General features: G+C 66.1%; 55 protein-coding genes (2 of these 55 running past the window's edge). 27 read left to right on the top strand and 28 right to left on the bottom strand.

Features of this window, described 5'->3' with window-relative positions; translation table 11 throughout:
• A protein-coding gene (locus tag SLQ30_RS23265) for a sirohydrochlorin chelatase (protein WP_319449108.1) crosses the window boundary here: on the top strand, nucleotides 1-744 show its 3' portion. 30 nt of this gene lie to the left of the window's left edge; only the last 744 of its 774 coding nucleotides appear in the window; the start codon falls outside the window, past its left edge; the stop codon is at nucleotides 742-744.
• Nucleotides 745-1036: 292 nt separating this feature from the next.
• Here the strand turns inward: SLQ30_RS23265 and SLQ30_RS23260 are convergent, their stop codons facing one another.
• Complete coding sequence (locus tag SLQ30_RS23260) at nucleotides 1037-1189, bottom strand: hypothetical protein (protein WP_319449107.1); 153 nt, start codon at nucleotides 1187-1189, stop codon at nucleotides 1037-1039.
• A 512-nt stretch (nucleotides 1190-1701) separates the two neighbouring features.
• On the opposite strand from SLQ30_RS23260, the gene SLQ30_RS23255 reads away from it, so the two are divergent.
• The 5 genes from SLQ30_RS23255 (at nucleotide 1702) to SLQ30_RS23235 (ending at nucleotide 6223) form a co-directional block, all read left to right on the top strand.
• Nucleotides 1702-1950: a hypothetical protein gene (locus tag SLQ30_RS23255; protein ID WP_413468137.1), complete on the top strand. Its 249-nt coding sequence runs from the start codon at nucleotides 1702-1704 to the stop codon at nucleotides 1948-1950.
• A gap of 198 nt (nucleotides 1951-2148) precedes the next feature.
• A complete protein-coding gene (locus SLQ30_RS23250; protein ID WP_319449105.1) occupies nucleotides 2149-2409 on the top strand; it encodes a hypothetical protein in 261 nt (86 codons plus the stop codon).
• Between the two features lie 294 nt (nucleotides 2410-2703).
• Nucleotides 2704-4272 carry a S53 family peptidase gene (locus SLQ30_RS23245; RefSeq protein WP_319449164.1) on the top strand — a complete coding sequence of 523 codons (1569 nt, stop codon included), beginning with the start codon at nucleotides 2704-2706 and terminating at the stop codon, nucleotides 4270-4272.
• The gene (locus SLQ30_RS23240; RefSeq protein ID WP_319449104.1) at nucleotides 4269-5489 is read left to right on the top strand and encodes a PrsW family glutamic-type intramembrane protease; all 1221 of its coding nucleotides are present in this window, start codon (nucleotides 4269-4271) and stop codon (nucleotides 5487-5489) included. The genes SLQ30_RS23245 and SLQ30_RS23240 overlap by 4 nt, the downstream gene beginning before the upstream one ends.
• The gene (locus SLQ30_RS23235) at nucleotides 5486-6223 is read left to right on the top strand and encodes a hypothetical protein (RefSeq protein ID WP_319449103.1); all 738 of its coding nucleotides are present in this window, start codon (nucleotides 5486-5488) and stop codon (nucleotides 6221-6223) included. Before SLQ30_RS23240 ends, SLQ30_RS23235 begins: the two co-directional genes overlap by 4 nt.
• Before the next feature lie 9 nt (nucleotides 6224-6232).
• Here SLQ30_RS23235 and SLQ30_RS23230 read toward each other — a convergent pair whose 3' ends face one another.
• The 6 genes from SLQ30_RS23230 to SLQ30_RS23210 form a co-directional block, all read right to left on the bottom strand.
• A complete protein-coding gene (locus tag SLQ30_RS23230) occupies nucleotides 6233-7333 on the bottom strand; it encodes a sulfate/molybdate ABC transporter ATP-binding protein (protein ID WP_319449102.1) in 1101 nt (366 codons plus the stop codon).
• A gap of 30 nt (nucleotides 7334-7363) precedes the next feature.
• Nucleotides 7364-8176, bottom strand: coding sequence for a sulfate ABC transporter permease subunit CysW (gene cysW / locus SLQ30_RS23225; RefSeq protein ID WP_319449101.1), 813 nt, complete (start codon nucleotides 8174-8176; stop codon nucleotides 7364-7366).
• Nucleotides 8173-9054 carry a sulfate ABC transporter permease subunit CysT gene (gene cysT / locus SLQ30_RS23220; protein ID WP_319449100.1) on the bottom strand — a complete coding sequence of 294 codons (882 nt, stop codon included), beginning with the start codon at nucleotides 9052-9054 and terminating at the stop codon, nucleotides 8173-8175. Before cysT ends, cysW begins: the two co-directional genes overlap by 4 nt.
• Nucleotides 9051-10082 carry a sulfate ABC transporter substrate-binding protein gene (locus tag SLQ30_RS23215; protein ID WP_319449099.1) on the bottom strand — a complete coding sequence of 344 codons (1032 nt, stop codon included), beginning with the start codon at nucleotides 10080-10082 and terminating at the stop codon, nucleotides 9051-9053. The genes cysT and SLQ30_RS23215 overlap by 4 nt, the downstream gene beginning before the upstream one ends.
• 120 nt (nucleotides 10083-10202) lie before the next feature.
• Complete coding sequence (locus SLQ30_RS33165; protein WP_413468136.1) at nucleotides 10203-10295, bottom strand: Ms4533A family Cys-rich leader peptide; 93 nt, start codon at nucleotides 10293-10295, stop codon at nucleotides 10203-10205.
• A gap of 117 nt (nucleotides 10296-10412) precedes the next feature.
• A complete protein-coding gene (locus SLQ30_RS23210) occupies nucleotides 10413-10607 on the bottom strand; it encodes a hypothetical protein (RefSeq protein ID WP_319449098.1) in 195 nt (64 codons plus the stop codon).
• 149 nt (nucleotides 10608-10756) lie between these two features.
• Here SLQ30_RS23210 and SLQ30_RS23205 point away from each other — a divergent pair, with 149 nt between their 5' ends.
• A complete protein-coding gene (locus SLQ30_RS23205) occupies nucleotides 10757-12769 on the top strand; it encodes a glycoside hydrolase family 15 protein (protein WP_319449097.1) in 2013 nt (670 codons plus the stop codon).
• A gap of 37 nt (nucleotides 12770-12806) precedes the next feature.
• Here the strand turns inward: SLQ30_RS23205 and SLQ30_RS23200 are convergent, their stop codons facing one another.
• Nucleotides 12807-14114, bottom strand: coding sequence for a thioester domain-containing protein (locus SLQ30_RS23200; RefSeq protein ID WP_319449096.1), 1308 nt, complete (start codon nucleotides 14112-14114; stop codon nucleotides 12807-12809).
• A 514-nt stretch (nucleotides 14115-14628) separates the two neighbouring features.
• Here SLQ30_RS23200 and SLQ30_RS23195 point away from each other — a divergent pair.
• The 4 genes from SLQ30_RS23195 to epsC all read left to right on the top strand — a co-directional run bounded on the left by SLQ30_RS23195 (nucleotide 14629) and on the right by epsC (nucleotide 19032).
• Nucleotides 14629-15552, top strand: a complete 924-nt coding sequence (locus SLQ30_RS23195; protein ID WP_319449095.1) for a family 2A encapsulin nanocompartment shell protein — start codon at nucleotides 14629-14631, stop codon at nucleotides 15550-15552.
• Nucleotides 15539-17383, top strand: a complete 1845-nt coding sequence (locus tag SLQ30_RS23190; RefSeq protein ID WP_319449094.1) for a family 2A encapsulin nanocompartment cargo protein cysteine desulfurase — start codon at nucleotides 15539-15541, stop codon at nucleotides 17381-17383. Before SLQ30_RS23195 ends, SLQ30_RS23190 begins: the two co-directional genes overlap by 14 nt.
• 124 nt (nucleotides 17384-17507) lie before the next feature.
• A complete protein-coding gene (gene cysK / locus SLQ30_RS23185; protein ID WP_319449093.1) occupies nucleotides 17508-18443 on the top strand; it encodes a cysteine synthase A in 936 nt (311 codons plus the stop codon).
• Between the two features lie 4 nt (nucleotides 18444-18447).
• Nucleotides 18448-19032 carry a serine O-acetyltransferase EpsC gene (gene epsC / locus SLQ30_RS23180; RefSeq protein ID WP_319449092.1) on the top strand — a complete coding sequence of 195 codons (585 nt, stop codon included), beginning with the start codon at nucleotides 18448-18450 and terminating at the stop codon, nucleotides 19030-19032.
• Between the two features lie 89 nt (nucleotides 19033-19121).
• Here epsC and SLQ30_RS23175 read toward each other — a convergent pair whose 3' ends face one another.
• Both SLQ30_RS23175 and SLQ30_RS23170 read right to left on the bottom strand, forming a co-directional pair.
• Nucleotides 19122-19424: a WhiB family transcriptional regulator gene (locus SLQ30_RS23175; RefSeq protein WP_319449091.1), complete on the bottom strand. Its 303-nt coding sequence runs from the start codon at nucleotides 19422-19424 to the stop codon at nucleotides 19122-19124.
• 141 nt (nucleotides 19425-19565) lie between these two features.
• Nucleotides 19566-20696 carry an LLM class flavin-dependent oxidoreductase gene (locus tag SLQ30_RS23170; protein ID WP_319449090.1) on the bottom strand — a complete coding sequence of 377 codons (1131 nt, stop codon included), beginning with the start codon at nucleotides 20694-20696 and terminating at the stop codon, nucleotides 19566-19568.
• Nucleotides 20697-21071: 375 nt separating this feature from the next.
• Here SLQ30_RS23170 and SLQ30_RS23165 point away from each other — a divergent pair, with 375 nt between their 5' ends.
• The 4 genes from SLQ30_RS23165 to SLQ30_RS23150 are packed head-to-tail and all read left to right on the top strand — an operon-like array spanning nucleotide 21072 to nucleotide 25380.
• Nucleotides 21072-22142 carry an LLM class flavin-dependent oxidoreductase gene (locus SLQ30_RS23165; protein WP_319449089.1) on the top strand — a complete coding sequence of 357 codons (1071 nt, stop codon included), beginning with the start codon at nucleotides 21072-21074 and terminating at the stop codon, nucleotides 22140-22142.
• Entirely contained in the window at nucleotides 22139-23191 is a 1053-nt protein-coding gene (locus tag SLQ30_RS23160; RefSeq protein WP_319449088.1) for an LLM class flavin-dependent oxidoreductase, read from the top strand. The genes SLQ30_RS23165 and SLQ30_RS23160 overlap by 4 nt, the downstream gene beginning before the upstream one ends.
• Nucleotides 23191-24600 carry an NtaA/DmoA family FMN-dependent monooxygenase gene (locus SLQ30_RS23155; protein ID WP_319449087.1) on the top strand — a complete coding sequence of 470 codons (1410 nt, stop codon included), beginning with the start codon at nucleotides 23191-23193 and terminating at the stop codon, nucleotides 24598-24600. Before SLQ30_RS23160 ends, SLQ30_RS23155 begins: the two co-directional genes overlap by 1 nt.
• An 18-nt stretch (nucleotides 24601-24618) precedes the next feature.
• Nucleotides 24619-25380: a DUF1684 domain-containing protein gene (locus SLQ30_RS23150; RefSeq protein ID WP_319449163.1), complete on the top strand. Its 762-nt coding sequence runs from the start codon at nucleotides 24619-24621 to the stop codon at nucleotides 25378-25380.
• Nucleotides 25381-25393: 13 nt separating this feature from the next.
• Here SLQ30_RS23150 and SLQ30_RS23145 read toward each other — a convergent pair whose 3' ends face one another.
• The 11 genes from SLQ30_RS23145 to SLQ30_RS23095 form a co-directional block, all read right to left on the bottom strand.
• Complete coding sequence (locus SLQ30_RS23145) at nucleotides 25394-25726, bottom strand: ferredoxin family protein (protein ID WP_319449086.1); 333 nt, start codon at nucleotides 25724-25726, stop codon at nucleotides 25394-25396.
• Nucleotides 25723-27318 (bottom strand): FAD-binding protein, encoded by a 1596-nt coding sequence (locus SLQ30_RS23140; protein ID WP_319449085.1) that lies wholly within the window; start codon nucleotides 27316-27318, stop codon nucleotides 25723-25725. The genes SLQ30_RS23145 and SLQ30_RS23140 overlap by 4 nt, the downstream gene beginning before the upstream one ends.
• Before the next feature lie 14 nt (nucleotides 27319-27332).
• Nucleotides 27333-28145, bottom strand: a complete 813-nt coding sequence (locus tag SLQ30_RS23135) for an ABC transporter permease (RefSeq protein ID WP_319449084.1) — start codon at nucleotides 28143-28145, stop codon at nucleotides 27333-27335.
• A complete protein-coding gene (locus SLQ30_RS23130; protein ID WP_319449083.1) occupies nucleotides 28142-28888 on the bottom strand; it encodes an ABC transporter ATP-binding protein in 747 nt (248 codons plus the stop codon). Before SLQ30_RS23130 ends, SLQ30_RS23135 begins: the two co-directional genes overlap by 4 nt.
• The gene (locus SLQ30_RS23125; RefSeq protein ID WP_319449082.1) at nucleotides 28881-30215 is read right to left on the bottom strand and encodes an LLM class flavin-dependent oxidoreductase; all 1335 of its coding nucleotides are present in this window, start codon (nucleotides 30213-30215) and stop codon (nucleotides 28881-28883) included. Before SLQ30_RS23125 ends, SLQ30_RS23130 begins: the two co-directional genes overlap by 8 nt.
• A gap of 32 nt (nucleotides 30216-30247) precedes the next feature.
• A complete protein-coding gene (locus tag SLQ30_RS23120; RefSeq protein ID WP_319449081.1) occupies nucleotides 30248-31300 on the bottom strand; it encodes an ABC transporter substrate-binding protein in 1053 nt (350 codons plus the stop codon).
• 35 nt (nucleotides 31301-31335) lie between these two features.
• Entirely contained in the window at nucleotides 31336-32067 is a 732-nt protein-coding gene (locus SLQ30_RS23115; RefSeq protein ID WP_319449080.1) for an ABC transporter ATP-binding protein, read from the bottom strand.
• Entirely contained in the window at nucleotides 32064-32960 is an 897-nt protein-coding gene (locus SLQ30_RS23110) for an ABC transporter permease (RefSeq protein WP_319449079.1), read from the bottom strand. The genes SLQ30_RS23115 and SLQ30_RS23110 overlap by 4 nt, the downstream gene beginning before the upstream one ends.
• Before the next feature lie 187 nt (nucleotides 32961-33147).
• A complete protein-coding gene (locus SLQ30_RS23105) occupies nucleotides 33148-34602 on the bottom strand; it encodes an APC family permease (RefSeq protein ID WP_319449078.1) in 1455 nt (484 codons plus the stop codon).
• Between the two features lie 213 nt (nucleotides 34603-34815).
• Nucleotides 34816-35604: a TauD/TfdA dioxygenase family protein gene (locus SLQ30_RS23100; RefSeq protein WP_319449077.1), complete on the bottom strand. Its 789-nt coding sequence runs from the start codon at nucleotides 35602-35604 to the stop codon at nucleotides 34816-34818.
• A 113-nt stretch (nucleotides 35605-35717) separates the two neighbouring features.
• Entirely contained in the window at nucleotides 35718-36080 is a 363-nt protein-coding gene (locus SLQ30_RS23095; RefSeq protein ID WP_319449076.1) for a YybH family protein, read from the bottom strand.
• Nucleotides 36081-36179: 99 nt separating this feature from the next.
• Between SLQ30_RS23095 and SLQ30_RS23090 the strand changes: the two genes are divergently transcribed.
• From SLQ30_RS23090 to SLQ30_RS23045, 10 genes are all read left to right on the top strand, one after another.
• The gene (locus tag SLQ30_RS23090) at nucleotides 36180-37058 is read left to right on the top strand and encodes a LysR family transcriptional regulator (RefSeq protein ID WP_319449075.1); all 879 of its coding nucleotides are present in this window, start codon (nucleotides 36180-36182) and stop codon (nucleotides 37056-37058) included.
• A gap of 115 nt (nucleotides 37059-37173) precedes the next feature.
• The gene (locus SLQ30_RS23085; RefSeq protein WP_319449074.1) at nucleotides 37174-37365 is read left to right on the top strand and encodes a hypothetical protein; all 192 of its coding nucleotides are present in this window, start codon (nucleotides 37174-37176) and stop codon (nucleotides 37363-37365) included.
• An 86-nt stretch (nucleotides 37366-37451) separates the two neighbouring features.
• A complete protein-coding gene (locus tag SLQ30_RS23080; protein WP_319449073.1) occupies nucleotides 37452-38903 on the top strand; it encodes an LLM class flavin-dependent oxidoreductase in 1452 nt (483 codons plus the stop codon).
• A gap of 10 nt (nucleotides 38904-38913) precedes the next feature.
• A complete protein-coding gene (locus SLQ30_RS23075) occupies nucleotides 38914-40083 on the top strand; it encodes an LLM class flavin-dependent oxidoreductase (RefSeq protein WP_319449072.1) in 1170 nt (389 codons plus the stop codon).
• A complete protein-coding gene (locus SLQ30_RS23070; RefSeq protein ID WP_413468135.1) occupies nucleotides 40080-41300 on the top strand; it encodes an SfnB family sulfur acquisition oxidoreductase in 1221 nt (406 codons plus the stop codon). The genes SLQ30_RS23075 and SLQ30_RS23070 overlap by 4 nt, the downstream gene beginning before the upstream one ends.
• A 77-nt stretch (nucleotides 41301-41377) precedes the next feature.
• A complete protein-coding gene (locus SLQ30_RS23065) occupies nucleotides 41378-42448 on the top strand; it encodes an aldo/keto reductase (protein WP_319449071.1) in 1071 nt (356 codons plus the stop codon).
• Between the two features lie 218 nt (nucleotides 42449-42666).
• Nucleotides 42667-43314 (top strand): ABC transporter permease, encoded by a 648-nt coding sequence (locus SLQ30_RS23060; protein ID WP_319449070.1) that lies wholly within the window; start codon nucleotides 42667-42669, stop codon nucleotides 43312-43314.
• Nucleotides 43311-44471, top strand: coding sequence for an ABC transporter ATP-binding protein (locus tag SLQ30_RS23055; protein WP_319449069.1), 1161 nt, complete (start codon nucleotides 43311-43313; stop codon nucleotides 44469-44471). The genes SLQ30_RS23060 and SLQ30_RS23055 overlap by 4 nt, the downstream gene beginning before the upstream one ends.
• A complete protein-coding gene (locus SLQ30_RS23050; RefSeq protein WP_319449068.1) occupies nucleotides 44468-45235 on the top strand; it encodes an ABC transporter permease in 768 nt (255 codons plus the stop codon). Before SLQ30_RS23055 ends, SLQ30_RS23050 begins: the two co-directional genes overlap by 4 nt.
• The gene (locus SLQ30_RS23045; RefSeq protein ID WP_319449067.1) at nucleotides 45235-46209 is read left to right on the top strand and encodes a glycine betaine ABC transporter substrate-binding protein; all 975 of its coding nucleotides are present in this window, start codon (nucleotides 45235-45237) and stop codon (nucleotides 46207-46209) included. The genes SLQ30_RS23050 and SLQ30_RS23045 overlap by 1 nt, the downstream gene beginning before the upstream one ends.
• Nucleotides 46210-46229: 20 nt before the next feature.
• Here the strand turns inward: SLQ30_RS23045 and SLQ30_RS23040 are convergent, their stop codons facing one another.
• Nucleotides 46230-47612, bottom strand: a complete 1383-nt coding sequence (locus tag SLQ30_RS23040) for a styrene monooxygenase/indole monooxygenase family protein (RefSeq protein ID WP_319449066.1) — start codon at nucleotides 47610-47612, stop codon at nucleotides 46230-46232.
• 111 nt (nucleotides 47613-47723) lie between these two features.
• A complete protein-coding gene (locus SLQ30_RS23035; protein ID WP_319449065.1) occupies nucleotides 47724-48287 on the bottom strand; it encodes a TetR/AcrR family transcriptional regulator in 564 nt (187 codons plus the stop codon).
• A gap of 82 nt (nucleotides 48288-48369) precedes the next feature.
• Here SLQ30_RS23035 and SLQ30_RS23030 point away from each other — a divergent pair, with 82 nt between their 5' ends.
• Nucleotides 48370-49305, top strand: a complete 936-nt coding sequence (locus SLQ30_RS23030) for a TIGR03564 family F420-dependent LLM class oxidoreductase (RefSeq protein ID WP_319449064.1) — start codon at nucleotides 48370-48372, stop codon at nucleotides 49303-49305.
• Nucleotides 49306-49307: 2 nt separating this feature from the next.
• On the opposite strand, the gene SLQ30_RS23025 is transcribed toward SLQ30_RS23030, so the two are convergent.
• From SLQ30_RS23025 to SLQ30_RS23010, 4 genes are all read right to left on the bottom strand, one after another.
• Nucleotides 49308-51083, bottom strand: coding sequence for a SulP family inorganic anion transporter (locus SLQ30_RS23025; protein WP_319449063.1), 1776 nt, complete (start codon nucleotides 51081-51083; stop codon nucleotides 49308-49310).
• Between the two features lie 5 nt (nucleotides 51084-51088).
• Nucleotides 51089-52195 (bottom strand): sulfate ABC transporter substrate-binding protein, encoded by a 1107-nt coding sequence (locus SLQ30_RS23020; protein WP_319449062.1) that lies wholly within the window; start codon nucleotides 52193-52195, stop codon nucleotides 51089-51091.
• A gap of 124 nt (nucleotides 52196-52319) precedes the next feature.
• On the bottom strand, nucleotides 52320-52811 hold the full coding sequence (locus tag SLQ30_RS23015) for a hypothetical protein (protein ID WP_319449061.1): 492 nt from the start codon (nucleotides 52809-52811) through the stop codon (nucleotides 52320-52322).
• 159 nt (nucleotides 52812-52970) lie between these two features.
• Nucleotides 52971-54419 carry an FAD/NAD(P)-binding protein gene (locus SLQ30_RS23010; protein ID WP_319449060.1) on the bottom strand — a complete coding sequence of 483 codons (1449 nt, stop codon included), beginning with the start codon at nucleotides 54417-54419 and terminating at the stop codon, nucleotides 52971-52973.
• 450 nt (nucleotides 54420-54869) lie between these two features.
• On the opposite strand from SLQ30_RS23010, the gene SLQ30_RS23005 reads away from it, so the two are divergent.
• Nucleotides 54870-55136, top strand: coding sequence for an ANTAR domain-containing protein (locus SLQ30_RS23005; RefSeq protein WP_319449059.1), 267 nt, complete (start codon nucleotides 54870-54872; stop codon nucleotides 55134-55136).
• 24 nt (nucleotides 55137-55160) lie between these two features.
• On the opposite strand, the gene SLQ30_RS23000 is transcribed toward SLQ30_RS23005, so the two are convergent.
• A protein-coding gene (locus tag SLQ30_RS23000) for an acyl-CoA dehydrogenase family protein (RefSeq protein ID WP_319449058.1) crosses the window boundary here: on the bottom strand, nucleotides 55161-56342 show its 3' portion. It continues 57 nt past the right edge of the window; 1182 of the gene's 1239 nt are visible here — the last part of the coding sequence; its start codon lies beyond the right edge, outside the window; it ends in the stop codon at nucleotides 55161-55163.

Raw genomic sequence — 56342 nt, 5'->3', positions numbered from 1 at the left:
AATCCCCGGTCGCTCCGCTATCCCCCGCCTGCGACGCTGATCCTTGCCGCACACGGCAGCGCGGATCCGCGGTCGGCGGAGGTGGCGAAGGCGCTCGCTGGCCGCATCCGGCGCCTGCGGCCACGGCTGGAGGTCCATGCCGCGTTCCTCGAGCAGTCCGCTCCCCACGTCACCGACGTGCTCTCCGACGTCGCCCGGCGCCAACACCACGCCGTGGTCGTACCGATGCTGCTGGCCAGCGCATATCACGCCCGAATCGACCTACCGGCAGCCATCGCATCGTCCGGGGCAGTCGTCCGGCAGGCCGACGTCCTTGGCGAGGATCCCGCATTGGTCACCCTGCTGGGCCAGCGCCTGGCCGAGGCAGGCGCCACGGCCGATCAGCGCGACCTCGGTGTCATCGTGGTAGCCGTCGGTTCCTCCGACGAACAGGCCAATGCTCACACCACGATGTTGGCGCCTGCGCTGACGGCCAGGACTCGCTGGGCGGGTGTCGAGGTGGCCTTCGCCACCGGACCGCATCCGACGGTGGCCGAGGCCGCCCTGCGCCTACGACGCCGAGGCGCACGTCGACTGATCGTCGCGCCATGGTTCCTCGCCCCCGGGCGGATCACCGATCGAGTCGCCAAATCTGCTGCTGCCCTTGATATTCCGATGGCTCAGCCGTTGGGCTCACACAACCTGGTCGCCGCCACCCTGCTTGACCGGTTCGACGAGACGCAGTCCGCGCTCATCGCGGCCTGAAACTACAAGCGTTGCTATCCCGCGGCCTGACCGCGGGCCTCTAGTAACTGTCACCCGTGAGCACAGCGCGCCGAGCTCGAGGCAAACCGACGGTAACTGACCGCCGCTGACGGCCCGACAAACGCTGAACCGCGAACGCTCTCAACCAAAGGTGAGCCGCATTTCGGGGCTCCTCGAATCGCACACACCCCTTAATCAAGTCTTAGAGATTGTTTGCCAAAGGTGTGCCATCATATTGACGTCACGGTTCATTGCGCCAGTGTCCGCAAACATTGCTAGCGAACCGCTGACATCAGATGGGAACGATGATGAAATCACGACATTTGTCTCGCCGGCTGGTAGTGGCCGCAAGCTGCAGCGCGGTCATTGCCGCGGGCATGCTCACCGCCGGCTGCGGCGCAGGCCAACCGCCGAGCTCAAACAGCACGACGACGACGTCGACCACACCGTCGCCGACGCAGCATTCGCTCAACCCAGCGCCAGGCAACAAGTTCACCCCACCTGCGCCGGCAGCACCTCTACCCACCGGCGTTCCCGACGGTCACGGAACGTAACGACTAAGACTGACCGCCAAATCTGCTGCTGCCCTTGGCATTCCGATGGCCATCCGTTGGGCCCACACAACCCGCACTCATCGCGGCCCGCTCCTCGACGATCGCCTCCAGCTGGCCCCCTTCCCAGCGCTAGTAACGACGGCCGGCTGGCGCAAGACCTCCGCCACCGACCGGATCGAAAGTAACTGGACATGGTTCCCGCCATTCGGGGAGCGCAGGGTCTGCCGAACTAGATCCCACGTTGAAGTGTCCTTTTGCCGCCAGCCGCGCCTGGGAAATCCTTAGGGAGGTTTTACAAGACAGTTTGCCGAAGCTGTGGCAGAATATTGACGTTGCGGTTTGATTCACGATCTTCCGCAAACATCATGAGGTTTACCCCGGGGATAGCAAGGACAGGACAGCAATGATGAAGTCAGGACGCATGGCTCGCCGATTGGCGCTCGTCGCAGGCGGCAGCGCGATCGTCGCCATGGGCGCGCTCACCGCCGGATGTAGCGGCGGCGAAAAGCCAAGTCCGTCGAGCACGACGCCGACGACCACGTCGGTCTCGCCGACCGAGAAGTCGATCGACCCAACCGGGGGCAACAAGTTCACGCCGCCCGTGAAGGCGCCGCCCGCACCGACGGGCATTCCCGGCACCCACCGGAACTGACGGCGTCGCCGAATACCCCACCGATTCGGGTCGACGGTGTGACCGCTTGGTCGTAACATGCACTGTCGGCGACTGACTCTGGGACGAGCGTCCCAAGCGTTTGCCCGGAGTGTTCGACTATATTGACGTTAGCGTTGCTTCCACGGAGGCCCGCAAACCCTCACAGGCCCGCTGCGCGGGTTGGATAGGACGAGAACTATGAAGTCAGCTCGCTTGACTCGCAAACTGGCACTCATTGCAGGCGGCAGTGCGATCGTCGCAATGGGCGCATTGACGGCGTGCGGTAAGACCGAAACGCCTACTCCCTCAAGCACGACGCCCACGACTTCTTCGTCGTCGGTCGCGCCGTCGCCGACGGAGAAGGCCATCGACCCGACTGGTGGCAACAGCTTCACCCCGCCCGTGAAGGCCACCCCCGCGCAGACCGTTCAGCCGGGCGATCACCAGCACACGGGCTAGCCAGCCCATTTGGCCACGGTCGTTCAACCGCATCGTCGGCCGGCAGGGGGCAGCAATACCGATGCCCCGTGGGAGGTTTCACGCATGGAGGAGCGCTGCGGCGACGCCGCACACACAGGGCGCTCCGAACTGCGTAGCGACAGTGGGGCAATACGCCGGTTGACCCACCTTGGTGGTGCGTGGGCGTTTGCTACCCGCCACTTCGGTGGGCCCTTCCCGCCACGGCAGCGCGCTCGTCTGCAGGGCGCTGGTCGGAAGTCGGTGCGCCTGCTCGGGGGCGTGCTGACGCTGTCGATGACGGCAACCGCGGTCGTGCTGATCTCCGGTCACCACCTGGAGTCCGGACCAGGACCTGAATCGGTCATTGGCGGTCCGTACGCGCTATTGCTTGGTAGCTCAACGGATCTCGGGCCGTCACGGCTCGAACACTCGCAACTCACCGTGGCCTTGAACGACACGTCGCGCCCAGAGCCCTTGATGACGTGGGCGGCGACCAAGGGCCTAGGCGTGCGATGGCAGGCCGACGAGGCATGGGCCATCGTGGAAGGCGCGCCACGGGATGTCGCCGATGCGTTCAACGTGTCGGTGCACGACTACCGCGGCAGGCAAGGGCAGGTGTTCTACGCATCGGCTCAGCAACCCGAGGTCCCACCGGCGGTGAGCGGCACGGTGACTGGGCTCGGGCGCATCCTCGGGTTTAGCCCGCACCATCGGGCCAGCCCGAACTTCATGCCACTGGACGTTCCGAAGAAGGGGTTGACGCCGAGCGCGCTGCTACAGGCCTACAACCTCAGTCCGCTGACGGCCGCGGGCTTCACGGGCAAGGGTCAAACCATCGTGTTCTATGAATTCGACGGCTACGACCAGACGGATCTCGACGACTTCACCGAGATGTACGACCTGCCACCGTTGAAGCCGATACTCATCGGTGGGCAGCCCCGCGAATCGCACGGTGAGACGGTGATGGACCTCGAGGTTGCGCACGCGATCGCACCCGACGCACAGATGGTGGTCGTCAACGCAAGGCCCACACTCGAGGGCGGCCGCACCTACGAACGAATCGCCGAGATGTTCGACTCTGTCGATCGGCAATTCCCCGGGGCGGTGTGGAGCCTTTCCATCGGATGGGGCTGCGACAAACTCATCACCGCGACCGATCTCAAACCCGTGCAGTCCGCGTTGAAACGCGCACAGGCCCATGGGACAACCGCGTTCGATGCCAGCGGCGACACCGCGGGCCTGGAATGCAAGGGTGGTGAGAACTGGTCCGCACCGCCAGGGCCTGCCGACGTCGGGTTGGACGCCATCGCCTCGCTACCGGCGATGACCTCGGTCGGCGGCACCGCGCTGTCAACCGACCGGAACGGAAGATGGCTCGCCGAACAGGCCTGGGTTGACTCGCCGATGTCTCAGGGCACCAGCGGCGGGGTGTCCGCGCTGTTCCCCCGGCCCGCCTGGCAGCGGCGGGTGTACGCGGCACGCGACCCCGAGCTAGAGGGCCGCTTGACTCCCGATGTCTCGGCCGTCGCCGATCCGATGACCGGGGTGCGTATCAGGTTCGACGGGCAGGACCTCGTCGGTGCGGGCACTTCTCAATCCGCCCCTATATGGGCCGCCATGACGGCCGTCATGAACCAGTACCTGCTCGCCAACGGCGGACGGCCACTCGGCGACCTCAACCCGTTGCTCTACCGGGTAGCGGCGGGCGCGAACGCACCCGGCTTCCGTGACGTCAGCCTCGGCGCCAACGCGGTCGACATGTCCACGCCGGGATACGACCTCGTCACCGGACTCGGGACACCCGACGTCGAAAACCTCGTCCGCGACCTGCTCGACATTCAGAAGGACGTGGCTCCGCGGTGACGGTCCCCGGGGCCGCCGATGACTGGGACTCGTTGTCCACCATGCTTTGTCGCAGCTGCGGCACCGATGTCCCGGAAGGCACGTACTGCGGCAGCTGTGGAGCGGCCGCAACGCCTACGCGTGGCGGCGGGCCTGCGTGGTTGCGAATCCGCGCGTATACGGCGGCACCGAACGAGCACGTGCTGCGCCCATGGCTCACCACTTCGCTGTTTCCGCGGCTGCCGCGACGATCGCGGTGGGCGTTCCGGGTGGCACTGATCGTCCTGCTCGCGCTGCTCCTTGGATTCGCACTGCTGCGGTGGCAACCGCCGTTGATCGGGATCAGCGCCCTGGGGCTGCCCTTGCTGTTCGGGCTGTATCTGCATGAGACGGACGCGTTCCGCGATCAGTCCATCGTCACGCTGACGATCACGGCGATACTCGCCATCGGAATCGGCGTCGGTTGGGCGCTCGCGACCGACGCCATCTGGAAACGCACCTACGACGACGTGCTTGGCACGCCGATGTCGACCACGGATCAGCTGATAAACCTGGCAGCCATTCCCATTGGTGGCACGCTGTTGATGCTGCTGCCTGCCGCCTTGATGCGACTCTTGCGCCCCGGAGTTCGGGAATCGTTGGACGGGTTCGTGATTGGTGCACTCGCGGCGCTTTGCTTCACCGCCGCCGGGACGCTGACGCGGGCAGCCCCAGAGTTCGCGAACGGACTGGTGGCCGAAGACTTTCCGAGGAACGCGCTCTTGGCGTTGGCCGCCATCCGCGGGATAGCGACACCGCTGACGGCGGCAGCCATCGGCGCCATGGTGGGTTCGACGCTCTGGTTCAGGCGGCGCGCGCATCCCCCGACCGTCGAGCACTGGTATTCGCTGACGTCCCCGGCACCAGCACTCGCCATCGCCGTGCTCCTGTACATCGCGCAGAATCGCATCGACTATGCATGGATCTCGTATCTCCAGATAGTGGGGCTCTACGCCGTGGTTGCCGTGCTGGCAGTGCTGGCGCTGCGGGTCGCGTTGCACTGCACCTTGTTGCGCGAGGCCCCCGACGAGACCAGCCCGAACGAACCGGTGCTGTGCCCGCAGTGCGAACACGTGATTCCCGAGCTGGTGTTCTGCGCCAACTGTGGAGTCGCGGCGCACGCCGCATCGCGAACGTCGCGCGCGGACCGACGGACCCACCGTCCCACTCCGATAGACGTGGCGCCCGAAGGTCGATGAACGCTCCCTCGCCCCGCCCCGCCGCGCCGCCGTGGCCGGGATACGCAGTGCCCAGCCAGGAGTACCGAGCCGCTGCGGCGCGCCACATCTCGGTCGTGCGCCTGCTGGTGACGCTGGGCGCCGTGCTCGCCGTCGTGATTGCAGCGACGGTCGGGCTGGCGCGTTGGCTCACTCCCGCCCAGGTGAACTACGTCTGCCCACCCGACTGCGGGCGTCCCCCGATCGGCCAGCCCGTCACCGTCAATCCCCGCTTCACGTCCGCGGACGGCGCGTTCTCGGTGTCCTATCCAGGAGCGGAGACGGCGTACACGTCGACCTTCGATCCGAACGGGGTGACGTCGGAACTACATGTCGGAGACGGTGGGACGCTGCGGCTGTTCGGTGAGCCCGCCGCGGGCCGGACGCCTCGCGAAATCGCCGAGGACCTCATCAAGAAGAGCTACCCGGACGCGACCACCAGTTACGAGATACCCAATGCCGTGGTCGGGTACCAGCCGGGCTTCGGCGTGGCGGCCGACGTGTTCCCGACCGGCCAACAAGGCGCGCGCCTGCGAGTGCTGGTCATGGTCGCAGAGAAGAACGGGCTGGCCCTGGTCGCCGCGGCGGCAGGCCCGTACCACGAATTCAGTCCTGACTTCGGCTCCGGGCATCCCTCTGGGGCCAACCTCTTCCTGGCGCTGGACATGGGCAAGTACGTCAACAGCTTCATGTGGCGCGGGGACCCGATCCGCTGACCGACTGCGTCAGGCCTTGGTCAGCGCCTCGGCATTGGCGGCATCCGCCTCTTCGGCCGACGGCGGCAGCTCGAGGCTGCCCACGATGGCGGGAACTCGGGTGGCCCGTACGTAGACGGTGTCGCCGTCCTTGAGCCCAAGCGCCTCGAGGTCACCGCGCGTGATCTGCGCGATGAACGGCGTGTTGGTGAGCGCGCTGGTGAGCTCGACGCGAACTTCGAAGCCCAACACCGCAACCCGGTCGATCGTCGCCTTCACGACTCCGGTGGTTTCGCTGGTTCCGTCGTCGGAAGCGATGGCGAGGTCGGGGTTACGGCCGACCCGGATGTCGTGCGGACGCACTAGTGCGCCGTTCAACACCGAGACCGCCCCAAGGAACGACATGACGAACGCATTCGCTGGGGTGTCGTACACCTCGGTGGGCGACCCGACCTGCTCGATGCGGCCCTTGTTGAGGACCGCGATCCGGTCGGCGACGTCGAGTGCTTCCTGCTGGTCGTGGGTCACCAGCACGGTGGTCACGTGCACCTCGTCGTGCAGCTTGCGCAGCCAGGCGCGCAAGTCCTCGCGCACCTTCGCGTCGAGCGCGCCGAAAGGCTCGTCGAGCAGCAGCACCTTCGGGTCGACGGCGAGCGCGCGGGCCAGCGCCATGCGCTGACGCTGACCGCCCGACAACTGGCTCGGGTAGCGCGTGTGGAACCCGGCCAGGCCGACCACTTCGAGGAGGTTGTCGACCTTCTCCTTCACCTCGGACTTGGGGCGTTTGCGAATCTTCAGGCCGAACGCAACGTTGTCCCACACCGTCAGATGCTTGAACGCCGCATAGTGCTGGAAAACGAAGCCGATGCCGCGCCGCTGCGGCGGCACGTGGGTGACGTCACTGCCGTTGATCGTGACGGTCCCGCTGTCGGGCACGTCGAGGCCGGCGATCGCACGCAGCAGCGTCGACTTGCCGGAGCCACTGGGACCGAGCAGCGCGGTGAGCGAACCCTCCGGCACGACGAAGTCGATGTTGTCGAGCGCGACGAAATCGCCGTAGCGCTTGTTCGCGCCCGCCACGGTGATGGCATTCACCGGATTGTTAACGGGCACATGTTCATCAGAAGTCATCTCGACCACCTTCTTCATTCATGTCAAAGCTCATTTCACTGCTTTCGCACGACGGGCGTCGAGCACCACCTGCACGATGAGCACCAGGACGGCGACACCCATCAGCAGGGTGGAGACGGCGTAGGCGCCGTACTCGTTGCCCTGGTCGTAGCGACCCGAGACGAGCAGCGTCAGCGTCTGCGACTTTCCTGGCAGGTTGGAGGACACCATGATCACGGCGCCATATTCGCCGAGCGTGCGGGCGACCGTGAGCACGATGCCGTAGGTCAAACCCCAGCGAATCGACGGCAAGGTGATGCGCCAGAACGTCTGCCACCACTGCGATCCCAGCGTGGCGGCGGCCTCCTCCTGGTCGGTGCCGAGCTCGTGGAGCACCGGCTCGACCTCACGGATGACGAACGGCACGGTCACGAAGATGCTCGCGAGCACCAACCCCGGGAAGGCGTAGATGATCTTGATTCCCAAGTCATTCTCGAAGAATCCCAACGCACCCGCCGAACCCCACAGCAAGATGAGCGAGACGCCGACGACCACGGGCGACACCGCAAACGGCAGGTCGATGACGGCCTGAAGGGCGCTCTTTCCACGGAACTTGTTGCGCGCCAACACAAGCGCGGTCGGCACGCCGAAGAGCACGTTGAGTGGCACCACGATCGCCACGATCAACAACGAGAGTTGCAGCGCCGACACCGCAGCAGGCGTGGAGATCGACGCAAAGAACGCCCCGACGCCAGGCTCGAACGTACGCCACAGAATGAGGCCAACCGGCACGATCAGCAGCACCAGCAGATAGGCCAGCGCCACGTAGCGGAACAGGTACTTGAAGAACGGTGACACCGTCATCGGGCAAGCTCCTCGCGCTTCGCCGCCCGCGATCCCACGAAACGCAGCACGAACAGCACGACAAACGAAAAGATCAGCAGCACAATGGAGATGGCGGCTGCGCCGGTACGGTCGTCGGTTTCGATCGCATTCCGGATGGCCTGTGATGCGACCTCGGTCTTGCCCGGGATCGCACCGCCGATCAACACCACCGAGCCGTACTCGCCGATGGCCCTGGAGAACGCCAGCCCCGCGCCGGACAACAATGACGGCAGCAGCGCGGGCAGGATCACGGTCTTGAAGATCGTCCAGTTGTTGGCGCCAAGCGACGCCGCCGCCTCCTCGGTCTCGCGATCGAGTTCGAGCAGCACGGGCTGCACCGAACGCACCACGAACGGCAGCGTCACGAAGAGCAGCGCGATGCCTACGCCCCACTTCGTGTGCTGAACGTGAATGCCGACGGGGCTGTTGGGTCCGTACAAGGCCAACATGACCAGGCTCGCCACGATGGTAGGCAACGCGAACGGCAGGTCGATGACGGCGTCGACGAGTCGCTTGCCGGGAAAGTCGTCACGGGTCAGCACCCACGCGACCAGCAGCCCGAAGAAGAGGTTCACTATTGCTACGCCGAGCGAAATGGTCAGCGTGACCTTGAACGACTCGACCGCGCTGCGCGACGTCACCGCGGAGAAGAAGGCGTCCCATCCCCCGCCTGCGGATTGCCACAGGATCGCGGCCAGCGGCAACAGCACGATGACGCTCAGCCAGATGGACGCGACGCCGACCCGCAGCGAGGTGCTGCCGTAACGGTTGCCCCTCAGGATGCCGCGCCGCCCCGGCCTGACGTCGTCAGAGCCGGGACGGGAGGCTTCCGGATTCGGGTCGATGACAGCTGTCATCCAGTGGCCGCCTTGTAGATCTTCGTGATCGAACCATTGTCCTTGTCGAACAGCGCAGGATCTACGGCGCTCCATCCGCCGAGGTTGTCGATGGTCCACAGCTTCTGCGGGGTCGGGAAGTCCTTCGCGAAATCAGCCGCCACTGCGGGATCGACAGGACGGAAGCCCGCTTCGGCCCACAGCTTCTGGCCGGCCGGCGTGTAGAGGAAGTTCTTCAGCGCATTGGCCTGCTCGAGGTGCGCACTGCTGGTCACCACGGCAACGGGGTTTTCGATCTTGAACGTCTGCGGCGGGTTGATGTGCTCGACCGGATTGCCCTGCCGTTCGGTGTTGATCGCCTCGTTCTCGTAGCTGATCAGGACGTCGCCACTGCCCTGCAGGAACACGGTGGTGGCGTCCTTGCCGGAAGCGGGCCGGGTCTTGACGTGCTCGGTGACCAACTTGTTGATGAAGTCCAGACCGGCCGCGGGGTCCTGGCCGCCGTTGCTCTTGGCGGCGTACGGCGCCAACAGGTTCCACTTGGCCGAACCCGAACTCAGCGGGTTCGGAGTGACGACCTCGAGGCCGGGCTGAAGCAGGTCGTCCCAGTCCTTGATGTTCTTCGGATTGCCCTTGCGCACAACAAGACTGACCACCGAACCGAACGGGATGCCCTTGGTGGCGTCGCCGTTCCAGTCCTTGGCGACCTTGTCCGCTTTGACCAGGCGGGTGACGTCCGGTTCGACGGAGAAGTTCACCAGGTCGGCCGGCTTGCCGTCGACGACGCCACGCGACTGGTCACCCGACGCGCCGTACGAGGCCGTCACGGCGACGCCCTTGCCTTCCGGGGTGGCGGCAAAAGCCGGGATGATCTTGTCCCAACCCGGCTGCGGCACTGCGTATGCGACCACGGTCAGCGTCGTGGCAGCGTCGCCGCCCGCGCCCCCACCGGCGGTGTCACTGGAGCCACCACCGCAGGCCGCCAGCAGCGTGGCCGTGACGGCGACGGCCGCGGCGGGCAACCAGCGGGACTTGATGTTGTTGGACATTGAGGGCCTTTCCTTGCGGGAGACAGACGAGAGACGGGTCCGTCACAACGGCAAGGAGTTGAAATCAGCAAGGAATGCGTGCGCAGCCATTACCGACACCAAACCGTGGACGGTTAGGGGTCAGCGACAACAGTGGACGTCTGCAACAGCGCAACTACCCACGGCAATGAGGGCCAAGGTGTGGCCCTCAGTGGTGCCGGACGCTGCTTGCATGGCGGGAAGCGTAGCAGAAGAAATTGACACTGGATCAACGTGTGATGAGCCACATGACGATGACCAACACCACCAGCGTGACCAGCACCAACGTCACCCGCGACCGGGGTAGGCCACTCATAGTTGATCCTCGTCTTGATGCCGCATCCGGTGCAGTACGCGAATGCCGTTGCCCAGTGCGCCGTCCAACACCACCGCGATCCCGTAGGCCAGCGCGAGCACGACGGGCATCACGATCACCGTCTGTGCGACGAAACCCAGGCCGGACAGCCAGAGCTCTACTCCGTCCCACCAGTTGAGGATGCCGCTCATTCCGTCCACCCTAGGGCTCGCGCGCATGGGTTCCGCGCGTGGCCGGTTTCATGCAGGTGGCAGGCCCGTGGACACGATTCGGATGCACCGGCGGCGCGCCGAAACCGGATGAGTGGACGGCGAGCGCTCCGGCGGTTGATGATGAGCGAATGGTCCTGCAGCAGGCTGAACCCACCGACGATGCCGGCGGCACCGACCGCCAGCCTTCAGCGCCGTTCTCGGTGACGGAGCCGGTGCCCTACGTATCGGGCGGGGCGCTGCGCAATCCGTTCCCGCCCATCGCTGACTATGCGTTTCTGTCCGACTGCGAGAACACCTGCCTGATTTCGTCGGCGGGCTCCGTCGAATGGCTGTGCGTGCCACGGCCCGACTCGCCGAGCGTGTTCGGTGCCATCCTCGATCGCGGCGCCGGGCACTTCCGGCTTGGCCCATACGGCGTGTCGGTGCCCGCGGCCCGGCGGTATCTGCCCGGCAGTCTCATCCTCGAGACGACGTGGCAGACCCACACCGGTTGGTTGATCGTGCGCGACGCCCTGGTGATGGGGCCCTGGCACGACATCGAAAGCCGCTCGCGCACCCATCGGCGCACCCCAATGGACTGGGATGCCGAGCACATCCTGCTGCGCACGGTGCGGTGCGTCAGCGGTGTGGTCGAGGTGGCGATGAGTTGCGAGCCGTCCTTCGACTATCACCGGCAGAGCGCGACGTGGGAGTACTCGGCGGCCGCATACGGCGAGGCGATCGCGCGGGCCAGCAAGGACTCGGAGGCCCACCCGACGCTGCGCCTGACCACCAACCTGCGCATCGGCCTCGAGGGCCGCGAAGCCAGGGCCCGCACCCGACTCAACGAAGGCGACAACGTGTTCGTCGCGCTGAGTTGGTCGGGACATCCGGCGCCACAGACCTTCGAGGAAGCCGCCGACAAGATGTGGCGGACCAGCGAGGCCTGGCGACAGTGGATCAACATCGGCGACTTCCCCGATCACCCGTGGCGCGCCTATCTGCAGCGCAGCGCTCTGACGCTGAAGGGCTTGACCTATTCCCCCACCGGCGCTCTGCTGGCGGCGAGCACCACGTCACTGCCGGAAACCCCTCAGGGCGAACGCAATTGGGACTATCGATATGCCTGGGTGCGTGACTCGACGTTCGCGCTGTGGGGGCTGTACACCCTTGGACTGGACCGCGAGGCCGACGACTTCTTCTCGTTCATCGCCGACGTGTCCGGAGCCAACAACGGTGAGAAGCACCCGCTGCAGGTGATGTACGGCGTCGGCGGCGAGCGCAGTCTGGTCGAAGAGGAGCTCAACCATCTGTCGGGCTACGACAACGCCCGCCCGGTCCGGATCGGAAACGGCGCGTTCGATCAGATGCAGAACGACATCTGGGGCACCATGCTCGATTCGGTGTATCTGCACGCGAAGTCGCGCGAGCAGATCCCCGAGGCGCTGTGGCCGGTGCTCAAGCGTCAGGTCGAAGAGGCGATCAAACACTGGCGCGAGCCCGACCGCGGCATCTGGGAGGTCCGCGGCGAGCCGCAGCACTTCACGTCGAGCAAGGTGATGTGTTGGGTTGCGCTGGATCGCGGCTCGAAACTTGCCGAGCTTCAAGGCGAGAAGAGCTACTCACAGCAGTGGAAGGTCATCGCCGAGGAGATCAAGGCCGACATCCTGGCCAACGGTGTCGACTCCCGCGGAGTCTTGACCCAGCGGTACGGCGACGACGCGCTGGACGCCTCGTTACTACTCGTGGTGCTGACCAGGTTCCTGCCGTCCGACGACCCGCGGGTCCGGGCCACCGTGCTCGCCATCGCCGACGAGTTGACCGAAGACGGCCTGGTGCTGCGCTACCGGACCGGCGAGACCGACGACGGCCTCGCCGGCGAAGAGGGCAGCTTCACCATCTGTTCGTTCTGGCTGGTGTCGGCGCTGGTGGAGATCGGCGAAATCAGCCGGGCAAAGCACCTGTGCGAGCGGCTGTTGTCATTCGCCAGTCCGCTGCATCTGTACGCCGAGGAGATCGAACCGCGGACCGGCCGTCACCTCGGGAACTTCCCGCAGGCGTTCACCCACCTGGCCATGATCAACGCCGTGGTACACGTCATCCGCGCCGAGGAGGAGTCCGACGGCGCAGGAGTCTTCCAGCCTGCCAACGCGCCGATGTAGCGCTCGGCGGGCAGAGCGGAGCGACCGGGGAATCGGTTCAGCCGCCGAGCGACTCGAGCATCGACTCGGCCGATGCCGCTACGCCGTGGCCGTGATGCCAACGCAGCTGGAAGTCGACGGCGATGGGCGCGCGCATGGCCAGGGCGACGGGGGTGAGTCGGTTGTTCACGTCGTCGCGCGCCACACCGGTCACCACGCGCCCACCCGCCCCGTCGACCGTGGCCGTCACGGTGACGGACCGCTCGCCGGGCCGCGGCCGTACGTAGAACTCGCCACCCGGTTCGCAGGTGAGCATTTCCACACCATCGGCGTCGACCACGGCGCCCTCCGAGACCGACAGTGCCACAACATGATCGGTGTGCAAGCGGAACGGTCCGACGTGCTCCCCGTCGACGTCGGCGTGCACCGCAGACAGTTCCGGTGCCGCGGTCTGGTGACGAGCCCGCTGCGCACCGGCGAGTAGATAACGATAGAGGTGGACGATGCGGTCCGGGTTGCCGAAATGCCCCGACCCCTCCAGCCAGAACCGCACGTCGCCCAACGCAACGCCGTCAGCCGTGCCGCCGACGACAACGAGCCGGTAGTACCGGTAGCCGAGCCCACGACGCCCCGGCCGGTTCTGCGACATGGTGCTCCCCAGGCCGAGCACCTTGCGGTAGCGACCAGGACCGGCCACCTGTAGCCCCGAGCCGGCCACGTCGCGCCAATTCACCCCGTCCGACGACTTCTGCAGCACCAGCGCGCCGACCGAGTCGGATTCGACGTCGACGGTGAACCCTCCGAGCTGCGGAACACCATCGAATTCGAACGAGATGGATCCGGCCCCACGCACGGTCGACACGGGTTCGTTGCGCGCCCGGTCGTCCAGCTGAAGGTCGTTGGTGAAGAACCAGATTGCGGCCTGAGTCGCTGCGATCGCCTCGTGCTCGGCCACGTTCGCCGACTTGAGCGGATAGCCCGCATCACGAAGCCGCTTACTGAGCTCCGTGGTGCCGACGGTGGGAAAGGAGTTGCGCAGGATCCAGTCGACCTCCGCCTCGTGGGCGCGGGTGCGCAAGTGCGGTACCGCCGACCACGTCGCGACCCGGTAGTGCGATGGTCGCGTCGGCGAAATCCCGCTGAAGTCAAGCGAATACGCCTCGACGTTGGGGTTCAACCTGATGAGATCGGTGCGTACCGCGGTGCCGTCGGTCAACACGATGGTGTCGACGGTGTGCGAGTAGGTGCCTCCGCGGTACCGGGTGAGGCGAGCGAGCTCGGTTCCGCCCGCGCGGTCCCTGCGGCGGACGGCGAGCGGCACACGGGGGCGACGGGGCAAGGCAAGGGTGGTCTTGAGGATGGTCACTGTTGACTTTCTGCAGACTGGCCGCGCGAGCGCACCCTCAATCGGGGTGCGCATCGACGCTAAGGAGATGCGGCGTCAGAGAATCAACAACAACAACACGACAGCGGTGCCAGGCAGCGCGCGAAACCAAGGCGCGGCGACTGGGCGGACCGATGCATGGCCATACCATACGCCATCCCCGCACACCCCCTCGGCTGGTTCCACTCATCGTGGTTGTTAGCCCTGCTCAATCGGGCGCAAGGACGTAACGTGGCCTCGCGCCTCCAGGGTCAAGGACTGACTGAAAACGGCTGAATCAAATGTGGGTTCGTGTCACTAAACCCGTTCGACCGGCCACCATCTGGAGCGCGCAAAAGGTTCGGATCACGGTGCGCAGAAGGGGTGTCAAGATTCTTCTCGGGTGGTATAAGGTCGGCGCATACGGCAGTCCGGCGTCGACCGCCATCGCGTTGACTCTTCACAGCCGTTCTTACACCGAGATTGAAGACACCCTCTTCAGACCCAGGAGGTCAGAATGACGTCGGCCCAGAACGAGTCACAGGCACTAGGCGATTCAGCCGCCCGGCAGCTTGCGAACGCGACCAAGACCGTTCCGCAGCTATCGACCATCACGCCGCGGTTTCTGCTTCACCTGCTGAGCTGGGTGCCAGTCGAGGCGGGTATCTACCGGGTCAACCGGGTGGTCAATCCCGATCAGGTCGCCCTGTGGGCCGACGAAGGCTCGGGCACCGAGGATCCCCTGCCCGAGACGTTCGTCGACTACGAGACCAGCCCGCGCGAGTACACGCTGCGGTCCATCTCGACGCTGCTGGACGTGCACACGCGGGTCTCGGATCTCTACTCGAGTCCGCACGATCAGGTCGCCCAGCAGTTGCGGCTGACCATCGAGACCATCAAGGAGCGCCAGGAGTTCGAACTGGTTAACAACCCCGAGTACGGGTTGCTGTCGCAGGTCACCCCCGAGCAGACCATTCAGACCCTCGGCGGTCCCCCGACGCCCGATGACCTCGACGCGCTGATCACCAAGGTCTGGAAGACCCCAGGCTTCCTGCTGACCCATCCGCTCGGAGTCGCGGCGTTCGGCCGCGAGGCCACCCGACGTGGTGTTCCGCCCGTCGTGGTCAGCCTCTTCGGCGCCCAGTTCATCACGTGGCGCGGCATTCCCATCATCCCGTCGGACAAGGTGCCGGTAGAAGACGGCAAGACGAAGTTCATCCTGGTCCGCACCGGCGAGGAGCGCCAAGGCGTCGTGGGGCTGTTCCAGCCTGGCCTGGTCGGCGAGCAGGCTCCGGGGTTGTCGGTGCGGTTCACCGGCATCAACCGCTCTGCCATCGCGTCGTACCTCGTCACGCTGTACTCGTCACTGGCGGTGCTGACTGACGACGCACTGGCCGTGCTCGAGGACGTGGCCGTGGACCACTTCCATGAGTACAAGTGAGTACAGGTCGGTAGCCGCCGAGGGCGACCTGCCCATCAGCTCGGCTGAACTCTCGGCGCTGGCCAGCCAGCTGTTCGCGCAGAGCATTCGGCCGGGCCCGGACGGGCCTCCTGGCCTGGCTCCGCCGGCACCGCGTGGCTCGGCACCCGACACCACTTCGGTGGCCAGCGTGGCGACCGGCGTCCCGCACGCCGCCTACACGCCGACCCCACCCCTGCTCACGAGCTCGGACGTCTACGTGCCTGCGCCGACGTCACCGGGACCAGAACCGCACGTGCCCCAGACCGTGCCGGTGGCCCCGCGCGGCAATGCCCCGGATCCGACCGCGCCCACGTCGGCGGGTTCCACCGGGGCCAGCGTGCTCGATCCCTTCGCGGTACCCAGCTCCGGACTGGTGCCGACCATCCCCGGCGTGCTGGCCGGCCCGGCACCGGTCTCGGCTCCCCCGGCTCCGCGGGGATCCGCACCCGGGTGGCCATCGGGCGTACCCACCATCCCCTCACTCAGCTGGCCAACCGCGGCTGCACCGACGGGCCAGGAGCAGGACTACTACTTCCTGGCGCCGATTGAGCAGCCGACGACTCCCCCCGCACCGGCAGGCGACCACGAGGTCTTCGACGTCACGACGCTGCGCGCGGACTTCCCGATCCTGAGCGAGACCGTCAACGGGAAACCACTGATCTGGTTCGACAACGCGGCCACCACCCAGAAGCCGCAGGCGGTCATCGACCGACTGGCCTACTTCTACGCCCACGAGAACTCCAACATCCACCGGGCCGCGCACGAGTTGGCGGCTCGGGCCACCGACGCCTACGAAGACGCCCGGGAAACGGTGCGGCGCTTCATCGGTGCCTCGAAGAGCGAGCAGATCATCTTCGTGCGCGGCACCACCGAGGCCATCAACCTGGTGGCCTACGCGTGGGGTGGCAAGCACCTCGGACCCGGTGACGAGATCGTCATCACCCATCTCGAGCACCACGCGAATATCGTGCCGTGGCAGCTACTTTCGCAGCGCACTGGCGCGGTGCTCAAGGTCGCACCCGTCGACGACGCAGGCAATCTGCTGATGAGCGAGTTCGAGGACCTGCTCGGTCCGCGCACCAAACTCGTGTCGGCCACCCAGGTCTCCAATGCCCTTGGCACGGTGACCCCGGCCAAGCAGATCGTCGAACTTGGCCACCGCTACGGGGCCAAAGTGCTCATCGACGGCGCCCAGTCGATTCCGCACGTGCCGATCGACGTGCAAACCCTTGGCGCGGACTTCTTCGTGTTCTCCGGGCACAAGATATTCGGGCCCACCGGCATCGGCGTGCTCTACGGCACCGAGGAAGCACTGGCCGAGACACCGCCATGGCAAGGCGGCGGCAACATGATCGCCGACGTGACCCTGGAGCGCTCGCTGTATCAGGGCCTACCCAACAAGTTCGAAGCCGGCACCGGCAACATCGCCGACGCCGTCGGACTGGGCGAAGCGCTGCGCTACGTCGAACGCGTTGGCATCGAACGCATCTCGGCATACGAACACTCGTTGCTCGAGTACGCCACCCCACGACTGGCCGACATCGACGGCGTCCGCCTGGTCGGAACCGCCCAGGAAAAAGCCAGCGTGCTCTCGTTCGTACTGGCCGGCCACGAACCCCTCGAGGTCGGCAAGGCTCTCAACGCTGAAGGCATCGCCGTGCGCGCCGGACACCACTGCGCACAACCCATCCTGCGGCGACTCGGACTCGAGGCCACCGTGCGACCCTCCTTCGCGTTCTACAACACCTTCGACGAGATCGACGTCTTCATCAACGCTGTGCGGCGCATCGCCGAAGGCGGAGCAGGCTAAACAATTCCCGTGACCCGGCGGTCGAGGGAAATCACCACGTTCGGGCAAGCGCGAACGAAGGTCCGTAAGGTGACTTGACGAATGACGAACGGGCGCAGGACGGCGCCACGACGAGAGGTCAGCGATGGGCAAGATCTACGGCGATGTCACCGAACTCGTCGGGCGTACTCCGCTCGTTCGACTCAACCGCCTGACCGAGGGACTCGGCGCGCAGGTCGTGGCAAAGCTCGAGTTCTACAACCCCGCCAACAGCGTGAAGGACCGCATCGGGGTGGCAATCATCGATGCCGCCGAACAGTCCGGTGAGCTCAAACCGGGCGGAACCATCGTCGAAGCCACCAGCGGGAACACCGGCATCGCATTGGCGCTGGTGGGTGCCGCCCGCGGATACAAGGTGATTCTGACGATGCCCGAGACCATGTCCGTCGAGCGGCGAGTGATGTTGCGCGCGTTCGGCGCCGAGATCGTGCTCACGCCTGGTTCCGAGGGCATGGCAGGTGCGGTGGCCACGGCCAAGCAGATCATCGCCGACACCGAGAACGCGGTCGCCGCCGATCAATTCGCGAATCCGGCCAATCCCGCGATCCACGAGCGTACGACCGCCGAGGAGATCTGGGCCGACACCGACGGCGACGTCGACGTCTTCGTTGCCGGCATCGGCACCGGGGGGACCTTGACCGGGGTCGGACGCCTGCTCAAGGCGCGCAAACCGGGAGTCAGCATCGTCGGCGTCGAGCCAGCGGACTCTCCGATTCTCACCGGCGGCGATCCTGGACCACACAAAATCCAGGGGATCGGCGCCAACTTCGTCCCGGAGGTGCTCGACCGCAAGGTCTACGACGAAATCATCGACGTGGCATACGACGACTCGATCACCGTCGCCCGCTCGTTGGCAACCCAAGAGGGCATCCTGGGCGGTATCTCCGCCGGTGCCAATGTCTGGGCGGCGTTGCAATTGGCTGCACGCCCGGAGTACGCGGGCAAGCTCATCGTGGTCATCATCCCCGATTTCGGCGAACGTTACGTCTCCACAGGGCTTTTCGAGCACATCAGGGATTGACGCGATGACGTTGCTGTCCACATTGCGTGAAGATCTCGACAACGCACGCAGTCACGACCCCGCCGCGCGCAGCGACGTCGAGAACGCGCTGGTGTACTCGGGCTTGCACGCGATCTGGAGCTATCGGCTCGCCCACCGGATGTGGGCCAGGCCCGCGCTGCGGGGGGTGGCCCGCATCCTCACGCAGCTCACCCGGTTTCTCACCGGCATCGAGATCCACCCTGGTGCGACCATCGGCCGACGATTCTTCATCGACCATGGCATGGGGGTGGTGATCGGGGAGACCGCCGAGGTCGGTGACGACGTGATGGTCTATCACGGGGTCACGCTGGGTGGACGAAGCCTCAACCAGGGCAAGCGTCATCCCACGATCGGGGATCGGGTGACGATCGGCGCCGGGGCGAAAGTGCTTGGGCCGCTGCGCATCGGCGACGATTCCGCGATCGGCGCGAATGCCGTTGTGACCCGGGACGTTCCGGCGAACTCCATCGCGACCGGCATCCCCGCGGTGGTTCGCGCCCGCACCGAGAAGCAGCGCGAGCAAGGCGTGGACCCGACCAGCTACGTCGACCCGGCGATGTACATCTAGCCGAGCACCTTTAGCTCATGCTGAATAAAACTACCTCGCACATGTCGGGCGGTACGGCCCAGAAGTGGTGCGCCGGGTGAGTGCACCGGTCACCAACGCGTGAACCGCTCCCGTGCGGTGAGCGCGCCCCACACCCCGTATTTCTCGGGCGCGCGCAGCGCGTGCTCTCGGCAGGCCACGATGACTGGGCAACTCGCACAGATCTGCTTGGCGGCCTGTTCCTGTAGGCGGCGTTGGCGGCGGGAGTCTTGCTCCTCGGGAAAGAAGACGTTGGACGGAAGCCCTCGGCATCGGGCCGACTGCTGCCACCGCCCGCCGTCGGCCACCGACACCGCGGGTGGCTCCCGGTCAACGTGGGCGCTCGACATCAGACTTCTGCTGGACGGCGCCATGTGAACCCCTTTGCCTCGGCGGTGCTCATCCGATGTTCGCCTGACGAGCACTTTCACGCGAGCCATTGGATCGGGCTGAGCGAATTGCCGCGCCTGGCGCGGGGGCGCCCCCGTAATCGCCTCGGACGCACGCTGATCCACCTATCGGCGGGACCACTCCTCGGCGAGCAGGCGATAGGACCGCACCCGGTCGCGGTGGTCGTGGGTGATCGTGGTGATGATCAGCTCATCGGCCGCAGTGGCGTCACGCAGCCGCTCGAGCTCGTCGGCGACCTGCGTCGGAGTTCCGACGAACTGCGTCTCGAGCCGGTCTGCGACCAGTTCACGGTCAGCGTCCGTCCACGCGTGCGTGCGCGCTTCGTCCGGTGTCGGAAAGGGGATCGCCCCTTCAGCGGTGCGGATGCTGCGCACCCACAATCCATAGCCCGTAGCCAGCTCGCGCGCGGTGGCCGCGTCGTCGGCGACGACGACGTCCGCTGAGACACTCACGTGGGGCCGCGCCAGGTCGACAGACGGAGTGAACGCCGCGCGATACCCGTCCACGGCCTCGAGCACACCGGCGGGCGCGACGTGGTAGTTGGCCGCGAAACGCAGCCCGTTCTTCCCGGCGACGAGCGCGCTTTCGCCGCCGCTGCTGCCGAGGATCCAGATCTGCAGGTCGGCTCCCGCACCTGGCACGACATGAGCCCGCTCGCCGTTTGCCGACCGGTAGGTGTCCGCGATCAGCGCCAGCACGTCCCCGACTTGTTCGGTGTAGTCCTGGGATTGGGCCTCGGGCAGCTGCAACAACGCCTTCTGCAGCGCGATCCGCGGTGACTTCAACAGCGCCCCGTAATTGAATCGCTCCGGGATCCGTAGTCCGTTGGGCGCACGGCCATTTGCCGCCGATTGCGCGCCCTGGCCGCTCGGCGTAGGCAGATTTGGAGGCACCGGTCTACCGCCGGAGCGGCCCAGCCCAAGGTCGAAACGGCCGGGATGCAAGGCATCGAGGAGGCCGAACTCCTCCACCGATGACAACGCCGTACGGTGCCCCATTTGGAGCGCGCCCGAACCGAGCCGGATCGTCGAGGTTTCGGCGGCGGTCAGCGCGAGGAGTACCGCGGGCGAGGTGCCTGCGACCCCTGGATTGAGGTGATGCTCGGCGAACCAGTAACGCGCATACCCGAGGCGCTCGGCCTGCTGCGCGAGATCGATGCTGTTGCGTAGCGCTTCGGTGGCGCTCGACCCCGACGAGATGGGCACCAGGTCGAGCACCGTCAAGGGCGTGGCCATCATTGGGCCCCTTCCGTAGCTGGATGTGGTCTCGACATACAAGCGCGATCGCTCGCCGTCGACTGCACTCGGCTGGCGGCGCGACGCTGACACCCACGACTGGCTCGAATCTACCGACGCCGATCGAGTGCGCCCGGTCAGCGACGACGTGGATTAGGCGGGCTCGACCTCCGCCAGCGGCCAGTTCCGCCCGACCAGGATTCGAATCCCAGTGAGCAAAAAGGTGGCCCGGCCGATCATCACGCCGCGGCGCAGCGAGGCTGCTGAACCGCGGGAATGAATTGCGCAGCCAGGGGGTTCGTTTCGTCAACGGTACTGATGGAGGATGCAAGGCATGTTCACGAGCACCGACGCGGCCGCCGTTGAGGTGCGGGGATGAAGTTCCTGCTGCTGACGCTGATCACTCATCACCCAGATCCGCTGACGGGTGTGAAGAAGAGTCCGGCCGACCGACTGCGCGAAGTCGTCGAAAGCGCAGTGCTGGCCGAGGAACTCGGTTTCGACGGGTTCGCCGTGGGCGAGCGGCACGAGGATCCGTTCATCTCGTCCTCCCCTCCGGTGGTGCTGAGCAACATCGCGGCGCGCACGTCGACAATCGCATTGTTCACCGCGGTGACGACGCTGAGCCTGCTCGATCCGGTCCGGGCGTTCGAGGACTACTCGACGCTCGACAACCTCTCCGGTGGCCGGCTGGAACTCATCATCGGCAAGGGCAACGGTGCCGCCCAGGCCGAGTTGTTCCACGTGACCACCGAGGACCAGTGGGACCGCAATCGTGAAGGTTACGAACTGTTTCGCGCGCTGTGGGACAGCGACGAGGTCACGTGGGCCGGGCGCTTCCGCCCGTCGCTCGTGAAGGCCAAGGCACTCCCCCGGCCGCTGCAGAATCGCATTCGAATCTGGCACGGGAGCGCGACCAGTGAGGATTCCGTCGACCTCGCCGCACGCTTCGGTGACCCGATCTTCTCCGCCAACGTGACCTACCCCATCGAGCCCTATGCAGAGCTGGTGCGTCACTACCGGAAGCAGTGGGAGTTCTACGGTCACCAACCCGAGGACGCCGTGGTCGGGGCCGGAACTGCCGGGTTCCACGTCGCCGCGACGTCGCAGCAGGCGGTTGCCGAGTACCGTCGCGCCTTCGAGACACGCCTGGCCTTCCAACGGCGCGTAGGACTTCCGGTCGTCTTCGAATCGATCGAGGACTTCGTGGGCCGTAGTTCGGCGCTGATCGGCAGCCCGGAGCAGGTGATCGACAAGGTGGGGCGCTACCACGAACAGCTGGGCCACGAGGTGATCCACCTCAGCGCCGAGGCCGACGGTGTGACGGCGGCCCAGAAGCGTCGAAGCCTCGAACTGTTTCAGGCCGACGTCGCCCCCGCGCTTCGTGAGCGGATATCGAGCAGACCACTGGTAGCCCAGTCGAGTCGTAAAGAGGTTGTGTCATGAGCATTTTCGCGTTGGGCATCGAATTGGACGGCGAGGGCAGCCATCCGGCGGCGTGGCGCCGCGCGAGCCATCCGCCCAGTGAGTCGCTGAGTGGACGCACGCTGACGCAGAAGGTGCGGGCGGCCGAGAACGCGGGCTTCACGCTGGCGACCTTCGAAGATTCGATCCTGCCGCCCCCCAGCGGCATCACGGGTCGCGTCGATGCGGTCAACCGAGCGTCGTTCGTCGCGGCGACGACGTCCACGATCGGCCTGGTTCCGGTCGTCGAGACCACCTACGCCGAGCCGTTCCACACGTCGTCACAGTTGGCCACCCTGGACTATTCGTCCCGCGGCCGCGGTGGCTGGATCGCTGCTCGTGTTTCCGATCCGGCAGCCGCAAGGGCATGGGGCAGAACGGCTCTCACCGAGCGGGCTGACCTGGACCGTGAGCAGCGGGATTCCATCACCGTGGTGCGCGACCTGTGGGATTCGTGGGAGGACGACGCCGTGGTTCGCGACTACGCGAGCGGCCGCTTCCTGGACAGAGACAAGCTGCACTACGTCGACTTCGAGGGCAAATCGTTCACGGTGAAGGGCCCGGCCATCGTCCCACGGCCGCCTCAGGGCCAATTGGTGGTGTTCGGTGGCGAGGCCGATCGCGACCAGGTCGACGTCGTCCTGGTCACCAAGCCGGATCGTGAAACGGCGGTCGAGACCGCGCGCAGCAGCCCCGGGCTGACCTTCATCGAGCTTGCCGTCACGCTCGACACTCCGCACGCGTCGGCGGTGGACCGCCTCACTGCGCTGAACGGTCCCAGTCCGGCCGGTCGGCGGCTCGAATATGTGGGCACGCCAGAAGGATTCGTAGAACTGCTGACCGAACTGGCCGGTCACACGGACGGGGTGCGACTGTTCCCCACGGTGATCGACGAGGACCTGCCCGTGCTCGCCCGCTACGTGCTCCCGGCCTTGTTCAAGTCTGGCGTGGCGCATCGACCGGTACCCGGGTCATCGCTAAGGGCCAACCTCGGCCTGGGTCGGCCCGCCAACCGCTACGCGAGGATCTGATGAGTTCTTCCGATTTAACCCGACCATCCGAAAACGAAGCCCAGGTGCACTTCGGCGTCTTCTTCCAGGGCGTCAACCACACCACGATCTGGTCCGACCCAGCCAGCGGATCTCAGATCGACTTCGAGACCTTCCGTCGCATGGTCACGACCGCCGAGCGTGGATTGTTCGACGCGTTCTTCCTCGGTGAGGGGCTGCGACTTCGGGAGCAGGACGGCAAGATCCTCGACCTCGACATCGCCGGACGCCCCGATGCCATCGCACAATTGGCGGCGCTGGCCGGCATCACCGAGCACATCGGTCTGGTGGCCACGCAGAACACCACCTACAACGAGCCCGCAGACCTGGCCCGGCGACTGGCAGGCTTGGACGTGCTCTCCGGCGGCCGGGCCGGGTGGAACGCCGTGACGACCGACAACGCGTGGACCGGCGAGAACTTCCGGCGCGGCGGCTATCTCGAGCACGCCCTGCGGTACGAGCGGGCCGGGCAGTTCATCCGCGCCGCACGCGCCATCTGGGATGCGTGGGCCGACGACGCCATCGCGACATCGGTCGACGACGCGGTCTGGGCCGATCCGAATACCGTTCGTCACCTTGCGCTTTCGACGTCGCAGTTCGACATCTCCCTCGACGCGACGCTACCGCGCAGCACCCAAGGGCACCCGGTCATCTTCCAGGCCGGGGATTCCCCGACGGGACGCGACTTCGCAGCCGCCAACGCCGACGTCATCTTCTCGCGCCACGGCACGCACTTCGACGACGCACTCGCGTTCGCGAACGACATTCGCGCCCGGTTGGTCACCGCGGGCAGGCCTGCCGACGACATCAAGATCCTGCCGGGAACCCAGATCGTGCTGGCCGAGCACGCTTCTGAGGTGGAGGACAAGCGGCGCTGGGTGCTCGACGGTCAGTACACCGGGCAGACCGCGCTGTCCCTCGTCGGCCTGGTTTGGGGGCGCGACCTCTCCGACCGCGACCCGGACGGTCCACTCCCCGAGGATGATCCGGTGCCCGCGCCGATCTCGGTGACCCGCGGTGCAGCCAGGGACGGTAAGGATCCGATCGCGATCGCCAGGGAATGGCGCGCGCTGGCCGAGGCCAAGGGACTGTCGCTGCGTGAGGTCGCCATCGAAACTTCCGCCCGTTCGGGGTTCGTGGGGACGCCGGGGCAGGTTGCCGACGAGCTCGCGCGCTGGGTACGCGCAGGCGCGACCGACGGCTTCAACATCTCGCCCTACCTAGTGCCCGGCGGGCTCGACGAGATCGTCGACTGGTTGGTGCCCGAACTCCAGGAACGCGGCGTATACCGGACTGAGTACACGTCGACGACGCTGCGCGGTCACCTCGGGCTTCGTGAACCGCTGACGCGAAGGCAGCGTGAAGCGACCGACTCCAGTGCGACAGGTTGATACGGAAGGAGTGAGTGAATCATGACCACTAGTGCAGAGGTCACGTTCGACGCCGCGTGGAGCCAGTGGCACCGTGAACGCGAGCAGTACTACGGTGACCCGCTCGGCTGGGTGAGCATCACCGGTTTGTACTGGCTCACCGAAGACTTCGAGACGGTGGCCGACCTCCCCGGTCGGTGGCGCGCGGACGCCGATGCGACCTACGTCGAGGGCATCGACGGCGTCGCGCGGCTCGAACCCATCGAGGGTGCACCAGGGCTATTCGTCGAGGACGGACCACGCCGCATCGAGGTGATCCGCCGCACCGGCTCGGTCGCATTGCGGGTGCACGACCCCAAGTCGCCGCTCCTGCAGGCGTACCACGGGATCCCCACCTACCCACCGAGTGAGCAGTGGCGCGTCACCGGAACGTTCTCACCGTATGAGGCCCCGAAGACCGTCACGACGGGAGCGGTCGTCGAGGGACTCGAGCACCACCACGAGGCCGTCGGCGTCATCGACTTCGAACTGGAAGGCACCGCACGGCAATTGATCACTTTCGGCCGTGAAACCGGCGAACTGCACGTGCTGTTCACCGATGCCACCAGCGGCGTGACGACATATCCTGGGGCCCGGTCACTTTCGATTTCTGCACCGGATGACGGCGGGTCGGTGACACTCGACTTCAACCGAGCGTCCAACCTGCCCTGTTCCTTCACCGACTACGCGACGTGCCCGGTGGCGCCGCCCGAGAACAGGCTGACCGTCGCCGTCGAGGCAGGCGAACAGAACCCGCGCTGAGCCGACGTCGTTGTCAGTCCGGGTATTCCGGACCGACGGCGGTGCGCGCGCCCAGCTTTCGCCCGCTGCCCCAACCCAGTTCGCGCCGGTAGCCCCCGAGCATTCCACTGGCCTGCAAGTGCGCGGTGTCGCGGTAACTCGAGTCAGCGGCCGCGGGCGTCGTCAGCGGTGCGACGAACAAGGCGTCGGTCGGGCAGTAGGCCTCACATTGAAAACAGGTCTGGCAGCTGTCGTGGCGCGCGATCACGGGTATGCCATCCACGCCGCGATCGAACACCCGGGTCGGACATACCTCGATGCAGCGATCGCAGCCGATACAGCGTTCGCCCGCAACGATTTCGATCATGCCGCCCGCCCCCCGACCGCGGCCCCGACGCCCTCGGGCCGGGTCCAGAGCTCATCGAGGCCGCCGATCAGCAGCCGATGATGCTGCGCCCCATCCTGCGTGGGGTGGTCGACGCGCTTGTGCATGCCGCGGGTCTCGGTTCGTTGCAGCGCAGCGTGATACATCCAGCGGCTGTGGGCAGCCATCGCCGCTGCCTCCCGGGCCCGGAACGTGTCTTCACCGGTGGCGCCCAGGCTCGCACGCACCGCCGACCAGATGTCGTGCAACGACTCCAGGGCCGGGTTGAGCCGGTCGCCGTGGCGTAGGAAGTTGTATTGGTGCGGCAGCACGTGGCGTTGGACCGCGGCGGTCACCGCCCGGTAGTCGAGTCCGACGGGTCCGGCGGGGCGCAGTCCGGCGCCGCCAACCGCTCGCAGCACTGCGGCCGGGCGACCGCGCTTGGTCGCAAAGGTCGCCGCGGCCTTGCCCGCCCAACTGCCCGAGGACGCCGCCCAGGCAGCGTTGTGGCTGCCGCCGCCGGTGAAGCCGCCACAGATCAGTTCACGGGTTGCCGTGTCACCCGCGGCATAGAGCCCGGGGACGTCGGTGGCGCAGTCGTAGTCCACCACGCGGACCCCGCCCGTGCCACGAACCGTTCCCTCGGCCACCAGGGTGATCTCGAAGAAGTCGGTGAATGGATCGATGCCCAGCCGGTCGAAGACGAGGAAGAAGTTGGGCTGGCCCTTGCGCATGCCAAGCTGCTCGGCCGCGGTGGCCCGGTCGATGCGCGCGAAAACCGGTTCGTCACAGAGCGTCTTGGCGATCACGGTACGGCCGCGAGCGCTGCCCGCTCCCTCGATGGGCGTTCGGTCGGCTCGGTAGAACGTCGCCCATGAGTAGTAAGCGGTCTTGGTCAGCGAGGTCCCCTTCGGCGCGATGGCGAAGGAATTGGAGAACTCCATGCCTGACAGAATGGCCCCCGCCTCGACGGCCATGAGCGCGCCGTCGCCGGTGTTCACGTCACAGCCCAGCGACTTGGACTGAAAGGCGCACCCACCGGCGGCGAGCACAACTGCTCCGGCCTCCACCCGCACGGTCCGTCCCGAACCGCGGTCGAGGGCCACCGCGCCCGACACCACTTCATCCTCGTCGACCAACAACTCAAGTGCCGGGGTGTGATCGAGGATGCGCACCCCCAGGCGTTGGACCCGGGTGCGCTGCCTGCGCATGTACTCGGGCCCTTGCAGGTCGTTTCGGACCGGCCTGCCGTAGGTGTCGACGGGGAACGGGTAGCGCTGCACCGTGGCGAGTTCGTCCATCCGGGCGTGGGTTTCGTCGAGCACGCGGGTCATCCAGTCGCGCTCGGCCAGGTGGCCGCCGAGGGCATCGCGGCTGGCCATTGCCGCCTCCCGAAGCTCGGGAACGTCGTCGACATACCAGACGCCGGTACCGACCGAGGCAGTCGCTCCGCTGGATCCGGTGTGGCCCTTGTCGGCAAGCACGACGTCGGCGCCGGCCTGCGCCGCCTTGATGGCGGCCCACGTGCCTGCCGGCCCGCCCCCGATCACCAGCACGTCGGTCGAAAGCGTCTCGTCCACCCCTGTTTTCGTCATGTCACCCTTCTTCTCTAGGCCTTCAGTCGATTGGTGCCGAAGATGACCGCGGACCAGGCCGACAGCGCAATTGCGATGGCCCACACCACGATCAGCGCGGTCCAGGCGCCGACGTCGCCGTGCCCAAGCAGGCCGATGCGTTCCACCTGGACCAGCCAGAACACCGGATTGACCCGGCTGAGCACGTCCCACACCGGTGGCAGCTGCGCAACGGAGTAGAACACTCCGCCGAGAAAACCCAGCGGCAGCAGGATGATTGACTCCATCGAGTACACGTGGTCGAGCGACTTGGCCAGCGCGCCCGCGATGACGCCGACCTGACCGGCCACCAAAAGCACTGCTAACGTGCCCAACACGAACACCAACGGCCGCTGGATACTGGTGATATGGGTCAACGGCAGCGCGATCGCCAGTACGCCGGAACCGACGATGGCGCCGCGCGCGACTCCCCCGGTTACCAGCGCCGCGTTGATCTCCCACCAGCGCAAAGGGCTGGCGTAGACGTCGTTGATGTATTTGTCGCGGCGGGCCTCGAACAGGCTCGTCGTCCCGTTGACGAAGCCGACGGTCAGGATCGCCTGGGCGAAGAGCCCCGGCACGATGAACTGTCCGTAGGGAATGCCGTCGATCGGTGCGACGCGCTGTCCCAACGCCGAGCCGAAGACGATCACGAACAGGATCGTGGACAGCACGGGTCCCACGATGGCGTACTGCCAGATGTTGAGGAACCGCAACACTTCCCGCTCGACGAGCCACAGGAACGGGGCGCGTTCTGCTTCGAAGGGCCCGTCGTACGACCTCAGCCCCCGTACGTCGGTACCGCTCACGACGCAGCCTCCGCAGTCATCACCCTGTCGTAGACCTCGGAGATGTCGCGCGCCTGGTACCGATTGCGCAAGGACGTGGCAGAGCCGCGGTCGACGATCCGGCCTGCCGCGATCAGCGCGATCTCGTCGCACAAGGTCTCGGCTTCCTGCAGGTAGTGCGTCGTCAGCAGGATCGTCGTGCCTGCGGCGTTGAGTCCCTTGAGCAATGTCCAGATCTCGGCGCGCAATGCGACGTCGACGCCAGCCGTCGGCTCATCGAGGATCAGCAGACGCGGCTGATGAATCAGCGCCCGTGCGAGCACAAGTCGGCGCTGCATGCCACCGGACAGTTCGTAGGCCCGACCATCGGCCTTTTGCGCTAGGCCGAACTGTTCGAGCAGTTCGTCGGCACGGCGCACAGCCGACTTGCGTCCGATACCGTGATAGCCGGCATGGTAGACGAGCAGCTGCCGAACTGACAGGAAGCGGTCGACGTTGATGTCCTGTTCGGCCAGCCCGATCAGGCGACGGGCTTCCCTAGTCCGGTAGTCGTGGCCAAACACGGTCAATTCCCCTGCCGTCGGCCGGATTACGTTGCTCACTGATCCGATCAGCGTGGTCTTACCCGCTCCGTTGGGGCCGAGCAGCCCGAAGAAGGCGCCGTCGGACAATTCCAGGTCCAGGTTCGACACCGCGGTGAACCCATCACGGTAGACCTTGCGCAGCCCCTTGATCGACAGTGCGGGCGGCGGCTGGTCAGGCATCGCGATGGAATTGGTTCGCAGGGACCGTGAGTCCGTAGTGTTCGCGCAAGGTGCGGCCCCGATAGTCCTCTCGGAACAGCCCTTTGCTGCGCAAGATCGGAAGCACGTGTTCGATGAAGGTCTCGAGCTCCGACGGCAGTCCCGGAGCCATGATGTTGAAACCGTCGGCGGCGCCGCCCTCGAACCACGAGACGATCGTGTCGGCGGCCTGGTCGGGTGTGCCGACGAAGGTGAAGTGCCCGCGCCCTCCGCCCAGCCGCGAGAGCAGCTGGCGAACCGTGAGGTGCTCGCGGACCGCGAGCTCGATGATGAGGTCCGATCTGCTCTGCGAGCCTTCGAGTTTCGGGCGGGCCAGGATGAAGTCGGGTAACGGTGCGTCGAGGTCGAACACCGAAGGGTCCGCCTCGAAGTTCCACGCCAGCTGCGACAGCCCGTATTCGGGGATGCGGAGTTCGTCGTACCGACGGGCCAGTTCAGCGGCCTCCCGTTCGGTCGACCCGATGAATGGCACGATGCCCGGCAACACCAGCACCGCGTCGGGGTCACGTCCCGCCGCTCCGGTCCGCGCCTTGATGTCGCGGTAGAAGTCCGCGGCACGCTCGTAGGTCTGATGTGCGGTGAAGATGGCTTCCGCGTGCCTGGCGGCGAAGCTCTTGCCATCCTCGGACGAGCCGGCTTGTACCAGCAGCGGGTAACCCTGGGGTGGGCGTTCGACGTTGAGCGGACCGGCGACCTGGAAGTGGCTCCCCGCGTGGTCGACACGGTGCAGCCGCGAAGTGTCGGCGTATCGGCCCGACTCCTTCTCCGCGACAACGGCTTCGGATTCCCAACTGTCCCAGAGCGCCTTGGCGACGGTGAGGAACTCGTCGGCACGCTCGTAGCGCGCAGCATGGTTGGGGCGGTCGGTGAGCCCGAAGTTGGCCGCTTCGTCGGCGCCTGCCGAGGTGACGATGTTCCAGCCGGCACGGCCGCCGCTGACGTGATCGACCGACGCGAGCCGGCGCGCCAAGTTGTACGGCTCGTTGTACGTCGACGAGACGGTGGCGATCAGGCCAATGCGGCTGGTGTGCTGTGAAAGTGCAGTCAGCAAGGTGAACGGTTCCAGCTGACCGGGAGGTCGGAACGCGCCGCTTCCGGTCAGCGCCGGACCGTCGGCCAGGAACAGCGAGTCGAACTTGGCATCCTCGGCCAGCTTGGCCAGCTCGATCCAATGCCGAAGGTCGAAATCGGCTCGCGGGTTGCTCTCCGGAAGGCGCCAGGCCGCTTCGTGGTGGCCCGCCTCCATCAGGAAGGCGTTGAGGTGCAGTTCCCGCTTCTGCGCGCCCATCGTGGTCTCCGTTGCTTGGAATCGGTGCTGCGTCAGGACAACTTCGTGCTGTCGAACCCGTCGGGCAGCAGGTTGACGGTGATGGCCGCGACGTCGACGGGCTTCTTGATCTCGCCGGCTTCGAGGAAGGCGTCACTGAGCGCCTGCTCGGCCTTGATGTCTTCTGGCAGCACCTGGGTGACCTTGAAGGGGTACGAGTCCACGGTCGCCTTGGCGTCGGCGAGTGGGATGCCGGTCTCCTTCACGAGCGCCTTGGCGTACTCGTCGGGATTCTGCTGCGCCCAGTTGAAGATCCGGGCGATGCGGGTGAGCACGTCGGCAAGCGCCGCCCGCCGTGCCGGATCGTTGAGCGACTTGTCTGTCGCCACGTAATAGTTGTTGACTTGATCGATCGGCGGCAGCCCCTTGGCGAGGATGCGGGCACCGCCGCCCACCGCGATCGCCGACGGCGGGTTCCAGATGGACCAGGCATCCACCTTGCCGGTGTTGAATGCGGTGGCGCCCGCAGCGGGACTGAGGTACACGAGCTCGACGTCCTTCGGCGTCAGGCCGACGCTCTTGAGTGCGAGCAGCGCCAGACCGTGGGCCGAACTGCCCTGCGGGATGGCGATCTTCTTGCCCTTCAAGTCATTCAGCGTCTGGATCGGTGAGTCCTTGGGCACGATGATGTTCTCGGCCGCCTTGGTCACGTCGGCGCCGTGCTGGGTGGCGACGATCTTGAACCCGTACTGCTGCGCCGCTCCGGTGATCGGCGGGACGGTGCCCACATAACCGAGGTCGATGTCGCCTGCCGCGGCCGCTTGCACCAGCGGTGGGCCGTAGTCGAAGCGCGCGAACTTGATCTTGTAGGGCGCATCATCGAACGCGCCCGTCACCTTCGCCAGTTCCTCGCTGCCGTCGCCACCGTTGTCGCCGAGGGTGAACGTGTACTGACTCCACTCCGGATGGCTGGCCGCAGTGGAGGAGTCACCCGACTTGCTCAACGGGCCTTGTGTGGTCGGCGACGTGGAACTGCAGGCGGCAAGGACACTCGCGACGGTGAGCAGCGCCGCGGCGCCGAGGGCGCGGAAGGATTTGTCGGGCATGAGTTCTCCTGTACGTGATGGGTGAAGCGATGAGCTCAGTGCGTGCTGGCGAGGCCGAGGTCCGCCAGCAACGCCAACCGGAGTTCCTCCCTGGCGACGCTCGCTTCGCGGTCAGCGGCCGACAGTCGCACACGGTGGGCGTTGTCGATCCGTCCGTTGCTCATGATCACGATGCGGTCGGCCAGCGCGATGGCTTCGTCGATGTCGTGGGTGACGAGCAACATCGAGGCTTGGTGCTCACGGCGGAGCTCGCGAACCAACTCGTGCATCCGAACTCGGGTGATCGCATCCAACGCCGCGAACGGCTCGTCGAGCAGGATCAGCTCCGGTTCGGCCACCAGGGCACGCGCCAGCGCCACGCGCTGCGCCTCCCCGCCCGAGAGTTCCTTGGGCCAGGCGCGTTCGCGATCGGCGAGGTGTACGTCGGCCAAGGCCTTGCGGGCTCTTTGGTCGGCGTCCCGGCCATGCAGCCCGATGGTGACGTTTCGGAGCACCCGCTGCCACGGCAGCAGCCGGTCGCCCTGAAAGACGATGGCGCGCTTGACGGGAACCTCGATGCGGCCACCGTCGGGCCGGTCCAGACCGGCAAGCAATCGGAGCAGCGTGCTCTTGCCACAGCCCGACGGGCCCAGCAAGACCACGAGCTCCTCGTCGTCGATCGTCAAATCCAGGTGGTCGAGCACGGTGCGATCGCCGAACGTGCGGACCACCTGCTCGGCTCGCACACCGAACTGATGGCGCGTCGAGGCCACGGCCGCGGCGGTCATGCCGCCTCATAACTGGGGCGCCACCGCAGCAGCACCCGTTCGAGGATCCGGACGATCTGGTCGGCGAGCAACCCGAGGATCGAGTAGATCACCAGGCCCACGAAGACCTGATTGGTTTGCAGATAGGTCTGGGCCTGCGTGACAAGGAAGCCCAGTCCCTGGTCGGCGTTGATCGTCTCGGCGGCCACCAGCCCGAGCACGCTGTAGGCCAGCGAGAAGCGCAGCCCCACAAGGAATCCGGGTAGCGCTCCAGGGAGCAGCACCCAGGTGACCACCCGCAATCGCCCCGCTCCGGTGGTGCCCGCCATTTCGATCAGTCGCTGGTCCACCCCGCGGATGGCAGCGAACAGGTTGAGGTACATCGGTACGCCTGCCCCGAACGCGATGAGTAGCACCTTGGTCAACTCGTCGATGCCGAACCACACGATCATCAGCGGCAGCACGGCCAACAGCGGGATGGTGTTGAGAATCTGGGCCAGGCCGTTGAAGAGGTATTCGCCACGACGGAGGAAACCGCCCAGCACCCCGGTCACGATGCCCACGCTCAAACCGAGCGCAAGACCAAGGCCCGCGCGCTGCAACGAGATCGCCAGATCTGGACCCAGGACTCCGTCGTTCCACAACTCCACCGCCGTGGTTGCGATGTCCGTCGGGGCCGGTGCGTACAACGGCGGAAGGATTCCCGTGAGGCCGAGCACTTCCCAAACCACGAGGATCAGCACCGGGGTGGTGTAGATGCCGAGCGGCCAATGCAATCGCTGCCATAGCGACGCCAGTGGTGTGGGCCGCCGCGAGTTCACCGGTTGGAAGACGTCGCGGGAGCGCGTGGCGCCTGCCGTGGCCGGCGAGGACTCGAACTCGACGGCGCGCGTCGCTAGACTGACGTCTGTCATCGGCGCATCTCCAGTCGGCCCAATTCGAACGGCCATAGTGCTTGCGCTGTCACAAGACTCACGCGTTTCGCAGTCCCAACACCATGACGCAGCGATCGCCTCAGGCGGAGCTATGAAATCGGCGGGATTCTTTGTCTGCGAGTCGACTGGCGGCTATCCGCGAGTCGACTGGCGAGGGCGTCCGTGGTCATTCCAGCGTCACCTCCGACCGTTTCGCGGCGATCCCGGCGCCGACCGCGAAGACCGCGACGAGCAACACCACGACGCCGATGGCGATCGGCGTCGATCCACCGACAAGGTCAGGCAGGTTCTGGAAGACCAAGAACAACACGCCAGCCAACGCGACCAAGCCCAACCCCGGCGCGATGAACGCGCGCCAGATCGGCACGTCGAGGTCGCCAGCCCGCTGGCGACGGGCGAAGAATGCAAGCACCGCAGCGCTGGTCGCGATGAGCAGGATGATGATGCCCACCGTCGAGATTCCGGCCAGCCAGGTATAGAACTGCGTGACGGGGTCCAGCCCGAACGCGAGGCCTGCCACGATGAACAACACCACGACGACGGTGTCGAGTCCGGAGGCCAGATGTGGGGACGCATGCTTGGCGTGTGCCTCTCCGAGCGCGGCCGGGAACACCTTGCGATTCGAGAGTGTGAAGAAGTAACGGGCGACCACGTTGTGGAAGGAAAGGATGCAGGCGAACAGGCTGGTGACGAAGAGCAGCTGGACGATGTGCAGCCCCGCGGCACCGAGGTACTGCTCCGTCGCGAGTGGCAGCAGCCCCGATGGGTCGTTGGTGGCCTGCTCGACCACGCGGCTGTCACCCCACGCCGTGATCAGCGCCCACGTCGACACGGTGTAGAAGACCCCGATCAGAATCAAAGCCAAGAAGGTTGCGCGCGGAATGGTGCGCACCGGATCCCGCGCCTCGTCGCGGAAGACAGCGGTCGCCTCGAACCCGATGAAGCTCAAGAAGGCGAACAGCAACGCGAGCCCCGGTGCCCCAGAGGCGATCTGGGAAGGGGTGAGGAAGCCGGTGGAGAGACCTTCGTGGCCCCCGGTGAAGGCCACCACGGCGTCAAGTACGAGCACGATCGCGACCTCGCCGATCAGTAGCACACCGAGCACGTTGCGAGAGAGGTCGATATTGCGATGGCCGAGCACGGCCACGATCACGACGGCGATCAACGCCCATATGCCCCAATTGATCTGGGGTAGTCCATATGATGCGAACAGGGCCTGCGCACCTTGGCCGATGAGCCCGTACACGCCGATTTCGAGTGCGAGGTAGGAAATCAGCGCGACGAGGGCAAAGCCGAAACCGGTCACCCGGCCGAGGCCCTTGCCGATGTAGGAGTAGAAGGCGCCCGCGTTCGGTACGTGCGGGGTGAGCGCGGTGAAGCCCACCGCGAAGAGCAGCACGATGATGGTGCTGATGATGAAGATGGCCGGGAAACCGGTCCCGTTGCCGCTCGCGATGCCCAGCGGCACTGGGCCGCCGATCACCCCGAGTGGGGAGGCCGCGGCCACGACGACGAAGACGATGCCCCACACGCCGAGCGATCCGCGGAGCTTGCGGTGGGGGTGTGCGTCCTGCGGGTCGCCGGCCCGGACATCGCCGGATTCCTCAATCTGGTTCGACATGATCAGCTTCCTTTGACGGGCTCGACGTCGAGGAAATCGCGACATCGCTTTGCTGCATCGCGGTTGCCGGGAGCGGCCCACGCGTCGTAGACCAGAGGACGCTAACTCCTACCGCCTCCGACCACGGATGGTTGCGATCAGCGCGATTGCATCGCGGGTGCGGACGATCTCCGCCATGCCGTCACGGGAATTAGCGAAAACCGACGCTCGGGGTCAGCCCCCGATGACCTTGCGGTAGCCGCGGGGTCCGTCGTAGTCGTTGACGGCGAAGTGCCAGGTGGCCTGGTTGTCCCAAATGACGAAGTCCCCTGTCTTCCACCCGAAGTCGACGGCGTAGTTGGGTGACGAGGCGTGCGCAAGAAGGAAGGGCAGGAGTGCTTGGCCTTCGGCCGGTTCGATGCCGGTGAGGCGCAGCGCCGACGAACTCAGAAAGAGCCCCTTGCGTCCGGTGTGACGGTGGGTGCGCACTACTGGGTGCTCGACGGTCTCGGTCACCGGCGGGCGGTTGTAGGTCCCGTCGCCGGGGTAGGCGCCATAGACGGCGCTCACCGACTCCAAGAGTTCCTTGAACGGCTCGGAGAGCCCATCGTAGGCCGCTTGGAGGTCCGCCCACAGCGTGTGACCTCCGATGTCGGGCACCACCTGGTATGTCAGCGACTCGATGTTGAACGGCGGATTGCGCCACGTGCCGCCCACATGCCACGTCGAGGCATTGCCTGCCTTCTCCAGGTCGAAGACGTACACCAACCGGTTGTGCTCGTCGCGGCGCAGCCACAGCGGGTGGTCGAACGGTTCGTCGAAGATCCGCACCGCGTCCACGTGGGCGTCGGGCGACAGGTGCTGGTTGCGGAACACCAGGACCTTGTGTCTCCAGAAGTCCTCGCGGAGCGCTTGGGCGGTGTCGTCGTCGACACCGTTGGCGAGGTCGACGCCGACGATCTCAGCACCGAGGAGCGGGCTTGCCGCAAGGACCGCGTACGAAGCGGCGTGGGTAGTCGTCATCTGCTTCACCTTTACAACGGCTGTGCGGAAACGGAGCAACCAAATCGAACGAGACTCACCGTAATTTCCGTTGCGGGCGAAGCGGAATGGTTTAGCTCACGGGTGTGCGAACTTCACCCGACGGCGGTGAACTCGGGCTGATCGAGAATGCGCAACCAGCTGCCGTCGGCCTGCCGCCGCACTACCTGGGCGCGGGCACCTGCGTCATCCTTCGGTGCCGTCGCGGTCAGTGCGATGTCCCCCACGATCAACGTCGGTAGCGGTTCCTCCTGTTGGAACCGGGGCCCGTTCGAAAGCACCTTCTCCCACAGCGCCTGGATCGCGGCCCGGCCCACGGTCTGGCCGCCCGGCGGGTAGGCGATCACCGCGTGCTCCTCGTAGAGCAGTGCCACCCCTTCGGCATCACCGGCGTTGGAGCGGTCGACGAACAGCCGGGTCAAATCCTCTGGGCGGAGCGCCTTTTCGCGGGTGGTCATGATGTTCCTCTCGGTTGGCCGGGTTGCCGCATTCCAGCCTGGGCTCAGAAGATCTAGAAGTCCAACATATTGATCTGATGGTTACTAGCATTACCCGTTATGGAATTGCGGCAGCTGGAATACTTCGTAGCGGTGGCGGAGGAAGCGAACTTCACTCGCGCCGCGCAGCGCGTTCACATCAGCCAATCCGGGGTCAGCGCGCAGATCCGACAACTCGAACGCGAACTCGGCCATCAGTTGTTCGACCGGTCCTCGCGGATCGCAAGGTTGACTGCGGCAGGCGAAGCCGCGCTCGAGCCTGCCCGCACCGCACTGGCGGCCGCCACCAGCGTGCAGCTGGCGGTGGACGAAGTAGCCGGGCTCTTGCGGGGGCGGCTCAGCATCGGAATGGTCGTCGGCTGCACCATCAGTCCGTTGTTCGACGCGATGGAGAAGTTCCACCGCGACCATCCTGGTGTGGAAATGTCCGTTCACGAAGGGAACTCGGAGCAGATGATCGCCGCGATCCGTTCGGGCGAACTCGACATTGCGCTGATCGGTGTCGCTGGTTCGCCGCCCGACGGGCTCGAGGCATTGACTCTGGTGAGCGAGCCGCTTGGCGCGTTGGTGCCGCGGGGCCACCCGCTGGCCGACCGAAAGCGGATCGCGGTGAACGATCTGGCCGGCGAGCCAATCGTGTCGATGCCCGTAGGTACGGGAATTCGCGCTGCCTTGGACATCGCCTGTGCCACCGCAGGATTCACACCCGACATCTCGATCGAGGCCAGTGCCGCAGACGCCGTCGCTGACTTCGTTGAACGTGGGCTCGGGATCGGTGTGCTCAGTGCGTCCATGACTTCCGCCTACCGCGACCGACTGCCGGCCGTGCGGCTAACTGGTACGCCGCTGCCTGCGCTGCTGGCGGTGGTGTGGACACCGTCGCAGAGTCCCGCACTGCGCGGCTTCCTCCCGCGGTTGCGAGAGGCATTCAGCGCTTGAGCGCACGTGCCGCGGTGGTGCGCGGCCTTTCGATCGCAATGACTGCAACCGTGCTCCGCCGCCACCGCACGACCTACCATGACACCGTGGTCAGCCCGGACGCGGACCCTTATTGTTGACCTCGGGCACCGAGGACCACACCGTGCCGCTCAAGGTGACCAAGGCGGTCTTCGGGCTGTACTCGAAAGGTCCGTCCGACACCGAGTTTCACGAATTCGCGGGACGGGGCCACTCGCTGACGATCGACAACGGATGGAAGGACGTTGCCGAAACCACGCTCAAGTGGTTCGAGACCAAGGGCTTCTAGTAGCTCCACTTGGCGGCGGCCTGGACTTTGAATCGTCGGGACTCAAAGCAGTGCTCCCGCGGGCCGCTGCCTAGAGAATGCTGCCAGTGACCCGAACCATCCGATTCAACGCGTTCGACATGAACTGCGTCGCCCACCAGTCCCCCGGGCTCTGGCGACACCCCGAAGACCAGTCCGCCCGGTACAAGGACCTGACGTACTGGACGAAACTGGCCGAGATGCTGGAACGCGGCAGGTTCGACGGACTGTTCATCGCTGACGTGCTTGGTACCTACGACGTGTACGGCGCCAGCGACGAGGCGGCCATCCGGCAGGCCGCGCAGATCCCGGTCAACGACCCGCTGCTACTGGTGTCGGCGATGGCGCTCGTCACCGAGCACCTCGGTTTCGGTATCACCACCGGCACCGGGTTCGAGCACCCCTATCCGTTCGCCCGGCGGCTGTCGACGCTCGACCACCTCACCAAGGGCCGCATCGGCTGGAACGTGGTGACCGGCTATCTGCCCGCCGCCGCGCGCAACATGGGCCAGACCGACCAGCCCGCACATGACGCCCGCTACGACCACGCCGACGAATACCTCGAGGTGCTCTACAAGCTGTGGGAGGGATCCTGGGAGGACGACGCGGTGGTCCGCGACAAGGACCGCGGCGTGTTCACCGACCCCGCCAAGGTGCACCATATCGGCCACGAGGGAACGCATTTCAGCGTGCCCGGCGTACACCTTTCTGAGCCCTCACCGCAGCGCACGCCCGTCATCTACCAGGCCGGCTCGTCACCGCGCGGCGTCCGGTTCGCCGCCGAGAACGCCGAGGCCATCTTCACCGCCGCACCGACCAAGGCCATCCTCGCCGAGACCGTCACCACCATCCGGCGCGAGCTCGAGATCGCCGGTCGCGACCCCTACGCCGTGAAGATCTTCAACCTGTCGACCGTGGTCACCGCCGCCACCTACGACGAGGCGCACGCCAAGCACGCCGAGTACCTGTCGTACGGTGACCCCGAGGGCGCGCTGACGTTCATGTCGGGATGGATGGGCGTCGACCTGGCGCGCTACGGGTTCGACGAGCCGGTCGGCAATGTCGACTCCAACGCGATCCTGTCCGCGGTGGCGGCGTTCCAGTCCGCCGACCCTGACGGGCGGGAGTGGCAGATCAAGGACATCGCCGAGTGGGGAAAGATTGGCGGCCTCGGCCCACGGTTCGTGGGATCCGGTGCACAGGTGGCGGATTCGCTCCAGGAGTGGGTCGACGAGACTGACGTCGACGGTTTCAACTTCGCCTATGCGATCACGCCGGGTTCATTCGCCGATATCGTCGATCACGTGATCCCCGAGCTCACGGCCCGGGGCGCCTACCAGTCGGAGTACACGCCGGGCACCTTGCGCAACAAGCTGCTCGGTAAGGGTGACCGGCTGCCCGAGGAGCATCGTGGCGCGAGCTATCGGGTCGGCGGTTCGCGTTCGACGATCATCGAACGCCCGTCCACCGTCCCGTCATCGCCGTCGTCGGTTTCCGCGCAGCCGACCTCGGGTCGTTAGGGTCGTTGCCATGACCGTGAAGCTGCACTGGTTCCTCCCCACCTACGGCGACAGCCGGCTGATCGTCGGCGGTGGCCACGGGACGCCCGCGGGCGTCGCGCACAGCGACCGCGACGCCTCCGTCGACTATCTGGCCTCAATCGTCCGGGCTGCCGAGACATTCGGGTTCACCGGCGCCCTCATCCCGACCGGGGCGTGGTGTGAGGACGCGTTCGTCACCGCGGCGTTGCTTGCGCGGGAGACCAAGTCGCTGGCGTTCCTGGTGGCGTTCCGGCCGGGGCTGGTGAGCCCGACCCTGTCCGCCCAGATGGCGGCGACCTTCGCCCGCCATGCGCCCGGCCGCATCCTGCTCAACGTCGTCGTCGGCGGCGAAGCCCACGAGCAGCGGTCGTTCGGCGATCACTTGGACAAGGACGCCCGCTACGCACGCTGCGACGAGTTCCTCGAGGTCGTGCGACGGCTGTTCGCCGGCGAGACCGTGACGCTCGAGGGCGACCACGTCCACGTCGAGGAAGCCGCCTTGGCGCTACCTCCGAACCCGGTGCCGCCGTTGTACTTCGGCGGTAGCTCGGCAGCCGCAGGCCCCGTCGCTGCGCGCCACGCCGACGTGTACCTGACGTGGGGCGAGCCACCGGCGGCAGTACGCGAGAAGATCGAATGGATCCGCAAGGAGGCCGCCGATCAAGGCCGCACCGTCCGCTTCGGCATCCGCCTTCACACCATCTCACGTGACACCGCCGACGAGGCCTGGTCGCAGGCGGACAAGTTCATCGCGGCCCTCGACGAGGAGACCGTCCGATCTGCGCAGGCGGGACTGGCCCGCAGCCAGTCCGAGGGACAGCGCCGGATGCTCGCATTGCACGAAGCCAACCGCGCCAACGGATCTTGGCACGACGCACGCAGTCTCGAGATTGCCCCCAACCTGTGGTCTGGGGTCGGATTGGTGCGCGGTGGCGCAGGCACGGCGCTTGTCGGCAGTCACACCGATGTCGCGGACCGGATCGCCGAATACGCCGAGATCGGCATCGACGAATTCATCTTCTCTGGCTACCCGCATCTGGAGGAGCTGTTCTGGTTCGGCGAAGGCGTGGTGCCGATTCTTCGCGAGCGCGGGCTCTTCACGGGCGGTCAGTCAGACGCGGCACCGGCCTCGATCCCGTTCGTCGGCGCTGCGAGGTGAGTTCCTTCACTGCCGTGGACGCGGTGTCCTCGGTTGGTGATGCGACCGCGGTCGCGGAGCGGCTGGCTGCGACATTCGCCGATCAGGCAAGTGTCCGCGACGCCGACCGGGCATTGCCCCACGACGAGGTGCGGACGCTGAAAGCATCTGGGCTGCTGGCACTGTCGGTGCCCGCGGAACACGGCGGACTCGACGCACCTGCGTCCGTGGTGGCCGAAGTGTTCCGACAACTGGCCCATGCCGACCCGTCACTCGCCCAGATTCCGCAGTCGCACTACACCTTTCTGGAGGCGTTGCGACTGCAGGGCTCAGCGGCACAACAGGAGTTCTTCTACGCCCTGGTGCAAGACGGTGCATTGTTCGCCAACGCCCAGACAGAGCGTGGTCCGCACGCGGTGAACCTGGACAGCACCACGCTCACCGCGGCGAGTAGTGGCGGATACGTGCTCACCGGGCGCAAGTTCTATTCCACCGGTGCGCTTTTCGCGGACTGGTTGATCGTGCGCGCATCACTGGCGGACGGCTCCGGCGACGAGCCGACCTCCATTACGCCGAAGGCGATCGCCTTCGTTCCACGCGATGCACCCGGTCTCCAGATCGTCGACGACTGGGACGGTATGGGCCAGCGCACCACAGCGTCTGGCTCGGTGGTGCTCGACGGCGTACGGGTCCCCGTCGACAACGTCGTGCCGTTCTCCCCCATCTTCGACGAGCCGACGGTGTACGGCGCACATGCCCAACTGCTGCACGCCGCAATCGATGTCGGCATCGCGACCGGCGCACTGGCCGAGGGGGTTCGGCAAGCCGCCAAGGCACGGCCGCACTTCGAGGCGGGCGTCGACGCCGCTGCACAGGACCCGACGTTGATCCAGGTCGCGGGGGAAGTGACGGTGACGGTCCGCGCCGCGCAGGCACTCCTTGTCGAAGCCGCCCACCGTGTCGACGCCGCGCGGGCCGAACCTACCGAGGACTCCGCCGCCGAGGCGTCAGTCGCGGTGGCAGTGGCCAAGGTGGCCGCCGTACGCGCCGCGTTGGAGGCCGCCAACGTGCTCTTCGAGCTCGGCGGTACCCGTAGCGCTTCGGCGTCGGGCAACCTATCCCGGTTCTGGAGGGATGCGCGCACCCACACGCTGCACGACGCGACCCGTTGGAAACTGCAGCACATCGGCGGGTACACGTTGTCGGGAACGCGGCCACCGCGCCACGGTCAGGTGTAGAACGCAATCGCCCGGTGAGGTAGTCGCCCCGACCTCGAGCCGCTTTTAGACCACCAGGCCGTTACTACGATGACCTCATGGCCGAAGACCTCGCAATCCCAGACGTCCCCTTCACCCACGATCCCTGGGTGGCCGCCCGTGAGCGTTATGACGCGATGCCGTATCGGCGGGTCGGAACGTCCGGACTTCTGCTACCGGCGATCTCGCTCGGCCTCTGGTACAACTTCGGCGACAACCGGCCGTTCGACACACAGCGCGAAGTGCTGCGGTACGCCTTCGACCGGGGCATCACCCACTTCGATCTCGCCAACAACTACGGGCCGCCCTACGGCTCGGCCGAGGAGAACTTCGGCCGGATGTTGCGCCGCGACTTCAAGCCCTATCGCAACGAACTCATCATCTCCACCAAGGCCGGGTGGGACATGTGGCCGGGGCCCTACGGCCAGCTCGGCGGACGCGCCTACATGCTCGCCAGCCTGGACGAGTCGCTCGACCGCCTCGGGCTCGACTACGTCGACATCTTCTACTCCCACCGCATCGATCCGACGACACCGCTCGAAGAGACGATCGGCGCCCTCGACACCGCGGTTCGCGCGGGAAAGGCCCGCTACGTTGGTATCTCGTCGTACTCGGCCGCCAAGACAGCCGAGTCCGCGGCCATCGCGCAGCGGTTGGGCACCCCGCTGGTGATTCACCAGCCGTCGTACTCTCTGCTCAACCGTTGGATCGAGGGCGGGCTCAACACTGAACTCGCCAATGCCGGAATGGGAGCCATCGCGTTCACCGCGCTGGGTCAGGGTCTCCTGACCGACCGCTACCTGCAGCAGGCCGCAGCCGACGTCGATCGCGCCACGGCCCGTCCGACCTTCGACGACGAACTGGTGACCGACGAGGTCCGGACCCGACTTCATGGACTCGCCGGGATCGCGGAGCGCCGTGGTCAGTCGCTGGCTCAGCTTGCACTGGCCTGGGTACTTCGCGACCCCACAGTGGCGTCCACGCTCGTCGGCGCATCGAGCGTCGCCCAACTCGAGGAGAACCTCGGCGCGCTGGACAACTTGGACTTCACCGCGGACGAGCTGACCGAAATCGACCGGTACGCATCCGATTCCGGTATCGATCTGTGGCGCGAGAGCTCCGACGTGTAGCGACGGCGCAGAGTCACTGAACCTTTCTTGCATTGACCGAGCCTGATTCGAGTTTGAATCGTCGTGAGCAAAACCGTGCGCTGCGTCAACGCCGCGAACGGCTCCACGGATGCCGCCGCTGGCCTAGGTTTCGATATGTCCGAAACGGGTAGAGGGTGACGCACCAGCATGGTGCGGTTCGGGTTTGCTGCCAAGGCACTGAAAGGACGTGAGCGCGGGTGGAGGCGTTGTGGAGGTACGTCACCGACCACCACTCACAGCTCATCTTCGATTCCTATCAGCACGTCAGTGCGGTCGTGCAGAGCGTCCTGCTGGCCACGATCATCGGTGTCGTCGTCGGCATCCTGACCTACCGCAATCGGGTCGCATCGGAACTCGCGACGGCGACGTCCAGCGTCATCCTGACGGTCCCGGCGTTCGCGCTTCTAGGTCTGCTCATCCCGCTGTTCGGCCTCGGCGTGATCCCCAGCGTCACGGCGTTGGTGCTGTACTCGCTGCTGCCGATCATCAGGAACACCATCGTCGGCCTCAACGCGGTCGACCCTGCGCTCATCGACGCAGCGCGCGGAATCGGCATGGGACGCCTGGATACCCTCGGCCGGGTCGAGTTGCGTCTGGTGTGGCCATCGATCCTCTCGGCCATGCGGCTGAGCACCCAGATGTCGATGGGTGTGCTGGCGATCGCGGCCTACGTCAAGGGGCCTGGCCTCGGCAACCTCATCTTTGCCGGGCTGGCGCGAGTCGGTAGTCCGACCGCCCTTCCGATGGCGCTGACGGGGACGCTGCTGATCGTCATCCTGGCCCTGCTGCTCGACGGGGCACTCGTGCTCCTCGGCCGGCTAACCACGTCGAAAGGCATTCGGTGACAGAACAATCCGTAGCGAGCGGGCCCACCGGCGTGCGCATCCATCTCGATCACGTCTCCAAGGTCTACCCAGGTTCCACGCAACCCGCGGTCGACGACGTCTCCCTGGAGATTCCGGCTGGCGAGATCGTCGTCTTCGTCGGCCCCTCGGGCTGCGGCAAGACCACCACGATGCGAATGATCAACCGGCTCAGTGAACCAACGTCGGGCAAGATCCTGATCGGCGACAGGGACGCGTTATCGATCAAGCCCACCGAACTGCGGCGCTCGATCGGCTACTCGATCCAGCAGGCCGGGCTGTTCCCGCACATGACCATTCGGCAGAACGTCGGCCTGGTGCCCGGCCTGCTCAAGTGGGACCGCAAGAAGATCAACGACCGGGTCGACGAGTTGCTCGACCTCGTCGGCCTCGATCCCGGCCAGTACGCCGACCGCTACCCGCGCCAGCTGTCTGGTGGCCAGCAGCAGCGCGTCGGCGTCGCCAGGGCGCTCGCGGCCGATCCCCCGGTGCTCCTGATGGACGAACCGTTCGGGGCCGTCGATCCGATCACCCGCAGCTCACTGCAGGACGAACTGCTGCGTCTACAAACCGAATTGGGCAAGACCATCGTCTTCGTCACCCATGACTTCGGTGAAGCGGTCAAACTGGGCGACCGCATCGCGGTGTTGGGACAGAAGTCGAAGGTGCTTCAGTACGACACGCCACAGGCCATCCTGGCCAGTCCGGCCGACGACACGGTCGCGGGCTTCGTCGGCTCGGGCGCGTCGCTGCGTCAGCTGGGCCTACTGCGCGTCAAGGACGTCGAGCTCAGGGAGCACCCCGCGGCAAAGCTGAACGACACCGTCGAGACCGCACGAAACAAGTTGGCGGGCACCGGGTTCGACTGGCTCGTGTTGCTCGACTCGCGTGACCGGCCAGTCAGTTGGGTGCGCGAGCGCAGACTCACACACGCCAGCGACCTGGCGAGCGTCGCCGAATCCCTCGACGTCGTCAGCACGCAGTCGACGCTGGAGGACGCACTGGAAGCCATCCTGGCCGAAAGCCACGCCTCGGCCGTCGTCGCAGGACCCGGAAGCCGTTACGCCGGCGTCGTGACGCTGGAGACCCTCATCGAGGCCGTCACCAAGCTACGCGCGGAAGCGAATTCGGAACCGTGACGGCGGCCGTCGACACCCCGACCGCGGGGATCAAGCGCGCCGACCAACTGCGCCTGCTGATTCAGCCTGCATTGGTGCTCATCGTCGGAGCGGCGGTGATTTTCTGGGCGTTCGACCGCGACCTCACGGCGACCCAGCAGGAGAACATCAACGCAGGCAACGTGACACTGCTGATCTGGCAGCACCTTCTGATCACCGCCGCGGTGACGGCCATCGTGCTCGCCGTCGGTGTTCCGCTCGGCGTGCTGGTCACCCGGCCCGGAGCAAAACGCTTCCGGCCGTTGGTCATTGGCATCGCCAATATCGGTCAGGCGGCGCCGGCCATCGGTCTGCTGGTGCTGCTTTTCCTGTTGACCGCCAAGACCGGCTTCTGGATCGGCGTGCTCCCGATCGCGCTGTATTCGCTGCTGCCGGTGCTGTCCAGCACCATTCTGGGGCTCAGTGAGGTCGACAGAGCGCTGATCGATGCCGGGAACGGGCAGGGTATGTCCAAGGGCGCACTGCTCCTTCGGGTCGAACTGCCGCTGGCGGTGCCCTACATTCTTGCCGGCCTTCGGACGTCGCTTGTACTGGCGGTGGGGACGGCTACGCTCTCGTTCCTGGTCAACGCGGGTGGCCTGGGCATCCTGATCGACACCGGATACAAATTGCAGGACGACGTGACCCTGATCCTCGGAAGCGTGCTCGCCGTGTGCCTTGCACTGTTGGTCGATTGGTTCGGCGGCCTGGCCGAATTCTACTTGGGCCCCAAGGGACTTCGCTGATGCGCCGCGTTCGCGGTGTGATTGCCGCACTCTGCGCGGTCAGCCTGGTGGCCTGCGGGCTCGGTTCGGGCGGCACCGTGCCACTGCGGGTTGGACCGGGCTCGATCAAGCCAACTCCCGGGCTGGATGGCGTGAAGATCACCGTCGGCTCGAAGGAGTACACCGAGCAGGTCATCCTCGGCTACATCCTGGAGTACACACTGTCGGCGGCAGGCGCGGACGTCCGCGACCTGACCGGCATCGTCGGCTCGCGCAGTACCCGAGGGGCCCAGCTGTCCGATCAGGTCGACGTGGCCTACGAGTTCACCGGCAACGCCTGGATCAACTATCTCGGGCACGAGAAGCCAATTCCGGACACCCGCAAGCAATTCGAGTCGGTTCGCGACGAGGACTTGGCCCACAACGACATGGTGTGGCTCGACCCGGGGCCGATGGACGACACGTATGCGCTGGCGGCCAGCAAGGCCGTCGTGGAGCGCACCGGAGTGCGCACGTTGTCGCAGTACGCCGATCTGGTCAAACGCGATCCCGCCGCCGCAAAGACCTGCGTGGACACCGAATTCCGGGCCCGCCAAGACGGCTACCCCGGGATGGCGGCCGCGTACGGGTTCGACCCGGCGCGTGCCGAGACGCCAATCTTGCAGGTGGGCATCATCTATCAGGCCACTGCCGACGCCACCCAGTGCGACTTCGGCGAGGTGTTCACCACCGACGGGCGGATCGCGGCGCTGGACTTGACGGTGCTCGAGGACGACAAGCAGTTCTTCGCGCACTACAACCCGTCGGTGACCATGAAGCGCGCGTTCTTCGAGGCGCACCCGGAAATCGCCGAGGTGACCGCGCCGGTGACCGCCGCGCTGACCAACGACGTCATCATCGAGCTCAACAAGCAGGTCGACGTCGACGGCAAGGATCCGAGCGTCGTCGCGCGGGACTGGATGGTCGCCAAGGGGTTCGTCACCAAGGCCGACTGACGGCCGTCGCGAAGTCTTCGCTAGGCCACCGAGTGCTGCGCCATGGCGCGTTGCCCGTACGTCGAGTACGTGAAGTTTGCGGGCGGCACCCGTGACAGCAGTTCGTCCGCGGATTCGGCCGCCACGTCTGCGATGAATTCGCGCGCCGCGCGGCGAGAGCCGATGCGCAGCAACGGATTCGGATCGGACAGCAGGCCGAACAGCGCGGCGCCGAACGATGGGCTCGCCGCGGCGGCAGGGAAGAACAACTCGCCGTACGGAGCGAATTCGGGGTCGCCGAGAAAGAGCCTTGTGACCAGTAGCGCGGCAGCACCGCGGGTGGACCAGAAGTGTTCGTACCGATCGTGGAGCCACTCCTCGTCGAACGGGCCGTTGTGATCGCGAGCGGCGGCGACGAGCTGAGCGGATTGGATCAGACCGGACTGGGCGCCCTGTGCCCCGATCGGGTCGAACGATATGGCGGTATCGCCGAGGGCCAGCACGGGATGGCCGTTCCTGGTGATGCCGACCGCCTGTCGGACCGTCGGCGTCACCGCACCGCGAAGCCAGGAGTGCGGATCTTGCCGGATGACCTTGGTGGCGGAGACTTCCGGAAGATCCCAGTCGACGTAGTCGCGATGCACGTCGGTGACGATGGCATGCGCTGAGGCAGCGTCCTTGGCCGCCGCGAACCGACGCTCCCAGTCGCTATCTGGTTTGGCGAAACCCAGGAACGACCAGGCCGCCCCAACGTCCTTGTGCAGGTACGGACCCCACCACAGCTCGCCTTGCTCGGTGCTGATGGCGAACGTGTTGTGCTGCCCACCGGTCGGACCGCGGTGCGCGAAGACCTCCGGTCCGTGACCAAGTCCCGTGACAGTGAGCATCAGCAGGCTGCGTTGCGGCCTGTCGTACACGGTGCGGGACTCGTCGATCGCGAACAGGTCCGTCAGCCCGCGTCGCCCGGTCGCAACCAGCGTGAGGTCATGTGCCGCCGCTACGTCGTCGAGCGTTTCGGCGGTGATGGCCGACACGACGAAACGACCACCCGCGGTGCGGAAGTCGCTCAGGCGGTCGTCGACCTTCAGTCGGGTGTCCACCCCGACCGCGCGGATCCCGTTGTAGGTCACGTCGAAGTCGAGGCCGTCCTCACGCGCCGTGCCAGACCCACTGAATACCTGCGTGCTCTGTCCCGTGACGCGAGGCGCGCGGCTGGAGTAATCGTCCAGGCCCAGCTCACGTTCGGCGGCCTGCGCGACGGCGAAGGTCACTGCGGTACCCGAGGCGGGCACGTCGTCACGCAGGCTGTGCCGATGCCGGTCGCTGAACAACGTCACGTCGAAGCCCGCGTTCAGAAATCCAACGGCCGCCGAGACGCCCGTCTGTCCGGCGCCGATGATCGCCACCGATCGCTTGTGGGTCATATCGGAAATGCTGGCCCCAACCGTGGGTGATCGGCAGTCTTTGGTGTGCGCTGATTCTAAGTCGGTGCCGCGCCCCATCCGAGGGTTGCGCCCCCTGATTCGACAACGGGATCAGCTCGGCGGCTTGACGCGTATCCCGTCGATCAGCAAGCCCAGGAGCCGGGCCCGTTGCCCGGCTTGGCGGCCCGGTTGCTCGCCCACCCAGGCGATGGCGGCCGCCACGTCTAGCACGTCGGCGGCCTCGACGTCCGGCCGGAAGGTTCCGGCGCGCACCCCGCGCGCGATGAGCGCCGCGCCCGCATCGCGCGCCATGTGGCACGCATCCGACCCGCCGGACTCAGTCGCCGGTTTGACCAGGGTCTCGGCCAATCCCTTGAATACGCTGCCCTGCTCGATGTAGGCGTCCAGCCAAACTTCCAGCGCTTGAGCCGGATCGGACTCCTCGAGCAAGCCCACTCCCATCTCGTGGATGCCGACCAGACCGTCGTCGATGGCTGCCCGCACCAGCCAATCCCGATTGGGGAAGTGTCGGTAGAGGGTGCCTGGGCCCACGCCCGCCACGCGGGCGATGTCGTCGAGCGAGGCCATGACCCCGTACTCGGCGAACGCCGCGCGCGCGGCATCGAGGAGTCGACGACGGTTGCGTTGCGCGTCGGCGCGCAGCGGTTGCGCCATCAGGACCTCCCTCTCGACAAGCGGAGACTATCTCCGTATAAAGAACGGAGGCAGTCTCCACATTCTACGCAAGGGAGCACACGTGAAGCTCACCGCAATGGCCTACCCGCAAGCCGGGGACCCGTCGGGCATCGAAGGGGTGCTCTCCGAGATCGAGGAGTCGGCAGCGGCCGGCCTCTCCCGGGTCTGGGTGCCGCAGTTGCAACCCGGCCCGGGCGTCGCGAGTTGGGACGCGCTGACACTGCTCACCCTTGCCGGTGCACGAACGCCAAACATCGAATTGGCCACGGGCGTCGTGGTTGCATACACCCAGCATCCGCTGGCACTCGCCCGCCAGGCGCTGACCGTTTCGGCGGGAGTCAACGGACGGCTCATCCTCGGGATCGGCGTCAGCCATCGCTTCGTGGTGTCGGACATGCTCGGGTACTCCTACGAAGCGCCCGCAGCCTTCCTGCGCGAATACCTCGAGGTGCTCGCACCGGCGTTGGCCGGCAAGCCGGTTGATCACCATGGACCGCGCATTACCGCAGTCGGGCAAGTCGAGTTGCCGGGCAAGACACCATCACTGATCACCGCGGCCTTGGGACCCCGCATGCTCGATGTCGCCGGCGCGCTCACCGACGGGACGATAGCGACCTGGACCGGGCCGAAAGCACTTGAACGCCAGATCATTCCGCGAATCAGCAAGGCCGCGGCCGCCGCGGGACGTCCGGCGCCACAGATCATCGTGGGCGTGCCCGTCGTCGTCACCGACGACGAAGAGGGGGCCCGCGCCGAGATTCTCGCCACGATGGGACAGGCCGGCGAAATGCCTGCCTACCGAAGCATCCTCGACGTCGAGGGCGTCGACACGATCGCCGACGTATGCCTGATCGGGAACGAGAAGCAAGTAGCCGCAAGACTGCAACGCTTCGCCGACGTCGGGGTAACGGAGTTCGTCTTCTCACCCCACGGCGACGCCGAGGCGCGTGCCCGGACTACGCAGTTTCTCCACGCGCAGTCGCTCAATGGCGCGTGACCTCAAACCAGGTAGTAGAGCTTCGCGTCTGAGCTGGCCTCGGCAGGCTCCGCGTCGGGTTGTTCGCTAGCGCGCCTCGCCTGCGCGTAACGCACGGCCTTGAGCGTCGCCGAGAACTCCTCTGCTTCCTCGGGAAAGACCTGATCCGGTGGGAACCAGGCTTCGAAGCCGATGTTGGTCAGCACCTTGAGCGTGTCCGGTCGAACGCCGGCAAGCAGAACCGTCACCGGCTTGCCGTTTCGTTCCTTGGCGTTCTCCTCGTGGAGGAACTGCTCCAACCGCTCGATGCATACGGCGTCGGGATCGCGCACCCGCTTCAGCCGCAGAATGACGAATTCGATTCCGTCCGTGTGGATTCGCGCTCGCAGCGCATCGAAGTAACGGTCGAGCTCGGGGGCCGCGCCGAAGAAGAGCTCGCCTTCGAGGTCGTAGATGACCGTGGACAGGTCCGAGGGGTCGTCAGCCAGCCGCTCGCGTACCACGCCCTCGGGCGTGACGACCAGTTCGACGGCCTTGAGCTTCGCGGCCCGCGGCACGAACAGCAGGATCGACAGCGCGATGCCGAGCAGCACAGCCTTGTCGAGATCGATCAGCACGCCAGTCAGCGCGGTGACGATGACGAGTCCGGCGTCGTAACGCGACGCCTTCACCGTGGCGACCAGGCGCTTGAAGTCGACGAGCCGCACCGCGGTGACGAGCAGCAGACCCGCCAGCGCGGCCTGCGGAATGTAGTGCAGCAGTGGCGCGAACAACAGGAGCGCCACCGCCACCGTCGCCGCGGCGACGATACCGGAGAACCGGGTCGCCGCGCCTGCCTGGAAGTTGATGGCCGACCGCGACAGCGAACCCGAACCCGGCAGGCTCTGGAAGAAGCCACCGACGAGGTTGGCCAGGCCCTCTGCCAGGATCTGCCTGTTGTAGTCGATTTTCTGCTGCGACTGGTGCGCAATGGCTTTCGCGATCGACAGCGCCTCGATCAAGCCGATGAAGGCGATCGCCAACGCGCCCTGAGACAGCTGGGCGAGCGTGCCGAGGTCGACCGTCGGGATGTGCGGCGTTGGCAGGCTCTGCGGGACCTTCGCGGCGACGGATACCGCCGACTTGCCGTCGGTGCCCGGGATCGACCAGCCCGCCAGGAACGCGATGACCGAGGCGACGACCAGGACGGTCAACAGATCGAGCTGTGGCCATCCGAAGCGGTTGACAAGTCTTCGCGCGACGACTGCCACGACCACGGCCGTCACACTCAGGATCACCGCGCGGTAGTTGATCGCGTCGCCGTGGAACAGCGTGAGGTACAACCGGTGCAGCACCTGCATCTTGCCGTTGCCCTTGTCCTTCACCCCGAGGGCATTGCCGATCTGCCCGATGGCGAGCAGGAAGGCCGCCGCCAACATGAATCCGATGATGACCGATTCCGAGATATACCGAGTCAGGTCACCGAGTTTGAAGACGGCGATGAGGATTTGGATGACGCCGACCAGAACGCCGAGCAGGAACAGCGACTCGAACAGAACGGTCCGATTCTCCGGATCGATGAACGCCAGCGAACTGAAGACGAGAAGTGAGATCGCGCTGGTGGGTCCGTTGATGAGGTGCGCCGACGAGCCGAAGATCGACGCGATCGCGGTCACGACGATCGCCGAGTAGACCCCGAACTTCGGATCGACACCCGCGATGAGTGCATAGGCGATGCCTTGCGGCAGTGCGACGGCGGCGACGGTGAGCCCTGCGACCAGGTCGCGCCGTCCGGTGACCAAGGAGTACTTCACGCCCATGATATTCAGCTCCCTACCGCGTTGGGAACGATGCGCCCGGGGACGGCGGGAGCCGATGCCGAAACGAGGTCGTAGATACCGTTGTCACCGAAGAACCTCGCCTTGGCGTCGTCCCAGTCCTTCGCGATCGCGCTGATCGGGAACAAGCTGATGTTCGGCAGCCGGTCGGCGTGCTTTGCGAGGATCGCGGCATTCACCGGTCGATACCCGTACTGGGCGAACAGTTCCTGCGCAGGGTCGGTGAATAGATATTCGAGATATGCCTTGGCATTCGCCGCGGTCTTTGGGTCCTTGTTGTTTGCGTCGACCCAGGCGACGGCAGGCTCGGCGTGAATGCTGACCGGCGGGTAGACGAGCTCGAGTTCACCCTTGCTGTCGGCCACCTCGCGCAGCCCCTCGTTCTCCCACGTCAAGTGGACGTCTCCGAGCTGCTGAGTGGCGAAGCTGGCGGACGAACTGCGGGCGCCCGCGTCGAAGACCGCGACGTGCCGGTAGAGCGACTTGAGGTAGTCGAGCGCTTGGGCTGGCGTACCTCCCCGAGTGGTGACCGAACCCCACGCGGCGAGAAAGCTCAGCTGTCCGTTACCCGACGTCCGCGGATCCGGCGTCACGACGGCGACGCGATCCTTGACCAGATCGGGCCAGTCGTGGATGCCCTTGGCGTTGCCCTTGCGGACGACGAAAACGATGGTCGACGTGTACGGCACCGAATTGTTCGGCAGCCGCTTCTGCCAGTCGGGGGCGATCAATCCGCGCTTGCTCAGCGTGTCGACGTCGCTGATCAAGGCCAGCGAGACCACGTTCGCCTTCTCGGTCCCGTCGATGACGCTACGCGCCTGCCGACCCGAACCGCCATGGGACTGCTTGACGTCCAGCGCGGTCCCGCTCTGCTTGCGCTGCTGCTCGGCGAACGCCTTGTCGAGTGCGGCGTAGACCTCCCGCGTCGGATCGTAGGACACGTTGAGGATCTGGTTCGGGGCATCGTCGGGCAGGTTCTTCACCGTGATGAGGAGCCCGGCGAGCACGATGGCCACGACGCCGACGACGCTGAGCCACGGAATGCCGGATCCCGGCGTCCAGCGATTCCACAGTCTTTTCGGACCATCGGCCATCGGTGCACTCCTTGCCATTCGATTGCGCCACAGCGCATCAGACGCATGACCTTAGCGAGCAAATGAGCATCCGACAGCCTCGAGAATCGGCCTGATTTATACCGCCGTTCACCAGGCGTTTGCGTCACAGCTTGGCGAGTACCGCGCCAAGTCGTTCGGAGAGGTCGCCCCTACCGAATTGATAGAAGGGTCCAGCGCCATCGGAGAGCAGCAGGCGCAGCGCAGCCATCCCATGCGGTGTGATCGGATGCGGCGAGTCCAGGCGCAGCGCAAGCGCGTCGATCAAGGCCTCCGCGGCTCGAACGTTGGCCTCGTGTAAGCGAACTCGCGCAGTCAGCGCGTTGTTCGCAGTCCTCCCGTGCGCCTCCCGGATGCTTCTGCGCAGTGTCCGGGCAAGCGCTTGCCGCTCGGGGGTCGAGATGATTCGCTGCGCGTGCGCCGTCACCGCATGGCCAAGGGGTAGCAGCTCGTTTTCCGCCACTAGCCGGTCGAATCGTCCAGGCTGGAGTCGCGCGAAGAGCCGGGCGCTGAGCGGCGCGTAATAGGCGAAGCCGGCATGGGCCTCGAAGACGTCGGTCCAGCCCACGTTCAGCGGTCGTTCGGCGCGTTCAGACACCGAGGCCCTCCTTCGTCGTCGCGCTCCCAGCTGGCGCACCGAACCATGAACGACCCTGCACAGCAATGATCTTCACGTTCAATTGATCGGTGTCGATGATGCCCGTGGACTCAACTCGGCGGCAGGGATGAGATCGGTGGGATTCTTAACTCACGCCCGTCAAATCATGTACTCGAGCTGAAGCTGCTCTTGGTCGTCGTCGACGTGAGCGGCACCAAGCACCGTCTCGGCCACCCGCCTGGCTTGGGAGCGCAACTCTGGCACGGCGATGGTCTCCCAGTAGGTGCCGCGCAGCATCGGCCCCAAGGCGAGCAGCCACAGCGACCGCTCCCCCTCGCTGTTGCGCACCGTGTGGTCGGGATCGACGCGAACCCCCATGTCAGTGGCATCGGGAGCCACCACACCACGGCGGAGCAGATTTTGCAGCAGCGTCGATCGCGTGGCCGTGAACCTGGTGGAAGGCCCCGTCGCGTTGATGACCAGGTCGCCAGAAATCGCCTCGCCATCGGCGAGGTGTACGACGACCCGATCCCCGGATGACTCGAGTTGCTCGATGCCGGTCGCACTGATCCGGAGCTGGCCGGTGAGCTGTGAGCCGGTGAGTCGAGCATGAATGACCGGTGCAATGCGGTGCCGAAACACGTTCCAGCGGGCGGCATGTTCCTTCGCGAACCTCAAGCGCTCGTCCCGACTGAAGCCACTCCAGATGCGCTGCGTGTGCGGACGTAGTTTGTCGACGATGATCGCGGGATTGGCATTGCGCTCGTGCAGGATCAAACAATGTTCGCTAACGAGTGCGTGTAGGTCATCGAGCCCCAGGGTCGCGAGATCCACTCCGCTAGGCGGGAACTCCGGATACTCGATGCCGCGGAAATGCGCATGCGGAAACCAGCCATGGCGGGAGACCGCGTGAATGCCGCCCATCCAACCGAGCTCACGCAGCGTGAGGATGACGTCGACAGCCGACAGCCCCGTCCCGAGGATGACGATGCGTCCTTCATTCAAGGGTAGCCGGTGCTCCCACGGCAGCCAGGGGTTGCCGACCCAGCCCGGGTGCGCCTCAAGGGTTTCGGCACCAGGCAGCGGCGCAGGCGGCTCATTGCCGGTGGCCAGCACGACGCGGTCTGCTTCGAGCGCCGCCCCGTCGGCAAGACGCACCACGCATCCGGCGTCGACCGGCTCGACGTCGACGGCCTCGCCGACGACGAATTCTGCTGAGGCGGGGGCCAATTCACCCGGGCTCTGCAGATGGTGCTGCACGATAGACCTCAGGTAGTCGCCGTAGATCTGGCGCGGAATGAAGCGCTCGCGCAGTTCGAGTTCGGGGACGAGCTCGAACTCCGAACGCGTTCGCAGCCATTGCAGAAAGTGGTTCGGCTCATCGGGAAAGGCGGACATGTTCCGCGCCGCGACGTTGAGCAGATACTCCGGCCGTCGTAGCCCGTAGGCCACGCCCCGCCCTACCGAGCTCTCGTCGTTGACGACGACGATGTGCAGGGGATGCTCGCCGAGCCTGGCGATGTTCACCGCGCTCATCGCACCGCTGAACCCGCCCCCTACTACGACTACCCGCATGGGCCGTCGAGCAGCCGCGGTCGGCGCGCTCATGGATGTTCCTATCGGTCAGTGGGCGGTGTCGCGCCAGCGACGGTCTGCCGCTCAGTTAATGTTCCTCTGCAACCTCGCCCGCCGCCTATTAAAAATCGTGACGCGCAAAATGCCGGGGTCCGTAGCCCAAAGAATCTGCACGACTCCAAACCTGTTCTGCGACTCGCCCGTAGGCATCATCGACGTCATGACCCTCACGGATGCTCCCAGCCTGGCCGACGGCCCCGCCACTGACCAGGTAGCGGCGGAGCCCGCCGTCGTGAGCGGGACCAGTCCTCTCGCGGACGGCTTCCGCAGCCGGTTCTTCACCGAATCCGACTACCGGTGCCACCGCCCTCGGTCAGGCCTGAGCGGGCGAGCTATTCGACCTGCTCCGATCACGGTGCTTCGATCCCTTGTCAGCTATCGAAGTCGCTTGCACCATGGTGTTATCTGCAGAAAGGGTGGCACATGAGTGGGACTACGGGCGACGCGTCGCGACGAAAGCTGGATGTCGCGGTCGGCATCCTCGTCGGGCTCCGCGGATACACCGAGCGGGACGCGTTCGACGAGCTGGTCGGTGTCGTCAATCGCACCGGCCTCGGCATCTTCAGCGTCGCCGCCAGCCTGACGGCGATCGCGGCGGGTTCGTCGTCGGCAGCCGACAGCGAGGCCTTCAACGCCTGGGGTGAACTGATCCGGCGCGCCCGCGTCGCACCGCTGGCCGCGGCGTCCTGACCCCGGTGGCCATCCGGCCGAGCCTCAGTTGCCCTGACCGCCGCGGCCGAGCGCGGCCAGGTTGGACACCGGCGTCTTGCCGTTGATCAACCAGTCGCCGAGGATCCGCGCCTTGTAGACGCGCGGGTTGTGCGAGGCGAGCGTGCGCGCGTTTCGCCAGTGTCGGTCGAGCGCATTCTCCTCGGATACACCGGACGCGCCGAGTGCGTCGAAGATCTCGGTGGTGGCCCGCAGGGTCGCGTCGATGATCACCAGTTGGGCTTGCGACACCGCCACTTCTGCGTCAATGACGAGTCGACCGACCAGCGTCTCGCGGCCGTGCACGCGAGCTTCGACGATGTGGTCGAGCGTGCGACTGCTGGCGGTCAATGCCGCACTCGCGGCGAAGCCTTCGGCCGACACCTGTCCGATGACCTGTAGCAGCTGAGCGTCGTCGGACGGCACCTCCGCTAGCCCCTGCGGGTAGTTGCGGCCGCGGGCCTTCAGGAGCGCGCTGCCATCGCGCAGCGCCGCCCGTGTGATCCCCGTCAGCACCGACAGCATCGCCAGTTGGTAGAAGTGCGCTTGATAACCGAAGCGGTCCGCGGCCGGAAAGGAGTCCCCATCGTCGGCACGCACCTGGTGGTAACGCGCAGACCCGCTGGCCGTGGTGCGCTGGCCGAAACCCCGCCAGTCGTCGACGAGTTCGACTCCCGGATCGTCGGCGCGCACCAGCGCGGTCCTCAGGACGCCGTCGTCATCCTTGCCCAGTACGTCGAGCCAATCAGCGTAGAGACTGCCCGTCGCATAGTATTTCGCGCCCGTCACCACCCAGTGGTCATCGCGGCGGGTGACGGTGGAGACGATGTTGGCCAACGTGACGTTGTTCGCCTCGGTCCAGCCGCCGCCGACGAACGCACCCGCCAGAAATCGCTTGATCCATATGTCGTTGCTGGCCGAGCGTGGTGCGTTGAGCCTGTCCTCGACGAAGGCAAGATGATTTCGGAAGATGTGCGCGACGTTCGGGTCGGCCGCACCCAACTCGGCCAACAACTCGAAGGTCTGCTGCAGGGACGCTCCGAACCCACCGTCCTCCTTCGGGATTCGCAACGTTCCGAAGCCGGCGTCCTTGAGCCAGCGCACCTGCTCGTGCGGGAACTCGCGGTCGCGTTCCCGTGCCACGTTGCGCTCGGCGACGAACTCGAACGTCGGACCAAACCGGGAGAA

The sequence above is a fragment of the Mycobacterium sp. RTGN4 genome (assembly GCF_033804635.1).
In the GTDB taxonomy this organism is placed as follows: Bacteria; Actinomycetota; Actinomycetes; order Mycobacteriales; family Mycobacteriaceae; genus Mycobacterium.
The sequence above is the reverse complement of the archived record's forward strand: the minus strand, read 5'-3'. Positions and strand labels throughout refer to the sequence as shown.

What these genes read in the sequence shown, in the direction of transcription:
- SLQ30_RS23090 (WP_319449075.1), top strand. Translation starts at nt 36,180, where the DNA reads ATGGAATTGCGGCAGCTGGAATACTTCGTAGCGGTGGCGGAGGAAGCG.
- SLQ30_RS23095 (WP_319449076.1), bottom strand. Translation starts at nt 36,080, where the DNA reads ATGACCACCCGCGAAAAGGCGCTCCGCCCAGAGGATTTGACCCGGCTG.
- SLQ30_RS23005 (WP_319449059.1), top strand. Translation starts at nt 54,870, where the DNA reads ATGAGTGGGACTACGGGCGACGCGTCGCGACGAAAGCTGGATGTCGCG.
- SLQ30_RS23250 (WP_319449105.1), top strand. Translation starts at nt 2,149, where the DNA reads ATGAAGTCAGCTCGCTTGACTCGCAAACTGGCACTCATTGCAGGCGGC.
- SLQ30_RS23230 (WP_319449102.1), bottom strand. Translation starts at nt 7,333, where the DNA reads ATGACTTCTGATGAACATGTGCCCGTTAACAATCCGGTGAATGCCATC.
- SLQ30_RS23100 (WP_319449077.1), bottom strand. Translation starts at nt 35,604, where the DNA reads ATGACGACTACCCACGCCGCTTCGTACGCGGTCCTTGCGGCAAGCCCG.
- SLQ30_RS33165 (WP_413468136.1), bottom strand. Translation starts at nt 10,295, where the DNA reads ATGCAAGCAGCGTCCGGCACCACTGAGGGCCACACCTTGGCCCTCATT.
- SLQ30_RS23255 (WP_413468137.1), top strand. Translation starts at nt 1,702, where the DNA reads ATGATGAAGTCAGGACGCATGGCTCGCCGATTGGCGCTCGTCGCAGGC.
- SLQ30_RS23175 (WP_319449091.1), bottom strand. Translation starts at nt 19,424, where the DNA reads ATGGCGCCGTCCAGCAGAAGTCTGATGTCGAGCGCCCACGTTGACCGG.
- cysK (WP_319449093.1), top strand. Translation starts at nt 17,508, where the DNA reads ATGGGCAAGATCTACGGCGATGTCACCGAACTCGTCGGGCGTACTCCG.
- SLQ30_RS23120 (WP_319449081.1), bottom strand. Translation starts at nt 31,300, where the DNA reads ATGCCCGACAAATCCTTCCGCGCCCTCGGCGCCGCGGCGCTGCTCACC.
- SLQ30_RS23115 (WP_319449080.1), bottom strand. Translation starts at nt 32,067, where the DNA reads ATGACCGCCGCGGCCGTGGCCTCGACGCGCCATCAGTTCGGTGTGCGA.
- SLQ30_RS23110 (WP_319449079.1), bottom strand. Translation starts at nt 32,960, where the DNA reads ATGACAGACGTCAGTCTAGCGACGCGCGCCGTCGAGTTCGAGTCCTCG.
- SLQ30_RS23065 (WP_319449071.1), top strand. Translation starts at nt 41,378, where the DNA reads ATGGCCGAAGACCTCGCAATCCCAGACGTCCCCTTCACCCACGATCCC.
- SLQ30_RS23105 (WP_319449078.1), bottom strand. Translation starts at nt 34,602, where the DNA reads ATGTCGAACCAGATTGAGGAATCCGGCGATGTCCGGGCCGGCGACCCG.
- SLQ30_RS23140 (WP_319449085.1), bottom strand. Translation starts at nt 27,318, where the DNA reads ATGACGAAAACAGGGGTGGACGAGACGCTTTCGACCGACGTGCTGGTG.
- SLQ30_RS23205 (WP_319449097.1), top strand. Translation starts at nt 10,757, where the DNA reads ATGGTCCTGCAGCAGGCTGAACCCACCGACGATGCCGGCGGCACCGAC.
- SLQ30_RS23125 (WP_319449082.1), bottom strand. Translation starts at nt 30,215, where the DNA reads ATGGGCGCGCAGAAGCGGGAACTGCACCTCAACGCCTTCCTGATGGAG.
- SLQ30_RS23235 (WP_319449103.1), top strand. Translation starts at nt 5,486, where the DNA reads ATGAACGCTCCCTCGCCCCGCCCCGCCGCGCCGCCGTGGCCGGGATAC.
- SLQ30_RS23190 (WP_319449094.1), top strand. Translation starts at nt 15,539, where the DNA reads ATGAGTACAAGTGAGTACAGGTCGGTAGCCGCCGAGGGCGACCTGCCC.
- SLQ30_RS23145 (WP_319449086.1), bottom strand. Translation starts at nt 25,726, where the DNA reads ATGATCGAAATCGTTGCGGGCGAACGCTGTATCGGCTGCGATCGCTGC.
- SLQ30_RS23210 (WP_319449098.1), bottom strand. Translation starts at nt 10,607, where the DNA reads ATGAGCGGCATCCTCAACTGGTGGGACGGAGTAGAGCTCTGGCTGTCC.
- cysW (WP_319449101.1), bottom strand. Translation starts at nt 8,176, where the DNA reads ATGACGGTGTCACCGTTCTTCAAGTACCTGTTCCGCTACGTGGCGCTG.
- SLQ30_RS23165 (WP_319449089.1), top strand. Translation starts at nt 21,072, where the DNA reads ATGAAGTTCCTGCTGCTGACGCTGATCACTCATCACCCAGATCCGCTG.
- SLQ30_RS23245 (WP_319449164.1), top strand. Translation starts at nt 2,704, where the DNA reads ATGACGGCAACCGCGGTCGTGCTGATCTCCGGTCACCACCTGGAGTCC.
- SLQ30_RS23035 (WP_319449065.1), bottom strand. Translation starts at nt 48,287, where the DNA reads ATGGCGCAACCGCTGCGCGCCGACGCGCAACGCAACCGTCGTCGACTC.
- SLQ30_RS23215 (WP_319449099.1), bottom strand. Translation starts at nt 10,082, where the DNA reads ATGTCCAACAACATCAAGTCCCGCTGGTTGCCCGCCGCGGCCGTCGCC.
- SLQ30_RS23155 (WP_319449087.1), top strand. Translation starts at nt 23,191, where the DNA reads ATGAGTTCTTCCGATTTAACCCGACCATCCGAAAACGAAGCCCAGGTG.
- SLQ30_RS23010 (WP_319449060.1), bottom strand. Translation starts at nt 54,419, where the DNA reads ATGAGCGCGCCGACCGCGGCTGCTCGACGGCCCATGCGGGTAGTCGTA.
- SLQ30_RS23025 (WP_319449063.1), bottom strand. Translation starts at nt 51,083, where the DNA reads ATGGGCGTGAAGTACTCCTTGGTCACCGGACGGCGCGACCTGGTCGCA.
- cysT (WP_319449100.1), bottom strand. Translation starts at nt 9,054, where the DNA reads ATGACAGCTGTCATCGACCCGAATCCGGAAGCCTCCCGTCCCGGCTCT.
- SLQ30_RS23075 (WP_319449072.1), top strand. Translation starts at nt 38,914, where the DNA reads ATGACCGTGAAGCTGCACTGGTTCCTCCCCACCTACGGCGACAGCCGG.
- SLQ30_RS23040 (WP_319449066.1), bottom strand. Translation starts at nt 47,612, where the DNA reads ATGACCCACAAGCGATCGGTGGCGATCATCGGCGCCGGACAGACGGGC.
- SLQ30_RS23020 (WP_319449062.1), bottom strand. Translation starts at nt 52,195, where the DNA reads ATGGCCGATGGTCCGAAAAGACTGTGGAATCGCTGGACGCCGGGATCC.
- SLQ30_RS23045 (WP_319449067.1), top strand. Translation starts at nt 45,235, where the DNA reads ATGCGCCGCGTTCGCGGTGTGATTGCCGCACTCTGCGCGGTCAGCCTG.
- SLQ30_RS23195 (WP_319449095.1), top strand. Translation starts at nt 14,629, where the DNA reads ATGACGTCGGCCCAGAACGAGTCACAGGCACTAGGCGATTCAGCCGCC.
- SLQ30_RS23160 (WP_319449088.1), top strand. Translation starts at nt 22,139, where the DNA reads ATGAGCATTTTCGCGTTGGGCATCGAATTGGACGGCGAGGGCAGCCAT.
- SLQ30_RS23170 (WP_319449090.1), bottom strand. Translation starts at nt 20,696, where the DNA reads ATGGCCACGCCCTTGACGGTGCTCGACCTGGTGCCCATCTCGTCGGGG.
- SLQ30_RS23130 (WP_319449083.1), bottom strand. Translation starts at nt 28,888, where the DNA reads ATGCCTGACCAGCCGCCGCCCGCACTGTCGATCAAGGGGCTGCGCAAG.
- epsC (WP_319449092.1), top strand. Translation starts at nt 18,448, where the DNA reads ATGACGTTGCTGTCCACATTGCGTGAAGATCTCGACAACGCACGCAGT.